The following is a 57,671-nucleotide window of genomic DNA, read 5'->3' as shown; positions in this document are numbered from 1 at the left end:
ACGGCTATGAGTTGGGCTATCGCCTAGATAACCAAGGCCGCTCCAACCGCTTTGATCGCTATCGATTGAGAATTCCACCGGAAAAAATGGAATTCGCTGTATCTCGGTTTTCCATTACCTACCCAGACAACTACCGCATTAATTTCAATATTGATAATGTTGATATTGAAGTCAAAGTTGATGGGGAAGAGGTTGTTATTGATGAAGCCAACTGGGATGTAGACAATCGCGTCATTGATATCTATCCCCAGGCAGAAGTGCCCGCCAATAGCTCCGTAGAAGTCATCCTAGACAACATTCGTAACCCCCGCGCAGGGTTTTACTACTTCAATGCGCTGATTTATTCTCCAGGAGATTTACCCCTCGGTCGCTACGTCGGCACCTGGATTCTCAACCTAGGAGGCTAGGGCGCGATCGCAACCCTAATCTCAAGGCAACAGTCAGCATAGGCCATCTCATCTAGCGCTCTGGTCATGACTACCGCTATTGACGAAAGCACGCCTGACTTATATAGTGTTAGACTGTGCTTCCGGCATAATCAGATTTTAAAGAAGAGTTGGGTTCGTCATGACTAAGCGTACTCTCGGCGGTACTAGCCGCAAGCGCAAGAGAACATCAGGCTTTCGCGCTCGGATGCGGACAAAAAATGGACAACGGGTTATCAAGGCAAGACGCAATAAAGGTCGTGCTCGCCTAAGTGTCTAGGTTTTTACCATAGACACCTTGATGACGCCATGACAGGTTTGATCATGGATACACTTTCTCCCCGAACCAATGTTTGGGGAGAGTTTTGTGTAGTCATAACCGCTATCTTGTTTTAGTTGATCGACCTAAGCAGTTCGCGTTTTGCCCCTCTCCTGCTTCCAGAAAAGGCAAGGCAGCCTTAGGTAGGGCCTATCAGGCTCCCAGAGTCGTCATGTGCTATCCCTAGGCATCTAGGTAAGGACATCTAGGCTAACGGCTGATTAGGTTAGCGTATGGCAAAACCTGAAAAGCTGATCAAGCTCTCCTAAAGGGTGGTTCAGCCCTTCAGAACGTACTATTAACTGCGGTCAGTATCTGTTGTGTCTCTTGCTTCCCAGTATCGACTTCGGCAGCGCAAAGATTTCAGCACCGTTTATCGGCATGGACTGCGGTGTCAGGGCAACGTTCTCACCCTGAGAGCGCTGCACCACGACGCAACGTCGGAGAAGGGCTCTCAGCCTTCTCGCCTTGGGGTATCCATCAGCCACAAGGTCAGCAAGCGGGCCGTCAACCGGAATCGGATCAAACGTCAAATTAAAGCAGCATTTCGCTATCTTTTGCCTGATGTGGCCAGGGGTTGGTGGCTCGTCATTGTGGTGAATCCCTCGGCGCTTCAGTGCGATTATGAGCAATTTCTGAGAGAATTGGAAGAGTTGCTGATACATGCAGAGGTCATTGATGGGCATTCGAGAAGACGTGCAGTATGAAGGTGGGCCCCATGTGGGCGACCTAATCATCAACATCCTGCTGGGGTTTACCGTGATCTGCCTACCGCTCACCGTGGGGGCGATTGTCCGAGCTATTTGGTTGCGCTATCGCATTACCGATCGCCGGATTTCCATTACCGGAGGCTGGCTAGGGCGCGATCGCTCCGATGTGATCTATTCCCAAGTTTCTAAAATTGTCAAAGTTCCCCGCGCACTAGGCATCTGGGGCGATATGGTGGTGACGTTGAAAGACGGCAGCCGTCTAGAAATGAAGGCGGTTCCCCGATTTCGCGAACTATACGACTACATGAACGAACGGATTGCAGCCAAGGCTGATAAGAAGCCACCGAAAACAAAATCTGCATAAGCCATCCACTATCGTCTTCCCGTTCGCTAAAAAAGCGTCATATTTAAGGGAACGTAGTCCATTCAATCCACCTCCCATCACCACAGCTCGATGGGTACGGTTGAGATGACCTCTTGCCTCGCTACAATACACTTAGATTTCAAATAGACTAGATTCAGAGCAACTTAGGTTGGTATAGCAAGCATGGATTTTGGTATCGGTTTTCTCTCCAACAACGTAATGCTGCCGATCCTAGATTTTTTCTACGGGATTGTGCCCAGTTACGGTCTGGCGATCGTGGCTCTGACGCTGGTCATTCGATTTGCGCTATACCCATTGAGTGCTGGCTCGATTCGCAGTATGCGCCGAATGCGAGTGGCTCAGCCAGAGATGCAGAAACGGGTCAAAGAGGTGCAAGAGCGCTACAAGGATGACCCGGTCAAGCAACGGGAAGCCATGGGTGATGTGTACAAAGAGTTTGGCAACCCGCTTTCCGGGTGTTTCCCAGTTCTTTTGCAAATGCCCATCCTCTTTGCGCTGTTTGCAACCCTGCGGGGATCACCGTTTGCCGATATCACCTACACCGTAGACCTGCAAATTTTTCCCCAGGAAAAAATTGAGCAGATCCAGCCCCAAGTCTATGCCACGAAACCTCAAAATATTTATGTGGTTGATGGTTACCACGTGCCCATCACAGCCTTAATTCCCGGTGGAAATCGCCTGGTTGAGGGAGAGAAGACAAAAGTCGATTTCCAAACGACGGAAGGTAAGCCTCTACGGGAATTGTTGGCGGAACAGCCCGATAGTGAAGTGACGCCCGTATGGACGGTCACCAAGGGTGAAGAACATGTGATCCTCAAAGAGGACGGCACGATTGAAGCCCTTGACCCTGGCGAAGTAACCCTTCAAGGCAAATTGACGGGCTTAGCTGCCAATAAGGGCTTCCTGTTTATTAAAGCCCTAGGACGCATCGGTGCCGTGGGCGATGGCGGCGAAATCCATTGGGATATCGTTGGCATGGTGTTGTTCTTTGGGCTTAGCCTCTACCTCAACCAACAGCTATCGGGGCAAGGGCAGAGTAGTGCCAATGCCAACCCTCAACAGGCGGCGGTCAATAAAGCTACCCCGATTTTATTTTCAGGGATGTTTTTGATCTTTCCACTGCCGGCTGGGGTGTTGATGTACATGGTGATTGCCAATATCTTCCAAACAGCTCAAACCTTCATCCTGTCCCGCGAACCCTTGCCTGAAAATCTGCAGAAAATCGTAGATGCTCAGGAAAAGCAGGAAGAAGAGAAAGAGCGGCTGCCCTTTGAACCTGGCACTCGGGGCAAAAAGGACAAGGAGGAGGCTGCTCCTGAGGCGGCTAAAACACCCAAGGCGCGCTCCACGCCCAAGAGTGACAGCAAGCGATCGTCTAAGAAAAAGTCTTAAGGGGCAGATATGACAGACCAGCAACTGCAGCGCGGACAACAGTGGCTTGAAACATTGCTGACCCATGCAGGTCTACCGGCAACCGTCACCCTTGATGGCGATCGCTTAGCATCGGAGGGCAGTTGCTGGTTGGTCATGGATGCAGCAGCCTTTACGCCCGAGCAAACAGCATCCCTTGTGGGAGAGAAGGGTTTAGGTCTAGATGCCATTCAATATCTAGCTAATACCATTCTGAACCTTGGACAGCCTGAAACAGAACAGCAGGCCTACACGGTGGAACTAGACGGCTATCGCGCCCATCGTCAAGCCGAGCTGCAGGACATGGCAAAAGCGATCGCTGCCCAAGTGCAAGAAACCGGTGAGCCTGCGGAGATGACCGGACTTTCATCGGCAGAACGCCGCCAAGTGCATACCTTCTTGAAAGAGTTTGATGACCTAGAGACGGAAAGCGTTGGACGGGAACCCGATCGCCGCTTAGTGGTTCGTCAGGCTCAGGCGTGATCTAGACAGACTTTCGTGAGGAGCAGGGCACATGGCCACTCGATTGCAGCCGATTCACATACCCCAATTGCTGCGGGCACCGGAACGTACGGATGTCACCCAGGTTCAGGAGTACCTACCGGATCTAGAAACATTGATGCCGGTTCAAGGCGTCATCCAAGTGACCCACAACACCACCTATCTCGATGTGCGGGCCCAAGCTGAGACGATTGTCACCCTCACCTGCGATCGCTGCCTCAAGCAATACAACCACCGCCTTACCGTCGATGCCTCTGAACTGATCTGGTTATCCGATGGATCTGAAGATGAAGCCAGCAACTTGGTCGAAAAAGAGACGTTGCTCGACGACTTGGTAGAATCGATCTCCCCCCAAGGGCACTTTGACTTGGGCGCTTGGCTCTATGAACAGCTTTGCCTCGCCTTCCCCCATCGTCAGATTTGTGATGAAACCTGCGCGGGCATTCCCTTAGAAACCATGAGTACGCCAGCGTTAGTCGATCATCGCTGGGCATCCCTAGCGCAGCTCAAATCCCAGATGGATCAAACCTAAAGAGTTTTTCGGGAACAGTCCGGACGGGATCACCTAGATCCGTAGAAAGGAATGGTAGATGCACCCTGATTCAGACCTCGGAGCCGTTGGCTCCGGGGTTTTCTTTTTGGATTTATTCCTGGCTTAGGGCGTCAGCGCCACTTGGGGCGTCAACAACATTACCGTTTGACCATTGACCACCATCGTCGTAAATCCAGCATCACCAGCCCTCTGCAGCAGGGAAACGGCGATCGCTGCATCGGAGGTGAGCGTGGCCAGCAGATAGGGGCGTTGTTGATAGACCACTAGCCCCACAGACGATCCTAGGCTCTCTTGAAGGGCGATCGCCACATTGGGATCATTAAAATAATCTACTAAAACAGCATAGCCCCGCCCTAAAGGTTGAGGACGATAGCCCAATCCAGCTACACCTAAAGCAGGTTCCGCTGTTGTCGGCGCATCCGTTCCCTGACTAGGTGCAGGACTGGCAGGCGCATTGGGTGTCGGACTCGTCGATCCGGCTGGCGGCACCATCGGAAAATCCGCAGCGCTCAGACCAGGAGACTCGGTTGTCGGTTCAGGCGCGGGCGATTCAGACGCGGGCGGTTCAGAGGCGGGTGGAGGCTGATCCGGCACAACCTCAGGGACAGGCGTCGGGCTCGACACCTCATCCACAACGCTGCCCACGGCAGCCGATGGACGGGCAACAACGACATCAAGGCCACCAATATCGGTTAAATACTGTGCCCAGGTATTCGCCGTGTCCGGTTCCGTAAAACCGCCCACCCGAGTCACATCTTGCTCTAGATAGCGGCAGCGGGTGATCTCCGCATTGGGGGGCAGGGTCTGCCGAAGCTGGGTCTCGGTTGCATCCGAGTCATTCACCACCAGCAACAGATATTCTCCATCGGCTGGGGGTTGGCAATCTGCTAAGGATTGGGCGATCGCCCCCGGCTGGATGATCAGGGGCGTAGCGATCGCGATCGCTGCCCCCAATTGTCGAAGCACCATTGTTCGAATCGCCATGGAATCAGTCCTCCCGATTGGATGTAGGTTTCACCCGGCTGCCTGCTATGGGCAACGTTTAGAGGGCAACGTTTAGGACGCTGCCACTAACGACGCCAAGGGATTGGGAATGGACTCCGAAGGAGCCTGAAATTCACCCGTCAGCACAAACTCAAGGCGCAGCTTCAGCCAGACAATAAACGACTTATTGGTCGATACGACAGCGGCCGCAGGCTGGGGACAGGCTGCTTTCACGGTGGCCAACTCTGGCGCATCTAAAAAGGCAGGTTGATGCACCAACCAAAAATCGACCTCGCGCTCCTGCTCCTGATAGTAGCGATGACGCTCCTTGAGCACTTCATCCAACGGTTCTTCTTCGGTCAAAAATTTTTCGCTTGCTAAAACAAAGTAGTAGGTTTCCATGGATTTAGATGTGAATTTAACGTGGTTTGAACATGCACAGACAAAGATTAACGCCCGACGCCAAGGGGTAAAACGAAGCCTAGCTATGAGAGCGATCGCCCCCGACTAGACCGACTAGATCTAGAAGTCACCGCGCATCACCTGCTTCATTTCGCGCACCGCCCGCTCTAGACCCACCAAGGCAGCCCGGCTGATGATGGTATGCCCAATATTGAGTTCCTCCATCCCCTCCAGACAGGCCACGGGATAGGTGTTCCAGTAAGTGAGCCCATGACCGGCATTCACCCGCAGCCCCGCCGCGATCGCCCGCTGACACCCTGCCGCCAGCAGGGCCAGCTCCTGGGCTCGTTCCGCCTCTTGGTGAGCCTCAGCATAGCGCCCCGTATGGAGTTCGATAAACTGCGCCTGCACCGCTGCTGAAGCATCGATTTGGGCTGGATCCGCATCAATAAAGAGACTGACGGGAATACCTGCCTGCTGTAGGGTGGCAACGACCTGCGCCATGCGATCGCGCTGCCCAGCAATATCTAGCCCGCCTTCGGTAGTCACCTCTTGCCGCCGTTCGGGAACCAGGGTGACATAATCGGGCTGGATGTCTAGAGCGATCGCCACCATCTCCTCTGTGGCGGCCATCTCCAAGTTCAGATGGGTTCTCACCGTTTGCCGCAGCAGACGCACATCCCGATCTTGAATATGTCTCCGATCTTCCCGAAGATGAACCGTAATGCCATCGGCCCCGGCCAGTTCCGCCAGCACCGCCGCCGCCACTGGATCAGGCTCGACCGTTCGTCGCGCTTGACGAAGGGTAGCAATATGGTCGATGTTGACCCCCAAGGTAGGCAAGATAGTCCTCCTAATTGCGTAGAGTGAGTGCAGAACATCCATGGGTAGGTATGACCACAATCCTTGAGGTCTGCCCTGTCTAGGATTTGAAGCCTAGGACTTGGATAAACTGCACATTTGCCATCTTACCCGACTCAGCAGGGGGTTGTTCGACCTATTTTCAAGGCGATACGCCCCACAGACCCACGGAGAATCCGATAGGTTGGCGTTCGTCATCCAATATTCCAGCAAACAGGACGGCAAACATCAGGGTTTCACGACTAAGTTTTCCGGGGAGAGTCGTGAGAAAAGCCATTCCGTACCCGCATAATAGAGGTTTAGTCGTTCAATACCGTAAAAATCATGGGGCGCGCCAAAAAAGTTGTACTGGCCTATTCGGGTGGGGTTGATACCTCCGTATGTATTCCCTACCTCAAACATGAGTGGGGGGTTGAGGAAGTCATTACCCTAGCAGCCGATCTAGGTCAGGGAGATGAGCTAGAGCCAATTCGGGTGAAAGCGCTCAAGTCTGGGGCCAACGAATCCATCGTGGCGGATCTCACGACAGAATTTATTGAAAATTATGCCTTTCCCTCTATTCAAGCCAATGCCCTCTATGAAAATCGCTATCCGTTATCGACCGCACTAGCCCGCCCATTAATTGCCAAGCGATTGGTGGAAGTGGCGGCGGAGTATGGCGCTGATGCGGTCGCCCATGGCTGTACCGGTAAGGGCAATGACCAAGTGCGGTTTGACGTGGCGATCGCTGCCCTAAACCCCGACATCAAGGTGCTAGCGCCAGCTCGGGAATGGGGCATGAGCCGTGAAGAGACCATTGCCTACGGTGAGCGCTATGGCATTGAATCGCCGGTGAAAAAATCATCGCCCTACAGCATCGATCGCAACCTCCTGGGTCGCAGTATCGAAGCTGGGCCACTAGAAGATCCTTGGCACGAGCCCCTCGAAGAAATCTATCTGCTCACCCAAGCGATCGCCAACACCCCCGACGAACCGGAGTATGTGAACATCAGCTTCGAGCAAGGTCTGCCCACAGCGCTTAACGACACCCCCCTCGCACCGGTTGAGCTGATCAGCCAACTGAACGAGACCGTGGGTCGCCATGGCGTTGGTCGGATTGACATGATCGAAAACCGCCTCGTCGGCATCAAGTCGCGGGAAATCTATGAAGCCCCAGCGTTGATTGTCCTCATTCAAGCGCACCGCGATCTCGAAAGCTTAGTGCTCACCGCCGATGTTAGCCACTACAAGCGCGGCATCGAAGAAACCTACTCCCAATTGGTCTACAACGGCCTGTGGTATAGCCCCTTGAAGCTGGCTCTAGATGCCTTCATTCAACAAACCCAAACGCGGGTGACCGGGAAGGTGCGGGTGAAGCTGTTTAAGGGCACAGCCACCGTGGTGGCTCGCCAAGCCGAAACCTCCCTCTATACGCCTGACCTGGCCACCTACGGTGCCGATGATCAGTTTGATCACAAGGCAGCGGAAGGGTTTATCTACGTATGGGGTCTGCCCACGCGGGTATGGTCTCAAAAGCTACGCCAAACCCCCTAGGGGGCGATCGCAGTCCCAGCGCCGGGTAGCCACTGAGCGCTGGGGCTGTAGATTATAAATGCGCTAGGATGCTGAGATGTAAGCAGCGATGGATCGCTATGGAGCAAGACTCTCTGCCCACAGAGATCATTCTGAGTCATTCCCACGAAACCCTAGATCGCGTGATGTTAGAGGGGCATCCTCAGCCTGGCTCATACCTAGAGCTAGCGGGGAAAACCTACACCGTATTAGAGCGACGGCATCGCTACCAGCTTCGAGATGGGCGATATCAGCTTCACACCATTGTCCTATCCGTTCAAGCTAGCCCTCGCCCCGATGAAAAATCTTGGGTGAACGGTCGCTGGACGCTAGGTGATGCCACCTGCCGCTTTCATGCCGGCTCAGAACTCGTGCGTTGCGCCGTATATCCATCTGGCCCCTGTTATGGCTGTCGGTTTTATGAGCCTGCCGTCGGTCAATCGTGATGGAAGTTTGTTATGTTGAGCGTAGTCTGCAAGCAGATGTGGTGGGCTTTTGGGGATGTAGACATGCTGAAAGTCGACCCTTTGTAAGGTGGAAGGTGTGGACGGCAAGGGGAAGGAAACAGACATGGGAATGCTCCCATAACTCCCCGGTTTCTACCCAGGTATTCTTGTAGTTCATGATGGAAGCAAGGCCTAGTCCCTGGTTCCTGTGCTTACCGCTGGACGTTCTTCAACTAGATGCACCACGATAGATCACGTTTCTCCCTCTTTGCGTTAGTTGTGCTCTATGCGATCGCCAGCAGTGCTTGGTTGCTCGGCAGCGATCGCCTGATTGCCGAGCTACTGCACCAGTCCAACCGTCATGGCTTCGTGCCCCTAGTGACCGATCTGAGCTGGATTGGCTTCAGTTGCCTCTATATCATCTGGCTGGCGAGACGCGATCGCCCCTTCTCTATACAGCTGGTGGTCGCAGCTCCTGCCCAGGATGACTCTGATGAGCAATCGGCACCAGAAGCTCACGTGGCGTCCCAGGTCAATCCCCATGATGCCCAGCTCTATGCAGAGTTGCAGCAAGCCATTCAGCGCCAAGAATTTCGCCTCTGCTACCAGCCCATTGTGCTGCTGAGTAGTGAAGACCTGGTGGGATTTGAAGCCTTGATTCGATGGCGACATCCGATTCACGGGGAGCGATCGCCGGTGCAGTTTATGCCCCTGGTAGAAACCACCGATCTCACCGCCGTCATTGATGCCTGGGTATTGGAAGAAGCCTGTCGGCAGATGAAATGGTGGCAGCAGCACTACCCGATCGCCCGATCGCTGGTGGTCAGCGTCAATCTATCCGGTCAACAGTTTTGCCAGCCCAACCTGGTCACGTGGGTCAAATCCATTTTGGATCGCACCGGACTACCCGCGAAAAGCCTCAAGCTAGAAGTCACCGAAACCACCCTGATGAAGGATGCTCAGCTTGCTGTAGAGTTGCTGGAGCAGCTTAATCAAATGGGCGTCAAGCTATCTATTGATGACTTTGGCACAGGCTACTCATCCTTGAGCTACCTGTATCGCTTTCCGATGGATACTCTGAAAATTGATCGCTCTTTTCTCAACCACATCGACGTGGATGGCGAGCAGGTGGAACTGGTGCGCACCATCCTGATGCTGGCTTGGAATCTTGGACTAGACACCATCGCCGAGGGGATCGAAACCCCTATGCAGCTTGCCCAGCTAAAATCCCTACGCTGCACTTACGGTCAGGGGTTCCTGTTCTCGGAACCCCTGGAAGCATCAGAGATGGGCAAGTTTTTGAAGAAATGCCAGCAGGCAAACCATCTTTAGGGAGATCTGGAAAGCGATCGCCCCCAACGCATCTGGTCTCAACTCAGCATCACTAGGTCAACCGTGACCTACAGCATGGCTGGGCCGGCATAGGAAATGAACAGACCGCGCAAAAGCTGCAGCGCCAGAATCGCCAACATGGGCGAGATGTCAATCATGCCTAGGGGCGGAATGAAAGAGCGAAAAACATTGAGAAACGGATCGGTGATCTGCTGCAAGGCCGCCAACAGCGGGTTGCTCCAGTCTATGGTGGGGAACCAAGTTAGCAGAATACGGATGAATAGAAGTGCGGTGTAGAAGTTTAGAAAATTAATTAGAGACGTGGCGATTAGTTGACTCATATCTCTTTATGCTTACGTAATGGAAACGTTGTGACTACGGATGTCTTCTAGTTTAACGGAAGATAGAGCGACTGCGGCGTTAGACCATGAAGCGGTGACCATCTGTTATCCAACAAGCGTGATCGAACAAGCCTGCCAAGACAACGGTTGACTAGCCCCTGCCGTTTGAGACGAATAGATTCCCGACAGAGCCAAGCCCGTTAGCTGGCACCCGTTAGTTAGAATCGGACGCGATCGCATTGTCAGGAGCATCGGCCTGGCCATTGCCATCCACACTGCTCAACTGTTGACGTACATCATCAATGGCATCATTGAGCTGAGCAATTTTGTCTTCTAGCCCGCGCCGTGCCATCTCAATACTTTCCTCCGTGGGAGCAGCCAAGCGGCGTTTACGTCCTTTGTCATCCAGAGCTTTGAACTTCTTGTCCTCAGCCTCATTGCTGGAGAGACGCGAGGCAACCACCACGCCCAGCACTCCACCCACAACCCCGCCGAGGACCGTCCCCAGCAAAAATCCACCCAAAAAATTATCAGACTGACTCATCGTAAACTCCTATATGGCAACTCCTAGAGATGACGGTTGGGTCAAAACAAGACGTGACGGAACTGACCCAGCAGCTAGCCCTATCGTAGAACAGGGTGTTCCCGCTGCCTATGGTGCCTACTCCGTTCCAAAGGTGCGATCGCCCGCATCGCCTAGCCCTGGAACAATAAACCCGTAGTCATTCAGACGCTCATCAATGGCGGCGGTAAAAATCTTTAAGGAAGCATATTCCGCACTCAGCTTTTGCAGCGCCGTGGGGGAAACCACCACAGAAATAAACCGCACCCATTCAGGATTCACGCCTCGCTTCACCAGTTCTGCCATCACCGTCATACTCGTGCCGCCGGTCGCCAGCATGGGCTCTGGAATCAACACGCGGGTATTGGGATCAAACCGCTCCGGCAATTTGTTGAGATACCAACTGGGTTCGAGGGTTTCTTCGTTGCGCGCCAAACCAATGTGGTAGATCGACGCCAAGGGCAAGAGGGACTGAGCCCCATCCAGCATCGACAGCCCCGCCCGCAAAATGGGGATGACCGCCACGGGCACCTCGGGATTGATAAACGTGGCCGGACAAGCCGCCAACGGCGTTTGCACCTGAGCATCGAGGGTCGGCAGCCAATCGCGGATCGCCTCATAGGTGAGCCAGCGCCCCAACTCGGTCATAGCGCTGCGGAATAGCATCGACGGCGTACCCTGATCGCGGGCCACCGCTAGCCAATGCTGAATTAAGGGATGGGGGGGAACATAAACCCGGAGTTGCAGAGTCATAGCGTCTTGGATCGGCGTGGAGATGGAGTCTAGATCACAATCCCGATCGCCCCTAGGCAGGTCGGAAATCTGCCATATCATACCCCGTTCCCCTTCCAGATGGTTCAGACACCTCAGGTTTCGGCAGCCTGTTCACCTAGGAAGTTATTGAGAGAAGATTTTAATAGCTATGGTCTAGCAGAGTCGAGAGCGATCGCCTGCCGCCTCCCAGTTGCCCAGTCTTCCACAGAGAACCATCCCAGCTATCTTCTGAGAAAACCTGTAGCTCTGGTAACCAAAGGCGGTATGATCAGCAAGCTGGAACGGCATTGACAATCATCAGCAACCGCCCCACCCAAGGTTTTCAAAAATAATCGTCTTTAGTATTGACAATTATTTTCAACAAGCTCTATAGTAATTTCATAGTGTTCTCCTCTCGAGGAATCGGCAGGTGGGATTAGTTAGCAGGCTAGTCCCACATTTTTTTGCCTAGTTTTGGGTAGGACGACCGCTATCCCCGCCATCAATCCCCGATACACTAGATTGGGTGAGTCTATAAACATTGCGGGAATTGGTTTTATGTCGGTCATGTCAGATGCGGTTCAGCCCCCCTCCGATGCCCTTGAAGCCGGTCTGTCTCTGGAGGCGATCGCCCAGGAAGCCTTTGATGTGATTGTGGTGGGCTCTGGGATTGGCGGCTTGGTGACGGCGACCCAGTTGGCAGCCAAGGGCGCAAAGGTGCTGGTGCTAGAGCGCTACCTGATTCCCGGCGGCAGTGCCGGCTATTTTGAACGCCAGGGCTATCGGTTTGACGTCGGCGCATCGATGATTTTCGGCTTTGGCGATCGCGGCACCACCAACCTGCTCACCCGCGCCCTAGAAGCCGTGGGCATGAGCCTAGAAACCATTCCCGACCCGGTGCAGATCCACTACCATCTGCCCGACCAGCTCAAGATCCGCGTCCACCGCGACTACGAAGCCTTCATCCAAGAACTCACCCAGGCCTTTCCCCACGAAGCTCAGGGGATTCGCCGCTTCTACGATGAGTGCTGGGCGGTGTTCAACTGCCTCAACGCCATGGAGCTGCTGTCCCTGGAAGAACTGGGCTACCTCACCCGCGTCTTTTTCCAGCATCCCTTCGCCTGCCTGGGCTTGGTGAAGTACTTGCCCCAAAATGTGGGCGATATTGCCCGCCGCTACATTAGCGATCCAGCGCTGCTGAAGTTCATCGACATTGAATGCTACTGCTGGTCAGTCGTACCCGCCGATCTAACGCCGATGATCAACGCGGGCATGGTGTTTAGCGATCGCCACTACGGCGGCATCAACTATCCCAAGGGCGGCGTGGGCAAAATTGCCGAGAAATTAGTAGAAGGACTAGAGAAAGCCGGCAGCCACATTCTTTATCGCGCCAGGGTCAACGAAATTGTTGTGGAGCAGGGCCGAGCCGTAGGTGTACGCCTAGCCTCAGGAGAGGTGCTGCGGGCGAAGCGCATCGTCTCCAACGCCACCCGCTGGGACACCTTCGAAAAACTGATGCCCGCCACTCCCCTGCCGCCCAAAGAAGCCCGCTGGCAACAGCGCTATCGCAAATCCCCCAGCTTCCTGAGTTTGCACCTAGGCGTCAGGGCCGAGGCCGTGCCCGCCGATGCCGACTGCCATCACATTATTGTGGACGACTGGCAACAGATGGAAGACGCCTACGGCACACTATTCTTATCGATCCCGACCTTGCTGGATCCCGACCTAGCACCACCGGGGCATCACATTTTCCATAGCTTCACCCCCTGCTGGATTGAAGATTGGCAAGGGCTATCGCCCAGTGACTATGAGGCCAAGAAAAAGGCGATCGCTGCCACTATGATCCAGCGCTTGGAAACCATTTTCCCCGGTCTTTCCGCCGCCGTAGACTATCAAGAAATCGGCACCCCCCGCACCCACCGTCGCTTCCTGGGGCGAGACGATGGCACCTACGGCCCCATTCCCTCCAAGAAACTCCTGGGTCTACTGGGGATGCCGTTTAACCGCACATCGATTCCGGGGCTGTACTGCGTCGGGGATAGCACCTTCCCAGGACAGGGGCTGAACGCAGTGGCATTTTCAGGATTTGCCTGCGGGCATCGGGTGGCGGTAGATCTAGGCTTTTAGGATGATCCATCTCGTCAATACTCTTATCACTCAGAGGTAGGCCGGCAGCGGTAAACTGCAAAAGCTTACCTAACGTATTGCATCAACCGAAAATCACGATGACCATTGCCCACTGGCACAACGATTACTGCACAGGAGACGATCGCATCGATCGCGAACATCGCAGCTTGTTTGACATGGTGAATGACCTGCACCATGCCCTAGAACGATCCGCCCCGCTCTTGGAACTACGGGATTTATTAACCACCATGGCGACCCATACGGTGGAGCACTTCCGCCACGAAGAAGCCCTGATGCAAGATCACCAGTACCCCGGTTATGCCCGCCATAAGCAGGTGCATGACAATTTGTTGGCTAAGGTGAACAGCTTGATCAACCGCCTGGAGCGAGGCGAAGCTGTCCTAGGCTCCGAGGTGACAGCCTGCCTGACAGAATGGCTCGCCCACCACATTCGTGGCGAAGACCAAAGCATGATTCGCTTCTTTCAAGCGCAGAACCAAACCCTGTTGCAATCTACCCTAAACCCCTGATGATCATCCCTTGGCTATCCCCTACCCTGGCCCAGTTGGCCTCCCCCGGCCCCATTGCCTTTGAGCTGGGGCCGATCGCCATACGCTGGTATGGGCTATTGATTGCCACATCGCTGGTGGTGGGGATGTCGTTGGCGCAGCGGTTGGGTAAACAGTTTGGGTTGACCTCCGACCACATTGGCGAATTGGCCATTTGGCTGATCTGCGGAGCCATTCCGGGGGCGCGGCTTTACTATGTGGCGTTTGAGTGGTCGCGCTATGCAGAACACCCGTGGCGGGCCCTAGCGATTTGGCAGGGGGGCATTGCCATTCATGGGGCAATCTTAGGGGGGGCGATCGCCACTCTGTTGTTTGCCCGGCGCAATCGGCTCTCCTTTTGGCAATTGGCAGATGTGGTGGCCCCGTCGCTGATCTTGGGGCAGGCCTTGGGTCGCTGGGGCAATTTTTTCAACTCCGAGGCCTTTGGACGACCCACGGATGTGCCTTGGCGGCTGTATATTCCCCCGGCCCAGCGACCTCCGGGCCTGGCCGATGTGGCCTACTACCATCCCACGTTTCTCTACGAATCTCTGTGGAACCTGGGAGTTTTGGCTGTCCTGTTGGGTTTGTTTGTCTGGGGATTGCGCCATCCGGGGCGGCTAAAGCGCGGCACGATCATTCTGGTCTATGCGGTGGCCTATAGTCTGGGTCGGGTGTGGATTGAAGCGCTGCGGCTGGATAGCCTGATGCTCGGGCCGCTGAGGGTGGCGCAGGTGGTGAGCTTGACGGGGATTGCGTTGGGCGTCGTTGGGCTGGTGTGGCTGTATGCCCTGAAGCGATCGCTCCCCGATACTAGAAATCCCCCAATGTCGTAATCCTGTAACCTATTCGCTGGCGGACATCAGAAAGCTGATCCGCCCATCCTGCCAGACGGGATCCCCGTCAAGCCATTTGCAAGGAACGACCAAACAAGTGCGGGGGTGGCAGCGGTTCATTCTTGTCCTGGGCTGAGGTGATCAGCAACTCCAGCACGGCCTGAGCGTTGGCGAGGGCCTCGTCGTAGGTGGTGCCGTGAGTGTGACAGAAATCGCCCCATTCTGGCAGGCTAACTACGTAGCATTGGTCTTCTTCTGACCACTGAATCAGGATCGTATAGTGGCTCGTCATTGGATTCCCTCCTCCGATTTGCGGGGATAACTCTTAGCACTCACGGATAAGAGCCATTATGAATCATTTGCCACCAGTGAAGAGCACTAACCGTGTCGGGATGGTCCTGTCCTAGGGTTTTCTCAAAGATTTGAACGGCTCTTGTAATGGCTGGCTTCGCGTCATCCAGTCGCTGCATCTTCAAGTAAAGAGCCGCAATATTCCACAGGCTCTTGGCAACATCGGGATGGTCGACTCCCAACTGCTGTTCTCGGATGGAGAGCGATCGCGCAACCAGCGGTTCCGCTTCCCCATAGCGACCCATTGAAGAGTACAGCCCGGCCAGATTATTCAGGCTGGCGGCGACAGAGGGATGGTCGGCTCCCAACTGCTGTTCTCGGATGGAGAGCGATCGCGCAACCAGCGGTTCCGCTTCCCCATAGCGTCCCATCGAGTAGTACAGATTGGCCAGATTATTCAGGCTGGCGGCGACAGAGGGATGGTCGGCTCCCAACTGCTGTTCATATATGGAAAGCGATCGCGCATAGACCGGTTCCGCCTCCCCATAGCGACCCATCGATCGGTACAGCTCGGCCAGATTATTCAGGCTGGTGGCGACAGAGGGATGGTCAGCTCCCAACTGCTGTTCAGCGATGGCGAGCGATCGCTCATACAGCGGTTCCGCTTCCCCATAGCGACCCATCGATCGGTACAGCAATGCCAGATTATTCAGGCTGGTGGCGACATCGGGATGGTCAGGGCCCAACTGCTGTTCATAGATGGAAAGCGATCGCTGATAGAGCGTTTCCACTTCCCCATAGCGGCCCATCGAATAGTACAGCCCGGCCAGACCATGCAGGCTGGTGGCGACATCGGGATGGTCGGCTCTCAACTGCTGTTCCCTGATGGAGAGCGATCGCTCATACAGCGGTTCCGCTTCCCCATAGCGACCCAGCGCATAGTACAGCCCGGCCAGATTATTCAGGCTGGTGGCGACATCGGGATGGTCGGCTCCCAACTGCTGTTCAGCGATGGCGAGCGATCGCTCATACAGCGGTTCCGCTTCCCCATAGCGACCCATCGATTCGTACAGCCCGGCCAGATTATTCAGGCTGGTGGCGACATCGGGATGGTCGGCTCCCAACTGCTGTTCAGCGATGGCGAGCGATCGCTCATACAGAGGCTCTGCCTCCCCATAGCGACCCATCGATTCGTACAGCAACGCCAGATTATTCAGGCTGGTGGCGACATCGGGATGGTCGGTTCCATACACCTTCTCGTCGATGGCAAGCGATCGCCCATACAGCGGTTCTGCCTCCCCATAGCGTCCCATCGCTCGGTACAGTTCGGCCAGATTATTCAGGCTGGTGGCGACATCGGGATGGTCTTGCCCAAAGCGGGTTTCAGTCATGGTCAGACATTCACCGTACCAGCGTTCGGCCTCTTGCCAGCGGCTTTGTCCTTGTGCTAGACGCGCTAGGGCAAAGAAGGGCCACACCACGTCCTCATCAATCACCATCGACGGGTATTCTTCGGCCAACTGGGTAAGATGGGGAACAACATCTTGCATCCTTGCCAGATCCTTGAGAGTCACAGTGTAGTTAACCGTTTTGGCTTGGGCCACAAGGGCGGTCACCATGCCCTGCCGTAAGGCTGAAGCCACATCTTTGAGATTATTGGCAAGCTGGTCACGCACATATTCCCTCACCAGTTGATGCAGTTGATAGCGTCCTGCTCCCAGATCCTGCACCATCGAGCCGCGCACCAGTTCTCCATCCAGGGCATCCTCTAGGTCTTCCTCCTCCACTGACGGTAACGCTGCTCCGATCAATGGCTGAGGAATGGGAGCTAGGGCAAAACTAGCCAGCAGCCCCGCTACCTGTTGCGCCATGGGTGAAAGCTCTTGCCAACTCAAGTCCAGCGCTGCCCGCAGGTTGTATTCATAGACCCGTTCCTCAGGCAGATCTGCTATGGCCCTGGCATCTAGGCGCTTGTCTTGAAGCCGTTGCCAGAGTTTTTCTAAGGTGACGCTGGGGCGACGTTCCAAATATTTACCCACCAGTTCAATGCCCAAGGGCAGATAGCCTAACCACTCTAGAATCCGTTTAGCAGTGGGTACATCAGCCCGAATCCGATCATCGTCTCCCACATAGCAACGTAAGGTGCGAAAAGCCTCTGCCCGTTTCATCACACCCAAATCCAGCCGCTGCACAGGTGTTCCAAACCGATTGCGCGACGTCAGCAACACCCGAAACGAGGCATCTGTCGGCAAGAAATGACGCACATCTTCGTACTTCGGTACATCATCCAGCACCAGCAAGCGAATTCCTGGCGATTGGGTCTGCCATTGTTGCCAACACCAGCCAATTTGTTGGATCTGTTTCTGCTGTGGATCTGCAATGGGTAGATCGGGCACCTCCCAGCCGAAAACCGCCGCCACCGTCAAAATTTCCGAAACCAAATCCACCCCTTTCACCCGCAGCCACCAGATGCCGCCGGGATAATCTGCCTGATGGTCTCGCACGTAGGCTCGGGCCAGGGCCGTCTTTCCCACGCCGCCCATACCCGCCGCTGCCACAATGGCAACCTGTTGGGTCGTCCCAGTTGGTTGCCCCAATAGCTTTTGGTGCAAGTCATCCAGTTGCGATCGCCGTCCTACAAACAGCGATGTCCCTAGCATTGATAACCCATGGCTATACCTTGCCGGACAGTTGTTCTTATCCTTAATGAATTTATCTATTATTTCCTGCAGCGTAACTCCATGACTGTTCAGTTGGCTTACAAACTGAGCGAACCCTACCTCAAGCCGGGTGTCCAACTCTTGTATTGCAGCATAAATAGCCTCCATTTTTTTCTCTAGCTCCGGCAGGATAGAAAGACGCTTTAACAGCGAAGAGACAACATCTATATCCACAGTACTTTGCTGAAACTGACCAAGAATTTCGTTAACGCTTGTTAATATTTGGACTTGAAATGCATTGCGGACAGCTTCCTGGGTATGAAGTTCCTCAGCAAAGAAAAAACATACATGCCGATATAACAGTTGCTCTACAGCATCTTGATAGCACTGGGGCTGGTCTGCGGTGATAACAAAACGGCAGAGTCGTTCACAAATAGCATCCTGGTTCACGATAGCAGTCTCATTAAGAGATACCAGGTGTCCAATTTCAGCCACAGATATCGAAGGGATCTGAAATGAGCCAGTTTTTTCTACGCAATTCAGTTTTTGTGCAAGGTCAAGACAATACTGAGCAAGCCAAGTCACCGTAGCTTGATCTTGATGATGAGCAGCCTGTGGTCGTCCTTGCCATTTTCGTCCTTCTGTCAATCTTTGAAGACAGTCGGCTGCAATTGTCTGCTGAGCTAGCAAGAGCGATCGTAAGATAGCCCGTTCGAGGTGGTGGTTGATGGGGTGCTCCTCTAAGTTTTGCACCCGTTGCTTCAAAAACTTCACTACTGATTGAAGCGAACCAGTCGCAACTCGGTCAGCCGTGTTACCAATAATCCCACTGACAATCGTTTCTAGTGTAGACCCAAGCAGAACACTCCAGATCATTGGTTCCATAACACCTGGCTTTTAATAACGACTAGCCCATACAGGGGTTTACCAAAAACTTTCATGCCTGTCCGGACTATTCATTGTCAGTGAAACGTAGCGATCGCGCGCCTTCAATGGATAGTGATAGAAAGATCTCCGACTTTTTCAAAAAAGTCGGAGATCTGTGGCCCAACTCTTATCTTAGATTGACCTCAATACATCTCATACTTCAGCAACCGACATTCGATGGTGCCGTTGTAGACCACAAACCGACGGCTGGGGCGTAGGCCAATGCATTTCGCCAACTCCAAATTCCCCGTCAAAACAAACGCCGTCCAGCCCTTAAACCGCTGCTTAAACATATCTCCCATCAGCTTATAAAACGCCGCCAAGTCCTGGTCTCGTCCCAAGCGATCGCCATAGGGTGGATTACACATCAGCACACCGCTATCCGCCGGAGCCTCTAGATCCGCAAACTCCCGCTGCTGGAATACAATCTGCTCAGATAAGCCACAGCTATAGGCATTGTGCCGCGCTTGGTCTAGAACTTCAGGGTCGCGATCGCTCCCCCCGATAAAATTCGGCAAATCAGATAACTCCTGCTCCTCCGCCTCCTGCTGTAGCTGATCCCACAGTTCCACGTCAAAATCGTGCCAAAATTCAAAGCCAAAGCGATCGCGGAACAGCCCCGGCGCAATATTTAACCCCCGCAACGCCGCCTCAATCGGCAACGTGCCCGACCCGCATAGGGGATCCAAAAACGGTAGATCCGGCGTCCAGTCACTCAGTTGGATTAAAGCCGCCGCTAGGGTTTCCTTCAGCGGTGCTGCCCCCACCGCAGGACGATAGCCGCGCCGATGCAGACTGCCCCCGGAGCTATCTAAACTCACCGTACAGCGACTACCCTGGATATGAATATTCACCGCTAGGTCAGGATTTTCTAAATCCACGCTCGATCGCTCCCCAAAGGTCTGGCGTTGCTGATCGACAATGGCATTTTTAACCTGCAGGGCAGAGAAATGGGTATGGTTAAGCTGGGGATTCTTACCCGTCGCCCGCACTGCTAAGGTTTGCTCGGGGGTGAGATACTGCGACCAGTCGATGGACTGAATACCGCGATAGAGAGCCTTATCATTGGCGCAGGAAAAGGTGGTGAGCTGCATCAAGATCCGAAACGGCAGGCGTGCCCAGAGGTTGATGCGGTAGAGAAGGGAGCGATCGCCCTCAAAGCCAACTCCCGCAAAGGTGGTTGATACATGCTGCGCGCCGAGGGACTCTAGTTCCTGAGCGGCGAGGTCTTCCAGACCCCGAGCGACGGTGGCAAAATACTGGGTCATGATTGAGAAAGACCCTGCATGGCTTGGGCAACTTGGTGAGATATGAACGGTAAGATCGCTTCGTTATTGCTATGTTCCTTACCTTCCGTGAAAACCACAAGCTGATAGGGTAAGCAATTCGGTAGTTCAATATAGGCCGCATCGTGGCGCACCTTACTGGTTAACCCCGCCTTCGACCACACCGAGGCCTCCTGGGGCACTCCTGCGCCCAGAAAACCCGTCACCTGATTTTCAGGATCAGCGGCCAGATCCGCCGGATTCAGGCTGCGTTTCATTAGCGCCATCATCGCCTGCGATCGCTCCGACGACACCGCCACCCCCCCGACCATGCTATGCACCAGCCGCGCCGTGGCCTCCGTGGTCAGCATATTGCGGTTTTCCATCGCTTCGCCCAAAAACGCCCGTTCGCGCCCATAGGCACCATCACACCAGGTTTTGTGGTTGGCGTTGATGGTGGCAAATTCTTCCCAGTTGAGGGACTGCAGGTAGCGGTTGACGATATTGCGCTGATATTTCCAGGTTTCAAACGGCCCGGCAGATAGTTCGGGGCCGCTGGTGGTGCCGCTGAGCATGTCCATCACCAGGCTGGTGGCATCGTTGCTGGAGTCTACGATCATGTCGCGCACGGCCCGGTCTAGCTCCGCCGTGGCTTGGATCATGTCCTGCTGAATCCATTCATGCACCGCCACTAGGTAAAACAGCTTCACCACGCTGGCGGGATAGATGCGCTCCACGCCGCGATAGGAAAACCCTCGGGGCGATCGCGCCCAAAAAGCATCAGGACTGAGGGCCCCGCCCGTATTCACCATCACCGGCTGATCATAGACCACCCAGGTCATGGCCACCTGATTGCGGGCCAGGGTAGGAAATTCTTGCCAAACGGCGTCTAAAATGCGATCGCCCGCCTGCTCTAGGGCGGCATCTTTATGAAAGAATGGCATGGGTTCCCGTTATCCTGTGGCCTATGGTATCTACGACTGACCTGCTGACGGCGACCGATGCCCCCTGGGGCTACCAATGTCGCACGGCGCTCAACCTCTATAGTTCGCCAGACCTGACCAGCCTCGCGACCCAAGCGATCGCGGGTCGTCAATTGCGTATCTTATCATCCCCTCAGGGGGCGGAGGCGATCGCGGTGCCGGTGTGCCTGGTGGAAGACGACTATCCCGGCTGGCTAGCGCTGGAGGATCTTCCCAGGCTAGAGTCGGTGGAGACTCCCTACGAAGCGATCGCCCCCAGCGCCACCGCGATCCAAACCCAGATGCCGGCAGTGGTGACTATTTTGCTGAACTGGATGAATCGTCCCAATCGCTACCTTTGGGGCGGCACGGCGGGGCCCAACTACGATTGCTCGGGCCTGATGCAGGCAGCCTTTATGACCTTGGGCATCTGGCTACCCCGCGATGCCTACCAACAGGCCGACTTCACCCGCGCTACCCTATCCCAAACCTGGCTAGCTGAACTTCCAGCAGCAGGAGTCTCAGAAGACTGGTTCCAGCCCTTGCAATTGGGCGATCTGATCTTCTTTGGCACCCCGGAGCGGATTACCCATGTAGGCTTTTACCTGGGCGATCGCTACTACCTGCATAGCTCCGGTGAAAGCCAGGGCCGCAACGGCATCGGCATCGATCGCCTCACGCCCAACGAAAATTCCATCAGCACCGCCTACTACGCCCAACTGCGCGGGGCCGGCCGGATTACCCAAAGCTACCAGCCTACGGGGCAACCCCAATGGCGATCGCCCTAGTTCGCTATCATGGACACCATCCAAGCACAGCGATCGCCCCTGTATGATTCCGCGACTTAAGGCCCTCAAACCCTACCTCCGCTGGGTGATTCTCGGCGGTATGATCCTCTTCCTACTGGCGGCCCTGCGCGACCAGTGGCGGGAGGTGGTGGCTCTGCGGATTACCGGAGCAGGCTGGGCCAGTGGAGCGATCGCCCTCGGCGTGACCCTGATGGCCCACATTTGGTCGGGCTGGGTGTGGAGCTGGATTTTGCACGACCTCAACCAGCCGGTCACCGCCGCTTGGAGCATTGCCACCTACCTGAAAACCAACATCGCCAAATACCTACCCGGCAACGTCTGGCATTTCTATGGGCGCGTCTGGGCCACCCACAATGCCGGCGTACCCCTAGGGATTTCCACCTTGAGCGTGGTGCTGGAACCCTTGCTGATGGCCGCAGCGGCCTTGGCGATCGCCCTCCTCAGCAGCCCCCAACCCAACTGGATCCTGCCCCTGCTCAGCCTGATCCTGATCCTGGGCATCGTCCATCCCCGAGTGCTCAACCCGCCCCTGCTCTACCTACAGCGCACCAAAGGCCGCCTCACCAACCGCGACGCATCCCCTGCTGCCCCCCTCGGTCTCAACCACTATCCCCTCAAACCCTTCCTAGGAGAACTCGGCTTTGTGATCCTGCGGGGCATCGGCTTTGTCTTGACGGTGCAAGTGCTGATGCCAGTGCAGGGCTACCAAGTGCCGCTGCTGTTCAGTGCCTTTGGCTTTGCCTGGCTGCTGGGACTGGTGGTACCCGGTGCGCCAGGAGGATTGGGCGTGTTTGAGGTGACAGCGATCGCCATTTTGCGCCAAGGCGACAGCGGTCTGCCGCCGGCTGTGATCATCAGCGCCGTGGCTATCTATCGCTTGGTGAGCATCTTAGCTGAAGCGGGGGGAGCTGGATTAGTTTGGCTGGATGAACAACGGACAGGGAGCGATCGCCCCTCCTGATCCACCTACAACATTTAGCTACATTCCCACTTGATAAATCCATGGATAGCAGATCACGAGATTGATTCGAGCCCCAAATCCATGAAAACTTGCAGCCTTGACCGCTAAGCGAGATAAACTGCAAAAGAGCCTTGCTGGCCTCAAAAGCTCCAGTGACGACCCCAAACGCCCTTCGTGAACCTCTCTAACAAACGCCCACCCCATCAGAAGCGAACTATCGCTGTGTCTCTCCTCATAGGCACAGAAAACTTAGCGGCTCAGCTTATTTTACTCATCCTAGTGTTCGTTGGCTTAGGGCTGCCAACTTACGGACAGGATATACCGGAGGAGAGTACAAGTTCTTTTCCCATTGAAACATCCCCTGAAACCACAGAACCTTCTAGCGAGACGATGGAAGATGGGATATTCTTCGCCGATGTCTTGGTGCGAGGGCAGCCGGTTCTTCAGGTAGGCAGCTTGCCGGAGTTGAGCGCTGCCGATCGCGCCCGCGTCATTAGCCGCCGCATTGCTGGACTGTTGAATCAGCCTAACTCAATTGAACCAGTCACGGTGCAGCTTGATCCATCTCGGCAGATGGCCCTGCTCAAGGTCAACAACCGGGTGCTGATGACCGTCACGTCGCAAGATGCTGTGGATTTTGATGTCACCATCGAAACGTTAGCTCAACAGTGGGCCGATCGGCTGAATCAAGTTCTGGTAAAGCCTAACCTAGCCGTTGATGCCCTACAGCGGTTGGATGGAACTGGACGTCAGTTGGTACGCCGCACAATTGACTTGGTGCCATCGTTGCTGGGAGCATTCTTCATTATTGGCGTGACCTGGACAGTCGCTAGGGGAGTGCGACGCTTAGGATTGTTATGGGCAGAAGAAACCGAGGGCGATCGCAGCACTGAAATTTTAATTGGGCGATTGTGCTACGGCGGGGTTTGGGTACTGGGAAGTATTATTGCCCTAGGGGTTTTGGGATTAGACTTTGCTGCCTTACTCGGAGCCTTGGGGCTCACCAGTGTTGCGATTGGTTTTAGCCTTAAAGATGTGTTGAGTAACTACATGTCGGGTGTCATTCTGCTGGCAGCTCGGCCCTTTCGCATCAACGATCAAGTGGTGATTGGTGATTATGAAGGAACCGTTGTGCAAGTGCAACTCCGAGCCACAACCATGATTACCTACGACGGGCGGTTGGTCTATATTCCCAATCAACAGGTGTTTCAAAGCTCTATTATCAACAACACGGCTTCTCCAGTGCGGCGCAGTGACGTGATGGTGGGGGTGGATTATGACGCTGATCTGAATACAGTGCGACAGGCAATTCTAGAGGCGTTAATGCTGGTTCAGGGAATTGAGTCAGAGCCAGCTCCTCTAGTTCTGGTTCAAGAGTTAGCAGCCAGTACTGTCAATCTGAAAGTGCGATTTTGGGTTAATTCAAGGCAACAATCATTCCTTCAGGTTACCTCTGATGCAGCCCAAGCGATCAAAGATAAATTGCAGGCCGTTGGTATTGAAATGCCCACGGAGATTTACACCCTGACGTTTCGAGATCTCCCTCTAGAGTGAGATCAAACCTAGCTATATCAAATCTGGTTAGGCACACTATTGATTCAATGCTGTGGTACCCAGATGTCTGTAGCTCCCTTGGCAAGAGGGCAGCGAAGCGGGAGATCGAATGCAGGATGTGCAGCTATGAACCTTCAACCGGATTTGATATTACCCTTGAATCCGGCATGATCGTCCCCTAGATCTACCCAACTAGACGTTGCCCGGACTGCATAGCCTATCCTATGCTTTGAACGGATAGTTATGTCATCCCCTGTCAACTCCTATCAACCCTATGGTTCAAACTGCCCCCGATCTCACCGTCCGCCCCGTCGAAACCGCTGCAGATCTAGACGCCTTCCTCGATCTACCGGCGAAGGTCTACGCCCACGATCCCAACTGGGTGCCCCCCATCCGCAGCAGCATTGCCAAGCAGCTTGCGCCAGACTATATCTTTCGCACCTATGGAACGCTCCAGGCCTTGATTGCCATCCAAAACGGTGATGTTGTAGGCCGGATTGTGGCGGCGGTGAACCAACGGTTAGTTGAACGGGAGGGCGAAGCGATTGGGCTCTTTGGCTACTTTGAATGTATGCCCGAGGAAGCGATCGCCCAAGCTCTCTTTCGGGCGGCTGAAGACTGGCTGCGACAGCAGGGCATGACGCGGGTGCGGGGGCCCATTAACCTCTCGACCCACAATGACTGTCTCTTTTTGGTAGATGGCTTTGACACCCCACCCCAGGTGATGATGCCCTACAATCCTGCCTACTATCCCGAGTTCATCGAGCGGGATGGCTGGGAGAAGGCTAAAGATGCCTACGCCTACGAGTTCTTCCCGGAACAATTGGCGGCGGGCTTTGAGAAAGGCTATCGCGTGGCGCTCAAGTCGGGGGTCACCTTTCGTCCTATTCGCACCAAAGGCGAGGGCTTCAAGGAAGACTGTGTGGGGCTCTATCACCTGTTCAATAAAGCCTTTACCAACAATTGGAGTTCTACGCCGCGCACCCTAGAGGAGTTTCTCGATGATGCCAAGGAACTTCAGTCCCTAGTGGATCCAGATGTGTTTCCCATTGCGGAGTACAACGGCGAGATGGTGGGCTTTTTCATGGGATTTCCCGACTACAACATCCCTCTCAAGCATGTCAACGGGCGGCTCAACTGGTTGGGAATCCTCAAATTCCTATGGTATCGTCGTCAGATTGACCAAGGGCGGGTGATTGCCATCTGTTCATTGCCCGAGTATCGACGTAAGATGGTGCCTCTGGGACTGGGATACTTGGGCATGGCCGGCGGCTTCAAAAAAGGGAAGCCCTACAAAAAGGCTGAACTGTCTTGGGTTTATGAAGACAATATGCCATCTCGGAAGCTGATTGAGGCAACCGGTGGCCAGATCTATAAAACCTATCGAATCTATGAAAAGCACCTTGGCTAGGTCAAGGCGTTTAGGATGGTTGTGTTGTGAGGAGGGCGATCGCCCATGAAAGCACTAGTAACGGGCGCAAATGGTTTCACCGGATCCCATTTGGTGAAGGCCCTAGAGCAACGCGGCGATACGGTCGTCGGCTTCGTACGGGAAACCAGTCATTGCGATCGCCTCCAGGGCTGTGCGCTGCAGTTTGCCTATGGCGATATTGGCGATCGCGGGGCCCTAAAAACGGCGATGGCGGGCGTGGATGTGGTCTTCCATACGGCGGCCTATGTGGAACTGGGGGTCGTGGATGCGGACAAGATGGCCCGGGTGAATATTGATGGCACGCGGGCAGTAGCAGAAACGGCCAAGGCGCTAGGGGTGAAACTGGTCTATTGCAGCACCATTGGCGTCTATGGCGATACCCAAGGCCAGTTGATTGATGAAACCTTTAAGCGCACCCAAGAGGGATTTTCCTCGGCCTACGATCGCACGAAGTATGAGGCCCAGCAAATTGTTGATCGGGCGGTGAACGAGGGGCTCTACGCCGTGAGCGTCATGCCGTCGGGCATTTTTGGAGCCGATGATCCTCACTTTGGGCCGGTGATGGATGCGTTTCTTGCCGGCAAGCTCAAGGTCTGGGCGGGGGGCGATCGCATCACGGGGATTGTCCATGTAGACGACCTGGTGGCGGCGATGCTGCTGGCGGCGGATCAAGCTCCCAACGGAGCCCACTACATCATTTCGGCGGGAGAATTATCGACTCGGGAGATGTTCAACTTCCTTAGTCAAGAAACGGGCATGGCACCGCCAGTGGAAATGCCCAAGCTGGTGGTGCGGGCAGCGGGCTATCTGCTGGATCCCATCGGTCGTGTGCTCAACTGGCAGCCGCCCATCAGCCGAGAGCGGGTGCATTACATCTACGATCGCTGTGTGCGGGTTGATGCCACCAAGGCAAGGCAGGAACTAGGCTGGAATCCGCGATCGGTGGAGGATACCCTACGAGAGGCGTTGAAGCGGCAAAAGCCAGATTAGGCGGCGATCGCAGGGGAGACATCCGCTAGGGGGGCGATCGCTGCGCCCCCCATTACGTTGGAGGACGTAATAGGTAGCAATCCTTGAGCGCCGTCGAAAGGCTCAAATCTTGATCAGAAGAGGGTTGAGCGCCGTCGAAAGCCGGCCTTAGATTCCTTCAATTAGAGTCTAGGATCCACCTATTACCTTGATGATGAGGTTGCTGGGAATCCTTGCTCCTCCACAAGAATGACAAGAAACCTATAGATTCATGCCTGGATTCATAGGAAGCTGATCACGGGTAGAAGGCCGCTATATTATCGATCTAAGCCCCTGATGATCATGATGGGTTCACGTTCCTATGCTGTCAGACCGACTACAACGACTCCGGTTTCTCTTCCAAGCCCGTCTATCACGGCGTATTGTGCTGTGGGTGTTTGGCAGCATTGTCGTCATTGAGGCGATCATCCTAGTGCCCTCGGTTTCCCGCCGTGAGCAAGAACTTTTGGACTATCTCAAAACCATTTCCCTGGCAGAATCCTCGGGGGTGCTGCGTCAGCGATCGCTCAACCTCGACGATCCCCAGCAGGTACTTGCCCAGATCAGCCGTATCCAGGAAAACCCGGTGGTGGTGGGTGGGGCTCTCTACCGAGCAGACGGTACGTTAATCGGTGAGTTTGGAGAAACGCCCCAGTTGGACTATGACTCCATCAATGCTGACGGTCGCGGAGCCCGCCTAGAGCGATCGCTCCGCCGCTACGATGCCGTGTGGCCAATGGCGCTGTTCAACGGTCAGTATGCCCTGATGATTCGCCACGATACCACCACGGTGGAGCAGGAAATTTATGCCTTTATCTGGCGAATTGCTGGGTTAGTGCTGATTATTTCGGTATTTGTCACCGTTGCCACCATTATTGTTCTCGACGCCACCCTAATCTCCCCTATTCTGCGGCTGCGTCAAGATTTGCTGAGGGCGGGATCGGCCATTCGTGATGATCGCCCCCCGGCTCGCTTTGAATCAACGTCCTATAAGCATTTAGACGAACTGCGGGATGTCATATCTGCCTTTGAGGTCATGTTTCAGCAAGTGCTAGACGCGATCGCTGAACGAAAACAGGCGGAGGCTGCCCTGCGGATTTCTGAAGAAAAATTTGAAAAAGCCTTTCGCTCCAGTCCCAACCCGGTGCTGCTCAGCCGCATGGAAGACGGTCAGTTGCTGGAGGTAAACGATAGCTTTCTACAGTTTCTAGATGTAGAGGCTGAAGCAGTGCTAGGGAAAACAACGGTAGATTTAGGAGTTTGGAGCGATGAGGGCGATCGCCGCCAGATGATCCAGTTGTTTGAGGCTAACCCAATTATTCGTAACCAAGAGTATCAGTTGCAGACGCGAGCAGGACAGTTGCGCACAGTTCTATATTCCGCAGAACGTATTGATATTCATGGGGTAGACTGCATTTTATCGGTGATGAATGACATCACAGAACGCAAGCAGACGGAAGAAGCGCTGCGAGACAGTGAGCGTCGTTTTCGAGCCTTGGTGGAGCAGGCTGCCGATGCGGTCTTTGTGGTCGATCGCAACGGGCAAATTGTGGATGCCAATCAGCAAGCTTGCCATAACCTCGGCTATACCCGAGAAGACCTGTTACACCGCTCAGTGTCAGATATTCAGGTGGCGCTTTCCTTATCGCAACTGCAGGCGCTTTGGAATAATTTGACCCCCAGCCATCCGGTTACGGTGCAAGGGGTACATCGTCGTCAAGATGGCAGTACCTTTCCTGTGGAAGTGCGTATTGGTTTATTTGAATTTGGCGATCGCCGCCTCATTGTTGCCCTAGCTAGAGATATTACCGAACGTCAGCAGGCCGAGGCCGCCCGCGCCCGTCTGGCAGAAATTGGCGAACTGACGGCAATGATTGTCCATGAGGTACGTAATCCTCTCACCACCGTTTGGATGGGCTTGAATGCTTTAGCTAAGGATGAACTCTCGGAGCGATCGCACCTGCGCCTACAGTTGGCGCTAGAAGAATCCGATCGACTGCAGCGCTTACTTAATGAAATCTTACTCTATGCCAAGGAACAGCAGCTTGATCGCCAACCCATAGAACTCAACCAATTCTTAACCGAAGTGCTGGACTCCATGCGTAGCTTACCCATCGTCTGCGATCGCGTTCTTATCTTTCAGCCAGCGCCAGAACCTATCTGGATTGAGGGCGATCGCGATAAGCTGAAACAGGTTGTGATTAATCTGGTTAACAACGCCTGCGAAGCCGTGGATACCCAAGCAACCGTCACCTGTGTACTCACCTCTCCAGAGCCCCAGCCCCACATCTGGCTGCAAGTCCATAATGGCGGCCCACCCATTCCGCCAGAGGTGCTGGATAAGCTCACCCAGCCCTTTTTTACCACTAAATCCTCAGGTAATGGCCTAGGTCTAGCCGTCACCAAGCGGATCATTGAAGCGCATCATGCTTCTCTCACCATTGAATCCACGGCCCAGTCCGGCACCACGGTCACCGTAGCTCTGCCCATTGCCCCAGCACCGGTGTAAACCATTTGTCTGAATCCATACCTCATGGAGCCCAGCTAAGAACAGAGTAAACCTAGGCATTGGCAGCACTGCCCATCCAGTTCCAATAATTGGGAGCCATGCCCTGGTGCTGGCGGGCCGTTTTCTGATTATGGTGGCGGATGTGAGCGGCCTTCTGAAAGAGGGCGGTGTATTGGTCATGCCCCTCAGCAAAAACAACATCAATGGTGAGGGGATCATCCAGATCCTCAGGATCGCAGGGGCCTTGCAACACCTTGGCAGGGCGATCGCCACTTTCGGAAGCAGGCTGCACTTGCACGGCGCGGCGATTTTTCACCTCACCTTGACTGCTATCTACATAGGTGACGATGTTGCCCCGATGAAACGCCTGGCCAATAGTCTGGATCAAGTATAGGAAATTGCGATCGCTCCCCCCGCGACTAACCATCTGACGGCCATCCTGCTGCCGCACCTGACTGTTGACGGTGTCACCTACGCCAATCATCACCGGCATCTGCAGCGGATCGAAGGTTTGTTTGACTAAGGCGACCAAGTCATCGAGGTGATGGGGAGCCTGACGGGCATTAAAGCTTTCCCCGAGTGGATAGCTGCCGGTGCGTTGGTAATAATAATGGTTCAAAATAGCCAAAACGCCCGCCTCTTTCAAGGCACCCCGCAGCATAAACTGAAAGTCGGTTGTCCCAGAATCATCATCTGTCGCCGGACGCATGATTTCTATCCCCTGCTCATCCCGTCCTAAATTGGGAGCATAGTGGACAAAGAAAGAGTCGCCTAGCCCCTGCTGCTGCGCCTGTTCAAGCAATTGGGTCATCAGCACCTGCATCTCCGCTTGCAGCTTGGCATAGACCTGAGGGCGATCGCGCAGGGCTTCATAAAATCGGTTCAGGTTCGCGGTGGGCGAAGCAATATTGTTCAACACCGCCGCTTCAATGCAAGTCTGGAGCAGTTCCGGCTCTAGCTCATCGGGATGATGCTTGAAAAACTGATGCAGGCGATCGCCAATCTGCTGAGGAACAGCGTGCAGGAAATCAAGTTCGCGATCGCTGACGCCGGGATGAACCACCTGGCCGAACTGATCCTGCCACTGCACTCCGCCAGCAGCCAACCCAGGCAGGTAGCGCCCTTGGCGCTTAAGGTAAGAATCATAGCCAAAGGCTTGCTCTACAATCCGGTTCACGCCCCTAGCCCCAATATGCTCACCATTGGTCAGAACATAAAAATGAGGACTGAACAGAGCAGCAGCTTCGACATATTCTCGACGGATGACGCGCCGTAAGGGATCTTGCACCAACCCCATACAAACACCATCCAAATCCTGAATAATCAGAATATTATCGACATTCACCAAGACCTGCGCTAGTTTGTCAACATTTAAAGATAAGGATGGCTCATGGAGCAAAATGTGGGGAGATTGGGTCATAGCTTAATGAGCGTATGGTCAACGACTCTACGCTAAACAGCTTACACCAAGGACGATTTATCCTAGCAAGAATGATGACATCTACTACCTCGGAGGGCAGACTTCTAGGTACCAAGTTGGTGTCTACCAGTGCTAGGCTACCGCCTACTGCATCCAGGAGACACCAACCTAGGATCTTTTTACGGGTCGAATCTCAGAACCATAGAACTGGAGGGATAGCTAGTCCAAAGCATCCTTTAATGCTGTGCGGGCAGCCAAGTGATTGCGAGTGGAGCTGAGAATTTCCACTTCTCGCTCTAGGCGGGCCATGGTGTTTTGGAGTTCTAGCAGAGCCTGCTGCTCAGGTGCTACGCCATACAAATTGCTGGCAATCCAATAGGAGAGTTCTAAAGGACTGGTGGGAATATCATCCGGCAAATCCACCGTCTGCCCCATCAGCTTGGCCGATAGCTTGACCACATCCCGCAGCATTTGATCCACCTGAATGGCTAGACCGCTGAGATCCTGGCTAGAGGGTTCGTCATCAATCCACTCCACCAAACCAACGTAGTAGGGCTTCTCTCGCACATAGTCAAGAATGCGGAAACGCTGTTGCCCAAGAGTTCGTACCATCATGCGATCGTCAGGTAGGCGCTCACATTGTAAAATTTCGGCACAACAGCCCACCTTAGAAACTTTGCCATCAGCAGGATCCACCATCAAGACGCCAAACCGTCGGTCGTCTTGCAAGATGGTGTTCATCATGATCCGATAGCGAAATTCAAAAATGTGAAGCGGGAGCGGTCTGCCTGGAAATAACACCACCTCAGACAGAGGAAATAATGGAAGTTCACGAACTGCAACCGATGATGAAAATGCCATTGCTCTAACTTAAAGACCGCTTCAATGTGCGCTGGCCATAACTCGACCTAGCTAAAAAGGGACGAGTTACCTCAGTCCCTTTCAGTCTAACGTAAGGCTTATGGCTTTTGATGGGAGTGCTAAAAACCTTTTCAGGAAATCTAGACTCTTAGCTTAGAGCTTCACTTCAATATCAACACCTGCGGGTAGATCAAGCTTCATCAAGGCATCAATCGTCTTAGACGACGGTTGGTAAATATCAATGATGCGCCGATGGGTGCGGGTTTCGAAGTGCTCTCGCGAGTCTTTGTCAACGTGGGGCGATCGCAAGACGCAGTAAATTCTCCGCTTGGTCGGCAGGGGAATCGGACCAATGGCAGTGGCGTTGGTGCGGTTAGCCGTGTCTACAATTCGTTCGCAGGACATATCAAGCAAACGGCGATCGAAGGCTTTGAGGCGGATGCGAATCTTTTGTTGCTGAATAGTAGCCATAGTAATGCTGTTAAAAGGGACGCCAAACTTTGAATGATTGTGCGCTAACAACCCTGGTCAGGACATCCCAACCCTTGGAAGCTAGCTGCTGTATTGTCAAGGTTCTGACTGATGGAGCAGAAACCGTGATCATCATGGGCAACCGAGCATAAGCTACCAGAAGCCCTTGAGCGACTGATAGCTTACTCAATTACATCCTCAGGGCTACTTAAGGATCTTGGCGACGACGCCAGCACCCACAGTCCGCCCACCTTCACGAATAGCGAAGCGCATCCCTTGCTCAATAGCGATCGGGCTGATCAGCTCAACATTCATCTTGATGCGATCGCCCGGCATCACCATTTCAGCTTCGCTACCGTCATCTGCGGTAAAGGAGCTGATTTGCCCGGTCACGTCCGTGGTACGCACGAAGAACTGAGGCTTGTAGCCAGGGAAGAAAGGCGTGTGACGACCACCTTCTTCTTTCTTGAGGATATACACCTCAGCTTCAAACTGGGTGTGAGGGGTAATGGAACCCGGCTTAGCCAGCACCATACCGCGCTCGATGTCTACCTTTTGAATCCCCCGGAGAAGAACACCGGCGTTATCACCCGCCATCCCTTCTTCTAGGCTCTTCTTGAACATTTCGATCCCGGTGACGGTGGTGCTGCGGGTGTCGCGAAGACCAATGATTTCGATGGTGTCGCCCACCTTAACCTTCCCACGCTCGATCCGACCGGTTGCCACAGTACCCCGACCGGTGATGGAGAACACGTCTTCCACCGCCATCAGGAAGGGCTTGTCAATATCACGCTCAGGGGTGGGGATGTAAGCATCCACTTCGTCCATGAGCGCATAGATTTTGTCAATCCAAGGATCGTCGCCTTTCTTCACCGTTGGGTTAGCGATCGCTGCATCTAGAGCCTTCAACGCCGAGCCAGAAACGATGGGAATATCGTCACCGGGGAAGTCGTAGGAGCTGAGCAGTTCGCGAACTTCAAGTTCAACGAGTTCGAGCAGCTCTTCATCATCAACCTGGTCTTGCTTGTTCAAGAACACGACGATGTTAGGTACACCCACCTGCTTGGCTAGCAGGATGTGCTCACGGGTTTGGGGCATAGGACCATCGGCAGCAGATACCACCAGAATGGCACCATCCATTTGAGCAGCCCCGGTGATCATGTTCTTCACATAGTCAGCGTGTCCTGGGCAGTCCACGTGAGCATAGTGACGCTCTTCGGTCTCATATTCCACGTGGGCGGTGTTGATGGTGATCCCCCGAGCTTTTTCCTCGGGAGCCGCATCGATTTCGTCATACTTACGAGCCTTCGCCTGACCTAGGGATGCTAGGGTCATGGTGATAGCTGCCGTCAACGTGGTCTTACCATGGTCAACGTGACCGATGGTGCCGATGTTGACGTGGGGTTTTTTCCGTTCGAACTTTTCGCGTGCCATGAGTCTTCTATTCCTCTTTCTCTGAAGTTATGCGTTCCCTTTGTTCTTTGCGATGATGACCTCAGCAATACTCTGAGGTACATCCTCGTAGCGGCTAAATTCCATGGAGAATATGCCTCGACCCTGGGTATTGGATCGGATATCTGTAGCATATCCAAACATACGTTCCAACGGAACCTTAGCCGTGACCTTGGCTAGCCCATCTCCTGCGCTTTGCCCTTCGATATGTCCACGACGTGAAATGAGGTCGCCAATGACGGTACCCAAAAAGTCGTCTGGAACTTCTACCTCAACCTTCATCATAGGTTCTAAAACCACAGGAGATGCTTTCATAACGGCTTCTTTAATCGCCATTGATCCAGCAATTTTGAAGGCCATCTCAGATGAATCCACGTCGTGGTAAGACCCATCCAACAGCGTAACCTTCACATCAATGACTGGATATCCAGCCACAATCCCAGATTCGCAAGCTTCCTTGATGCCTTGCTCTGCCGCAGGAACATATTCCCTTGGAATTGCACCACCGACAATCTTAGAAACAAACTCGAACCCAGATCCTGTTTCACCAGGCTCAACGGCGATCACCACATGGCCATACTGCCCCTTGCCGCCACTCTGACGAATGAACTTGCCCTCTGCTTGGGTTGCCTTACGAATAGTCTCGCGGTAGGCAACCTGCGGAGCGCCGACATGAGCCTCGACCTTGAACTCGCGCAGCATCCGATCCACTAGGATTTCCAGATGCAGCTCGCCCATGCCTGCAATCACCGTTTGGTTAGTCTCTGGGTTAGTCGCAACTCGAAAGGTCGGATCTTCCTCAGACAGAGACTGTAGGGCTTTGGATAGCTTCTCCATGTCCTGTTTGGTTTTCGGCTCCACAGCAACCGAAATGACCGGCTCAGGAACATAGAGCGATTCCAAAACAATGGGTGAGGCTTCGTCGCAGATGGTATCCCCAGTAAACGTATCCTTGAGACCCAGTGCTGCCCCTAGATCTCCGGCACGCAGCTCATCCACCTCAATGCGATCGTCTGCTTTAAGAACAATCAAGCGAGAGATGCGCTCTTTCTTACCCTTAGCAGAATTATAAACATAACTCCCCTTAGATAAAACGCCTGAGTAGACCCGCAGGAATGTTAAACGCCCATAGGGATCCGCCATGATCTTGAAGGCAAGAGCAGACAGGGGAGCATCATCATCGGCAACCCGTTCAGTGGTGGAGCCATCGGGCAGCAAGCCTTGAATCGGAGGAACTTCCAAAGGCGATGGCAGGTAATCCACCACAGCATCCAACAGCAGTTGCACGCCCTTATTCTTGAAAGCAGAACCGCACATGACTGGAACCAGAGTGCCGGCGATCGTTCCCCGACGCAAGGCCATCTTGATCTCATCTAGGGTAAGGTCTTCACCGTCCAAATACTTTTCGGTGAGATGGTCGTCTGTTTCTGCAACAGACTCGATCAACTTGCCTCGGTACTCATCGACTAGCTCTTGGACTTCAGCGGGGATCTCAGTTTCCTGAATATCCGTGCCTAAATCATTGGCATAAAGATAGGCTTTCATGGTTACGAGGTCAACAATGCCCCGAAACTCGCCTTCACTACCAATGGGGAGCTGAATAGGTACGGCGTTTGCCCGCAGTCGATCCGTAATTTGCTGGTAGACCTTGTAGAAGTTTGCGCCGGTGCGATCCATCTTATTGACGAAGGCAATGCGCGGCACAGAATAGCGATCGGCTTGCCGCCAAACGGTTTCTGACTGAGGCTGAACTCCACCTACCGAGCAAAAGACGGCAATAACTCCATCTAGAACACGCATGGAGCGTTCAACTTCGATGGTGAAATCAACGTGCCCCGGCGTATCAATAATATTGATCTGGTGATCGTTCCAATGGGTGGTGATAGCTGCTGCCGTGATGGTGATGCCACGCTCCCGCTCTTGCTCCATCCAGTCCGTGACGGCGGTGCCTTCATGAACTTCCCCAATTTTATGGACAACGCCAGAGTAGAACAAAATTCTCTCTGTAGTCGTTGTTTTACCAGCATCAATGTGTGCGGCAATTCCCATATTTCGTATTTTTTCTAGCGGGAACGAGCGTGCCACAGCTACCTCCTTAAATTCTCTGCCCGGTTTTGTTGGTTGAGTAAACGGTTCAGCCTCTCAATTCTATACTTTTGTAACTATACAAAGTGTAGGACTGATCCCACAACTTTACTGAGTCATGCTCTTAGTAACGATAGTGGGCAAACGCTTTGTTCGCTTCGGCCATCCGATGTGTTTCTTCCCGTTTGCGAATGGCGTTCCCAGTTTCGTTGGCGGCATCCATGAGCTCATTGGCTAGCTTGCCTGCCATGGTGCGGCCGGGGCGTTGGCGAGAGAACTGAGAGAGCCAGCGAAGCGCTAGAGCGGTTCCCCGATCTGAACGAACTTCCATAGGAACTTGATAAGTAGCTCCACCCACCCGGCGTGCCTTCACTTCAACGAGGGGAGTTGCGTTACGAACAGCGGTTTCGAAGGTTTCGAGGGGATCGTTGCCGGTGCGCTCTTGAATGAGCTGGAAGGCATCATAAATAATGCGGTAGGCCAGAGATTTCTTTCCGCTGGACATGATGCGCCGAGCCATCATGGTGACAAGACGGCTGTTGTGAACCGGATCAGCCGGAATGGGGCGCTTCTGAATGACAGTGCGACGAGACATTGTGAATTCAACCTATATAGAGTGAAGGCAATGAACTAAAACAGAGAAGAGGGCGTGAATGATTAACAAAAAATGAATTCAGGGCAGGCAACCCATCTAGGGCGATCGCCATTGTAAACTGCTGCCATTCATTTCTCTAAATCTTTGCGATGCCTGCGAGGGACATGAAGAACGCTTAGATATCAACTGGAGCACTATTAAGGTCTGCCGTGGATGTCTCCATGCTCTGCCCATGAAGCAGCGACTAGACCCATGAAAAGCTAGATATTAAGTGCGAGCCACAAAGCCATCAACCACCTTCATCCATCGTTTGTGCGGGAGGCTGAAGGGTAGGCTGTCTACTTTTGCTTAGGACGCTTGGTTCCATACTTCGAGCGCCCCTGTAGCCGATCTTTAACGCCAGCCGCATCTAGGGTGCCGCGAATGATGTGATAGCGAACACCAGGCAGATCCTTAACCCGACCACCCCGGATCATGACGACGGAGTGCTCTTGTAGGTTATGCCCAATCCCAGGAATGTAAGCAGTTACTTCAAAGCCCGATGTTAGGCGAACCCTCGCAACTTTACGCAGAGCTGAGTTAGGCTTCTTAGGAGTTGTTGTGTAAACGCGCGTACAAACGCCTCGACGCTGAGGGCAGCTCTTGAGGGCAGGTGACTTCGTCTTCTTTACAGCCTTTTGGCGTTCGCTGCGAATGAGTTGCTGAATAGTCGGCATGAGTGATTGGAAGCAGTCCTATTAGGGTTGGTAATTGCGATTCAACAAATCCTAATCTTACTGAAATTAGTCAGCTCATGTCAAATCTTTTTTCTAGCTGGAGGAGAAGCGATCGCTTATGACGTACGTGAGGGGTGAGACTGCAACGGCTAGCGGCGTGATGAGGGTGCAGACAAGCCTTGTGCATCAATACTGTCAAGACAACGGAGTTGATGGTCGATGGGGAACGTAGTCCACCACGCTAGCGTGAGCGAGACACGTTCGGAAGGATAACGAGATAGGCTAACCAAACAGTCAAAGCGGTTACTTCTATCATGATAGCGGGTATGACCGTGAAGAGTGCATGGAAAAAGGCTGTTTAGCCCAACGCCTAACGAATATAAGCTAGCGCTCTATGAGTTCATCGGGGTGAGGGGTCTTGCCCCTCGACGTATTAATCCTCACATCGGACTGCCTCACATCGGATCGTAGGGGCTGTGGGCTAGAGGCTATCTAAGCAATGAGCCTAGCTCTTTTCTGGCTGCCTCTCAATTCCATACTTCTCCATACTTCATAGTCTCAGCTTCATAGTCTCAGCCATTCTCAGGTTGAACACCTTTCCCAAGCGTGTTGAGATCAGTCATCGCATGGTGCCAGCACTCCCGTGTGACACCCATCTCTGTCGCTCCTGCGGCTAGATCTGGGACAGGAGCGACACCTAGAGCATTCCCACGCTCAGCGCAGAAACAATATCGCTTGCCCGAGCTTGTTGAAAGCAGGATGACTAGATGAGTTGGACAAGCTCATGGTTTCGTTCAGGATTGGGCGGCTTGGACAAGTACTGGTCACCATGAGAATTGCTGTCATGGTCTTCATTTCCATGGTCTTCATCACCTCCCTGTTCGTAGGTGCCTCAACCTATGGGTGGATGAAGGATTGGAAGGCATCGTTTAAGGTTAGGGGAAAGAAATTCACTTAATCTGTTAGCAACTATTAGCAACCTCTTAGCAAAAAGCAGCCAAGATTGGGCACAGCTTTTGCCTTGCCTATAGATGTGCTTGTAGATGAAATGTATATGATTTGATGTTCGTTTAGGAGATGCTACCGATGGCAGCATTAAAACCTCTTCAAGGTGTTGATTTAATTTCCTGTGCTCAAGCCAATGCGAGGCTTGGATTAAAGGTGGCAGCCCAGCAATGTGGCTATGGAGAAAATACCGATCAATTTGGTCGCGTGCTTCAAGATACCTGTCGGGATATGGGAATTGATGTTAGTCAATTGAGTGATTTGTTGACCGATCGGCAGAGCTAGTGAATCGAAAGGGCGATCGCTTGAGACTAGTGCCGCAAGGTAGAAGAACGAAGACATAACAACGAAAAGGAATCCAGGACGCACAAGGTTTCCTGCCTTAGCAACTAGGCGGGTTACGTCCGCCTCAGAGTACTAGAGGCACTAGAGGCTTTAGGCAATGGGATCATGTCTTGGATCAGCCAATGTCATGACTCCTGTCAGTCCTTGATCTATCGTGTCTACTTGATTCCTCACGTTGTACTTCAAGCGCCTGATCTGTCTCGTAAATCCTCCATAAATCCTCCGTAGGAATGAGATGAAGCGATTGATAATACAGCAAAAGATAGATTACAAACCCATAGGTCTTGACGTTAGATCAGAGTAGGTTCATTCGTGACATAACTCATTGAGATTCTGCCAAGGCAACTAGGGCTACAGGGCATCTATAGCAATTAGTCCGGTTCTTGGTCATAACCTCAGAAAGCGATCGCTTTTCTAAGAACGAGTTATGAGCCGAGCAACCTCACAATCATGATGTTGAAAAAAGGAGTCAATCCTATGACTACGCTAAGCCAGAAAGAAGCCTACCAAGAGAAGGTACAAGCTGAGTTTGATAAGCTTAGCGCTCGAATTGATGAGCTTCGAGCCAAAGCCGATCAAGCCAAAGCTGATGCTAAGATTGAATACAACAACCAGTTGGAAGAACTGCAGGCGAAGCAGCAGGCCATGCAGGCTAAACTGACTGAGTTTCAAGAGTCTAGTGCGTCCGCTGTTGAGGAAGTTCAGGCCGGTCTTGAAACCGTTTGGAAGGACTTAACGGTGACGTTTGACAAGGCTGTAACTGCCTTTAACTCTGAGAAATAATGAGCTGCCATTGTCTGTTAAGACATGTTTGGGAGCTAGGTCTTAGGTGCTAGATGCCATGACGGATTGAATACCTGAGACCTCAAGCCTGACTCCTTTCCAAGAGACCGTCTTGCATAAAGTTGCCATTCTAATCATGGTGATTGTTAGACGAGGCGGCCATCTTGGCCACTATCTAAAAACTAATTGACGTCGAGCTATTCCGTAAGGCTCGGGTCATAGGCGAAGCATTCCATCGCGATCGCACACCCCAGGCGATCCATAGGTGAATGGTTTCGCCTTTTTGCATTCATTGACCATCCATGTTGGATGTTGTTGGTTGGGTTCATGTGGCGCATACCCTTGAAAACCAACTATTGAAACTATTGAAACCAACAATCATCGACCAGCCCCCAATTTTAAGATGAGGTCATGCACTATGGTGAACTATTCGCCAGGGGCGATCGCCCTTCACAATCGCCAATCAATGAAGCTCTTGTCGTCGTTACTGCACAAGAGCCAGCAGCGGCGATCGCTCATCCTAGCCTGCTGTAACGATGTTCGCTGGCATGGAGCCATTATTCGCAAATTGCGTGCCCATTGCGCTCTGCCACTGCAGGCAGTTAAGCTACCTGCCTCAACGCGATCGCTCTACGGAGAACTGCATTCTCAAGGGATGACCTATCCGGCCAACGGCGCGTTAATGATCTTAGGATTAGATGCGATCGCTGCTCTCAACCGCGTCTTGCTAGCCTTCGAGCTGGAGTACCAGACCTATCCAGGGACTCCGCCCGTGCCCTTGGTGCTATGGGTGACCGATCGGGTGATGAGCAAAATATCGCAGTTTGCACCATTGTTGGAAGAGCAGGCTAGCGATCCCGTTCGATTTTGGGCGATCGCTTCTGCTGAACCTCCTGCCGCGATCGCCCCATCATCGCCTCCCCTAGAGTCCTGTTGTGCAGGAGAAATGTGAGGGGAATTTTGAATCAGCCGTGGAGTGCGGAAGAAATTTCTCTATCATGGGGGAAGTACCTTTGATTCGTGCTGAGGCTCTGTGACACGCACCCCTATTCATCCCAACCCAGACAACCGCCCAACCATGCCGCCTCTATCCCAGCGGCCTGATCCCTTGGGTCGGTTTGGCCAGTTCGGTGGTAAGTATGTTCCCGAAACCTTGATGCCCGCACTCAGCGAGCTAGAACAGGCATTTTACCAATACCGCGACGATGCATCATTTCAATCGGAACTGCAGGGATTATTGCGGGACTATGTCGGACGAGCCACCCCCCTCTACTTTGCAGAGCGGCTCACCCAGCACTACCAGCGCCCTGACGGATCAGGCCCTCAGATTTATCTGAAGCGCGAAGACCTTAACCATACGGGTGCGCACAAAATCAACAATGCCTTGGGGCAAGTGCTGTTGGCCAAACGGATGGGCAAACAGCGGATTATTGCAGAAACGGGAGCGGGTCAGCATGGCGTAGCAACGGCAACCGTCTGTGCTCGATTTGGTCTAGACTGCGTCATCTATATGGGCGTTCATGACATGGAGCGCCAGGCCCTCAACGTCTTTCGGATGCGCTTGATGGGAGCAGAAGTGCGTCCTGTGGAAGCGGGCACCGGCACCCTCAAAGATGCCACCTCTGAAGCCATTCGCGACTGGGTGACCAACGTTGAAACCACCCACTACATTCTAGGATCCGTCGCTGGCCCCCACCCCTACCCCATGATGGTGCGAGACTTTCATGCGGTGATCGGGGAAGAGACCCGTGCCCAGTGTTTAGAAAAGTGGAACGGTTTGCCGGATATCCTCCTAGCCTGCGTGGGTGGTGGCTCCAATGCCATGGGACTTTTCCACGAGTTTGTGGAAGAACCCTCCGTTCGCCTGATTGGGGTGGAAGCTGCCGGTGAAGGTGTGGAGACCGACAAACATGCGGCTACGCTCACCCAAGGACGCATTGGTGTGTTGCATGGAGCCATGAGCTACCTGCTGCAAGATGAGGATGGGCAAGTCGTCGAGGCCCATTCCATCAGTGCTGGTCTAGACTATCCCGGTGTTGGCCCAGAGCATAGCTATCTAAAACAATTAGGACGGGCAGAATATTACAGCGTCACCGATCAGCAGGCCCTAGATGCCCTGCAACTGCTTTCGCAACTGGAGGGGATCATTCCAGCGCTAGAAACCGCCCACGCGATCGCTTACCTCGAAACCCTTTGTCCGCAGGTGTCAGGCAGTCCTCGGATTGTGATCAACTGTTCAGGCCGGGGAGACAAGGATGTACAAACCGTGGCCAAGAAGCTGCAGTTTGACTAAACTCATGCGATGAGCCTGCGTCCTATTGCCTAGTTTGAAGCCGTTACAAGAAACCGCGATCGCCCCTAGGAGCGATCGCGGTTTTTTACTTGGGAGACTCCTCGGGGGCTTCACGGCTCCCGAGGATATCGACTAGATCCGGGACTTAGCTGTCAAGACCGTCGTCTAGGTCATCGTCGAGATCATCATCTAGGTCGTCGTCGAGATCATCATCTAGGTCATCATCGAGATCGTCGTCTAGATCATCATCGAGATCATCATCTAGGTCATCATCGAGATCGTCGTCTAGATCATCATCGAGATCGTCGTCTAGGTCATCATCGAGATCGTCGTCTAGGTCATCATCGAGATCGTCGTCTAGATCATCATCTAGGTCGTCATCCCCATCTTCCTCGTCGTCGTCATCATCATCATCATCGTCGTCGTCATCGTCATCCAGATCATCGTCTAGATCGTCGTCATCCAGATCATCATCGAGATCTAGATCATCATCGACTTCGTACTCATCCTCATCGAGGTCAAGATCATCGACAGCGATTTCACGTAGACCGACAAGCCCAGGGAAGATGCGTCCGCTGGGGCCCACTTGTTGGTAGGCAACCAGAGCTTCACGGCCTAGACCCAGACCTAAACCAGGAGAAGAACTAGGGCGAGTCACCACATAGTAGCGATCGCGTCCTTGGTTCACAACCTCAATACGAGTACCACTCGTAGCAACCTGTTGGTACTGAGTACTCAGATTAGCGAACGATAGGTACCGATAGCCTCCTAGGTAACCATATTGGTAGATAGCAGTTTCAGAGGGGCCGCATAGGCTAAACAGTGAAGTACCAACACTTGACGCAACATTGAACGTAATTGACGTGGTTGTCACCTGAGAGGTCTGAACCGTCACCGAGTTGCCTTGTTGTCCAACAATTGTCGGTGTTGGTGGAGGCGTGATCACGCTCACAGTGATAGGCTGACCAACCTGGATAACGTTGTTCTCAACAACAATGCGGCGGTTGGTTTCTAGACTTGCGCCACAGAAGTTGCACGTAAAGTCAGAACCAGTGCTGGTATCGATGAAGATGAACTCGGTATCATCGGTGAAGTTCACTTCGTCAAAGTCAAACAACACATCTTGAGCACCAGCAAAAGCATAGAAGCTGACTGGGCCCTCGCTGCGTCCTTCTAGACGAAGGCGATCGCTGCCGCTGCCTTGCTCAAATTTGAAATCAGTGCGACTTTCGCCCGTGCTGGCAAAACCATACAGGTTCGAGTTGTAGAAATTAAAGACCCCGTCACTTTCGCCACGAATCCGGTAGGAGGTGACACCTGTTTCTGAAAGAACATCGTCGCGCTTAATATCAGCATCTTCGGTATCGATGGAGATATCGACAGAACCTAACTCGCCACGAATTTGAAACTCCTGAGAGCTACTCGTTCCGATGCTCTGAATGCGGAAACGGTCATTAACCGCTCCCACGAACCGAATGCCTTGATTGAGGATAAAACCTACATCATCGTCATCATCATCATCGTCATCGTCGAGGTCATCATCGAGATCATCGTCAAGGTCGTCGTCGAGGTCATCATCGAGATCATCATCGAGATCATCATCGAGATCATCGTCGAGATCATCATCATCATCAACAGCAACTTCCTCAGGCAAAAAGTTGAAGTCTGTACCTACGGACGGAATAACATCACTGCCGGAGAATTCAAACTTGACTCGGCGAGACAGGAAGGTGGGGGTGAGGTTAACCGGAACTTCGCTGAGGCTCTCACGGAATTGGAAAGAAGAGGGAAGAGCAATAATCCCGTCATCGACAGATGCTTCAAAGTCGCCAAGCTGAAGCTGTCCACCGATGTTTTCGATGCCACTGTCTTCAACTAAAGTGATTGCATTGCTATCAATGCCAGGCAAGAAAACTAAGGGGGCAGTACCAGCTTCAGTTGGACGCAGCAGGGTACCGTCTAGAGTCCCAATGTTGGTATCGAAGCTATCCAGCGTGAAGTTCAGCAGGGTAGGGCGACCGCTAAATGGAACCGGTGTTCCTTCAGAGGTGAAAGCAATACCTGTTAGGCCACCCTGCAATGTGCCGGTATCCCCTGCGTTGGGAAGGCCATCGCTGTTGGCATCATCAAAGGCAGCGGCATCGGGCGTAAAGATAGAGGTCGTTGTAACGCCGCTGGTAGTTTCAAGGCGTAGGGTTTGAATACCAACGTCAAATAGACGAACGTTGCCTTCTGGATCAACTTCCGGCACAAAGAAAGAGGCCTGCCCGCCAATTTCTCCACCTTCAACCTGAATTTGTGCATTTGCGACTGGAGCGATCGCTAGGCTGCCAGCCAGTAACCCTAGACCCAAGAAATAGGGTGTCGTGTGACTCTTTTTCATGCAAGTTGTTCCTTTGCGGTATAAAAAACAGGTGAACTCAATCGTCAGCGTGACCATGTGCAGTTGTGATTCACAAAGAATGCAGACATTGAGTGCATCAAATCATGTGAACCATCCAGTCGTGGGGATGCTACAGACTCAAGAGAGTGATAGTGGGGCCAATACATCAAGACCTATGTACAAGGGGTCATCCAGTTGAAAGCTGTCCTTGGACATCAGGCACGAGAATGTCAATTTTTGTAGATCTTGAACAATCATCCGGACTGGAGGGGGCCCGTCGTGAAAGATGAAGATCAAAGTCGTAATAGATGCAATATCAACAAGGTGCGATAGGCACAGGGGGCATGGTAGGCGATCGCCCGATCTCCTTAAAAGATCGTGGTAAACCTAACCCCCAAGACTGCACCCCGACGTCAATAGTTCCTGCAAACAAGCGATCGCCCTTAATAAATGAGTGCGATCGCCTGCATAGATCCGTACTCTCTGAGTCTGCACGAATCCTAGAACGTAAACGTTGTGCGCAACGCGCCAATAAAGATGGTGTCGTTGTCAGAATTGTGTCCTGGGTTAAAGAGCAAGATAAACCCAGGCGTCACGGAGATGTTGTCACTCACCCGCCAGCGATAAAACGCTTCCACATGCGTTGTGGTGGAGGGTTGACCGCCTTCCCCAGAAGGAAATTCTCCTTCATTAATCAAAGACGGAATATTGCGGTTCAGCGGCAGGTTGCTAGAGGTAATCTTCGGTGGTTGTCCCACATAGATGCCAGCCAAGTTGCCTTCACCCAAGAAATCAGGGAAGTTTAGGAATGCCATCCAGTTGAACGTTTCGATATCTCCGCTTTCCCCAAGCAGGTTCGAGTTCGTGTAGCCAACCCAGCCACCTGCGGTGAGGGATTCTGCCACTCGCCATTCCAGGGTTGTACCAAAGGCATTGGTTTGAATAGGAGCACGCCCCGTTAACCCGTCAATGACAGCAACCTGGTCATCACCTACGCCACTAAAGAGACGACCAAAGGGTGAGTAGGAATTGAGATATTGCACCGAGATATCAATATCTCGGCTAGGAGATAGCACCAACTGTCCACCGATGGTTGTGATGCCGTTATCTCCACCAAAAAATCCATTGTTAGGATCGGATGCGGAACTCGACGAATAGACGGCTTGGAAGCTAGCCCAGTTAGCAAGCTGCCAATCCAGACCCACGCCACCACCGCCAGAGCCAATGCCGATAATGGGGTTACGCTGAGCAAAACGCGACAGAGGCCCAAACCCAGCACTTTCAACCCGGTTGATACCCCGGAAGGTGTTGACGGCGTTGACACCCCGCGGCCCAACGATCAGAGCGATATCTCGGGTCAGCAGGTGCCGGAAGCTAATGTCGCTGAGTTCAATATCGTTATCGGTATCACCTTCGTAGGCTAGGCGCGTAAAGTCGCTGAGCCCAGGCGTATTGCTGGTGTTGCCATCGCCACCCTGCATACCGATGAGGAGAATACTGCGGGAATCAAACTGAGTGAGTAGGTTGAGCTGAACATTGGTAACGAGGTTAGGTTCGCTTTCATTGTCCAGCACATCTCGAAACTGGGAAAACTCATAGTCGTTGCGTCCCTGCACCCCAACCACAACTTGCCCAAAGAGCTTCGAGGTGGTGGAAAACTGGTTAGCCTCTAGCGTCGAGACCCGAGCTTCTAAGGAATCGACCCGTCCACGCAAACTAGCCAACTCACCTGCAAAGTCTTGCTGAAGGCGAGAGAACGTGTCTGCATCATCGGGGGAAATAGTGAGAGCTGCACTTTCCAGGCAGGCATTGAGGCCGGCGGCAAACTCATACCGGCTCAGGGGTTGGTTGCCACGAAAGGTGCCATCAGGATATCCGGCGATACATCCATACCGCTCAATGAGCCCTAGCAACGCTTGGTAAGCCCAATCGGTGGGACGTACATCGGATAGCTGGGTTACGGAGGTAACCTGAGCCATGCTGTCTTGGTCGATGCCGATTTCGTGAATCTCAAGAACCGTGAGCGCGTCTACATCCTCAGGCAGTAGAGCAGCGTCATCGAGCTGAAAGTCGTCAGGTTGGCTATCGGCTAGCTCTACATCCGTCTCAGCATCCGCTAGACGATTGACAGAGGTTGAATCCACCGATGCTTCATCAGCAAGGGTGAGATCAGCGGCTTCAGCTTCAGAACCAGAGCCAACCTCAAGGGATGCCAGAGGATCGGCGATCGCTTCTGTCGTATCAGTCGTATCAACAGTCGTATCAGCATCAGCAACATCCGTGATCGGATCAACCTCAAGCGAGGATAGAGGATCAGCGATCGCTTCCGTCACATTAGCTTCAGAACTGGATGGCAAGACATCAGAAGATGCTTGGGCAGTGGGAACTCCAACGGTCAGCCCCCCAATGGCTGCCGCGAGTAGCCCGAGCAGCATAGGTGCTGAATGGTTGAACCGAAAAAACTTCAAGGCGAATGATAATGCTATCAATGTTCAATCTCCTCACAAAACTGTACGATCGCTCGGTAGCGTTGGGTGGTGCACCACTGATGACGTCAATCTCTCATCACCACAGACCGTCAGGCGAGAATTTGAGTGAGTCCATCATACTAGTGCGTGCAATGTTTGCCCACTGCCCACTGATCCACATGTCTAAGGAAAGTATGGGACGGCCTAGGACACCCACGACTTTGTTTTATCAGAAAAGTTCCCCCTCTGCCGGAATTAATGTTGTGTCATAAACGACTGACAGATCTTTACAATTAAAGTGGACTGGTAAGAAGCATCCCGCATGGTGCGCGTTGGCCCATGGAAGACGAGACCCGTAGATCCTAGTCGCAGCCAAGGATCTATGCCACCATGCCATCCATCAACGATCGTGGGTTTGGGGCTGGGGGCGATCGCCTAGACCCTACGCGATTGAACTAAGCTGTGTGCGATCATCGATCGACGTAAGCATGAATTATGTCAAGATTCATGTCTTATTGACCAAGTCGAGCCAGGTACTGAAGTGGACTGGAATGAACAGAGTTCATGGGCTGAGCCTGCTGTGTTAGAACTGTGACGATTAATTGAGATGAATCAACCCGTGGAATCTGGTGTGTGTAAGTTTTTGACCTCACGTCAACAATATCGAGCCTGTCGGGTGCATGTCCCCGATTTTGAACGCCATATTGCGGCGGTGTCCCTTGATGGGCAATATTACAGCTTTTTTAAGGTGGTGACAGATGCTGAAACAGTCCTGAAGATGGTGTTTAAGCTGGGAGAGCGTGGAGATCACATGGTGGTGATTGGAGCACCCAAGGGCCATCAAATATGGATTTGGGAGCATGAAGCTACGCCAGTGCGATCGCCCAAGCCTACCCAGGCGGCAGCCTTGAAGTTAGTACCGGCGTGCCAAATGCTATCGTCGCCCGCTCAGTATCAACAGACGTTGGTTCGCGTACCCGATTTGGATAAACCTGTTCCGGCCCTGCAAATCGGGACGCGATATTTCAGTATTTTTCGTGAAACCGATGATCCCAACGAGGTCTTAGATTTAGCCAATAAGCTCTCGCTGCAAGCCCTCGATGACTTTGCGATCGCCTATCAGGATTTGTTTTACCGGGTCTGTTTACTCGAACCCGAGGCCCGTCCCATAGCCTAGTTGGAGCTGATGAGAGCCAACCTGATAAGAGCCAACGTGGAACTCCTCCATGGCATCAAACCCATGGAGGAGAGCAAACCCATGGTGTGAGCAACCTAGCCGTCAGCAGCCTAGCGCGATACGGGAGATGCTTCTGACGATTGCACAAAGGCTGGTGTATTAAAGGACGACGACTCGGGAGCAGAACGATCGGGCGGGGCGATCGCATCAACGCCGGTCATATTTGGAATGGGCGTAACTTCAAAGGCATCGGCGGAATGGCGATCGGAAACCTGGAACACATTCAGCCATTCAAAATCTTGCTGAAACGCCATGGGATCGAAGGGCTGCTGATTCATCCACACCAAGCTGCCCATGGTGCCAGCAATCAGCGCAGTATAGCCCACATACAGATGCATGGGATGCAGGGCGCTCTGCTCTTCCTCGTGATACCAGGAAGGCACAGGATTGACCAAATCGGCGCTGGAGGGCAGCAAGCGGGCGATCGCTGCCCCGTCTAAATCAAGCGCATCTCCAATTTGGCGAACAAAGCCGCGCACATAGATGTCTTCCGGTAGGCGCTCAACCTGGCCCGATTCAATGGCGTGAATATGGTGCATGGGTACCAGGGTGCGCTGATGCAGTTCTGCCACCGAGAGCGATCGCCGTTCGCGCATCTGCTTCAGCTCTTGCCCCAGTTGCGTCAAGATTTGATTATGCTTTTCCTTGCGCTCCAGTTGCACCTGCTGGGCCTGCTGAGCGTTCTTGGCCCGCAGCCGTGACGAGGCTGGGGTAGCCAATGCTTTGATGGGCTTGATAGGCGTGGACAGATGGGTGGTTTCGGCAGCCTGCTTTAGGAGCGGAAATGGATCGAGCATCGAATCTTCCTCATCGTCTCCAACGTCCGGCTCCGCCTGTGAACCTGGATCGGGTAGGGAAACAACGGGAGCGATCGCTAGACTGGGCTCCTCTGCCACCGACTGCCCTTTCACCACCTGTTCCAACAAATCCTTAGAGGCAACAAAAACCTGTCGCAGCGTAAGACGGATAGCCTCTTTGCAGGCCTGTTGCAAGGAACCTTGAATTTCAGACAGCTCTTCGGTTTCCCGCTGTAAGGCCTTCAAGGCCTGGCGAAATGCCTTACTGCGATATAGTTCTTGCTCCGCTTGACGAAACAAGGCTTTCAACTCTGTTTGGGGCACAACGACGTCCAGATGATTCTCCTGAACACGCGATACTGTTGCTGCTACCATATCCATCATCTCCGTGCTTAAGTCAATCGCATTGAGCAAATCGAGCAACACCCATGCGTGTCATGCTCATGATTCCTCACACAGCTATACGCTTAGACCATACGCGGAGTTGTCTATCTATCAGGATGGATTTCAAACCGACGGTGGGATTGCTTCAAGCCTGTCAGGAAGAGACTTTGGTTCTAATTCCTGAGACGGCGATCGCCCCTGAGTGAGGCTCTACACGGTTGCTGGCTAGAAGGTCATCATGATCTACAACAGATCCGCGATCGCGCTGCGCTGCTTCAGTAAGGTTTTCGTGAAGCTCAGCAAAATTCCGGAAGATTAACGATGACAAATGACAAGAGTTGCTCATGGATGGAATATTCGCGCTCAAGATGCAACATCGAAGCGATGACGCTCAACAACAAAGGCGATCGCTGCTGGTTTAAGCGATCGCCTCAATAGATTTACGCAGACTTGAATAATGGCCGGGAATCTCCGAGAATCCCTAAGCAGCGCTGGACAAGGGAGCTGTGGAAGCAGTGGTAATCAACGACACTTCAACGTATTCATCCTGGGTCTGGGTGACCTCAACCCGGATGCCGGGGCCAAAGAACCGCTCAATTTTCTCCCGTCTTTCCAGCCATAGCTCTAGGGAAATCAGCGGCGATAAAAACTGTAGAACCAACGCATATTCGCCCTCAACATCGGCTTCCCGCACCCCAATCAAAACAGGGCGTTCCTCATCGGAGGGGCATAGATCTAAGCGTTCGAGGGACGTATCGAGATGGACTTCCTGACCATAGCGATAGCGGGTCACATCTTTGCGGATTTGGTTTTGGGTGGCGGTGGCTTTCTGCTCCCGCAGTTGCAGCACTTGAGGAGTGGTGGGTTCAGCAAACGGTGCCGGCTTCAGCTCCGCTGCTTTTAGGGCAAAACCACCGAGAAGAATAGGAATACCGTAGAAAAAACCAACTAGGTTTAAGGTGGCATTGTCTGAGAAAAAGTACGCGGTGAATCCTATGACGGATAGAATGCCGCCAATCACAAGTCCGATACTACCTAGTGAGGTTTTGCCTAGCATACCCCTGAAATCCACTCCATAATGTCTGGTCGCAATCCATGGCTGACAGCAGAGCTACCGATCGATCAAGGCGCGATCGCTCCTGCCTAGACCCCAGCCCCAACGACCGCTACGGTGCTGTCGAGGCTTTAGCTTTTGCATCTATATCAATCTATTATCGCTTGCTTCGGTACGAGACGGACGCGATCGCCCCCCGTTCATTCAGAGATCATGTTCATACAGGGATCGTAGGTGGGGAAGAGCGATCGCCTGCCCAATCGGTCATCCTAGGTTCCTAACACACCTGCCCGTTGAGGCAAAACTGTTGGCAGGAGCGCACCGGAGATTGACCATTGCCTTGCAGAGGACAGGCGTCATTGGCACAGTGCTGACAGTCGGCACGGGTGGGCAGCAAAAAATCTTGGGCGGCATAGACGCTGACGCCTTGGCTGATAAACCCTTGGGCTTCCAGATCGCCCATGGCATGGCTAATTAAAATAGCGGCATGGATGCCAAGCTGTTCGCGGTGGCGATTGATTTTCTCTAGGGTTTTGCTAAAGCCTTGGCGGGGCGACTTGATTTCAATCAACACCTGCTCGTGGCGACTGGTGAAGCAGGGCGGCTTGTCCTGAAGGAAATGATCCTTATAGTTCAGGGTAAAGGTGCCGTCTGCATAGCGGCGGGTGCGCAGAACGCGGCGGAAGGGCAGCGAAAAGTGCCCATGGGCATCGAGCATATACCACCATGATTTATGACAAGCTTCATGGGGTAGGTTGAGGATCGTTTGCACTTGGTCAAACTGAAAGCCCGCTTGAGTGAGCAGACCTAGGGCTTGGGCCAGGGAAATACTCTGCCCCAGAATTTGGGTTTCCGATTCGCAGCGGGTGATCTGGGCATAGTGACGTTCACGGCGATCGCGATCGCCCCGGATGGCAAACTGGCGTTCAATGTCATCTTGGGACTCGGCCAAACGGCAATGCACCAGCTCAAACTGAATAACGCCATCCACCGATCGCCCGTCGGGGGTGGGAATGCCAATGCGGGAAATGGCTGACCCTAGAAAGTGGGGCTGGGCAATGGGAGGGGTGCAGTTGAGCAGCAGCGATTTGAGCAAGGTCTCATCGGCGATCGCCAAGGCAATCTGAACCTGGTCATGGAGGGAGGAAGACGAGGTTTGTCCCGTCGTTTCCGGTATGAGGGTATGGCTAGACATCGTCCATGAATCCATGACAGCACCGGCCGCTTAGGGTGATCAACACGAGGCACCCAATCCGTGCAGGACGTCCTCGTTCTCTAGCTATCCTGATATCAAATCCGGTTGCAGGGGCATGGCTGGAACTGCCTTCGATCCTTGGCTTCGCCGTTCCCTTACTACGGGGGACACAACGTCCGGATATGGCCCGAGCCCTACATCAATAGTCTGTCTAACTGGATTTGATAGTTCTTGATCCTTGGATCATCTTCATTATTTTTATCGCACCTCTCCAGAGAGCGGTGAACTTCCCTCACATTTCTCGATGTTCTTTAACATCTCTTTAGCCCAAGGGGTTACGCCCACCGCGAGTTCGACGGCGATCAGGCTATCCATTCATGCCATTCAGCGCCAGTCACTAGCAAAATCGCGACATTTCTGAAACTCGTAGGGGCCCATCAAGGCTCCCCACAACCCCTTCCCGGTTTCTGGATCCACACCACGATCGAAACTGAGGAGGCGATCGCGATAGACTTCAAAGCCCAAAACCACCTGTCGGGTCTGCCCTGCATAGTCAAAACAGCAGCGGGCACCGGGTTCAAGCGCACCCATGAAGCGATCGCCTTGGGATTGAATATCCAAGCAACAGCCGGGGAGCAGCTCTAGATCATCCTCCGAGAGCGATCGCAGTAGGTCACCATTAGCCCCAGCCGTACGCCAGCGATCGGGCTGCCGCATAGCCCAATAGTTGCCCTTTAGCCCCTCTGGGCCGTCCCACAGCGTCAGCACCCGCTGGCGATAGGCTTGCTCTGGCTTGAGGATAGGTGCCTGTTCGGCAAACAGAGCCAGCTTGCCAGCAATCCGCTGGGGCACGGGTCGATACCACAGGCGGAGATGCACAAACCAGATGGGCTGATCGCGGGATTGGACTGGGTTTTCGTACTCGCCCGCCAACCACTGGGCGAGGTTAAGCAACGCTGGAGATTCATGCATGGGTAGCCCCATCAAGACAAGGGTTAGGTGGGCAATATATCGGTCGGCAACGATGAGCCAGCCTAAGCATCGGCTGCATCGTCGTCCTCGCTGTCCTCAGACTCTGTCTCTGCTTCTGGATCTGCATCCTCCTCTGTCTCTAAGGGTTCCAGCGCTTCCAGTTGCAAAATACAAGCAGCATCAAGAAGCTGCATTCGGTTAGCGGTCAACACGGTGCAGGTATCGGGCAGGCGAGTTAGGGCAGGGACGGTACCTTCCAGCAAATACTGCAGGGCGCGTTCGGTGGGCGGTTGATATTGGTTGAACCAACCCTCTCTCACGTAGCCTGGCTGAAACGCGTTGGGATCGAGCAACCACAGGGTGATGTCGTAGGTTTCGATAAAGTCTTTGACGGCCTGCAACTCAGGGGTGTACTGGGCATTGATCAGGGCCGTGGCGCGATCGCGAAACTCGCCGTAGTAGCCCCAGTGGTAGGGAATGGCATATTCTCGCCCCACTAAGATCGAACGCTGGGAAAAACTCGGCAGATTGTCCGCCTCCTCACTGAGAGATGCCACCAGGGTATTCAGGGGCTGTTGGCGCACAAACTCATACAGTTCCGGTGCCTCGCCGACTTTATATTTCGTGCTAGGAAAATCAACCACAAAGCGGGGATAGATGACGATCAACACAGCGATCGCTCCCATCAAGAACATACCGCCCCACTGAACCGCAACGGGAGCTGGGGGCTGGGTGGGTTCCCAAAATTGAAACAGGCGATCGACGAGAATGGCCAGGGCGATCGCGGCTGCCAAGGCGAAGACAATCCGCCAGGTATGTTCGGTGTAGCGGGTGGGGAGGTGTAGCCGAAAGAGGGTGGCATGGGCAGCGATAAACCAAAAGACCGAGACGCCCAGGATCTGCGGCAACAGCCAGAGTTTTTTAGTGAGTCGCGCTGTGAGCGGGAAGTTGGCGCGCCACTTGAGCAGAGCAGGCAGGGCCAGGGCAAAGAGGAGACTGGCAGGACGGACAAGACCGACATCTAATAAGCCGCTACGCTGTCCGGTGAAGTAGAACTCTAGGGGATTGGGGTAGAAAAAGGTAGAGCGTCCACCAGGCAAAAGTTCTGGCCATTCACGGGTGCTGGTCGCGCTGATCACCGGGTCAAAGTCAGAATTGCTGGAGGCGTAGAGCGCCAAAATGGCAATAGATAAGCCTAGGGCCACGCCGTAGATCCAATACCCAGGGCGATCGCTCACCAGTCGCACGGGTACATAGCGCGTCCAGTTGGTGGCAGTAGGGGAGGGCTGCCAGCGCAGAAGTTTCAGCACCAAAAGCCCAATCACAATCAAGCTATATTGCGGATAGAACAGGCCCACCAAGACAGCCGCAAGTGCCGTACCGAGGAGCGATCGCCGCAAGAGGTAGAACAAAAAGGCCAGGAAGACAGGATAGACAAAGGCGCGGGGCGTGGCGGAAATCAGGTCATCCTTCATCCATAGGCTTTGGTTGAGCAGCAGCGTGGCCAAGAAGCCCGCCATGGGCACGGGCAAGATTTGCATGGCGATGCCGAAGCAGTAGCAGGTGCTGATCAGGCCTAAGACCAGGGGCAACAGCTTATGAATCCACCAAGGGCTGATATCGCCCGCCATCAAGATGCGGTAGAGGGCTTTGTAGCCATAGGGCGCGACGGATTGGAAATAGTCAGCAATGCGATCGCCTGGAAATAACGCCGGATCGAGGTAGCGCTGCATCCAAAACACATGCTGCCGCGCATCATCTTGCACAATGTAGTCGCCGGCAAAGGCTTCTTTCAGGGCCAGATAGGAAAATAGCAGCGAAAAGACCAGCCCGAGGGTGAACCAAAAGACTCGGTTCCCTTCAGATTTGGCGGTGGGAGAGGCCAGGAAGTGGTGCAGTCGGGCAGCAAGCATGGTGGTTGAAGCAGGATGAGACGACTCGGCAAAAGGGTGGGCGATCGCGCCGAGGGCTGGAACAGACGGCAGACCAAGAGCATCTTGGCTTGATCGGTCTTACAACAGCGTCGGTCTCAATCACAGGGCGATCGCACGTCACATCAGTTTTACCACTTGGACGGCCCATCTGGCTTGATAGCTCCACCGGTGACGCCATTGTACCGCCGACTAGGGTGATGGAATGCTCACCGTCCAAAGCCAGCCACCGCCGTTTACATCGCTGCTGGGCATACCTCGGCGCTCCATCCGTAGCCGCAGTCCCTGGGAGGGCTGGTAGAGAAAGACGTCGCTGTAGGTCGCTGGCGGAATATCGGGGACGATCGGTCGCAGGTCGGGCGGTTGGTCGGGCGCATTGGGTCGGGCAATCAGCTGCACCTGCACGTCAGCATCCAGCCGATGCACAAAGGCAAGCACTTCACTGGGATCGCGATCGGTGATCATCAAGGGGCGATCGCTTTGGTTGATGATCTCGGCAGCGGCAGGGTTAAAACGACTCACCGCATAGCTTTTGTTCCACCACAGAGCATGATGGGCATTCACCGCAACGGAGAGCACACCGGACAAGGCCAGGGCGATCGCCCCTGCCCGCCAGCGTCGATAGGCCCGCCGACTCTGATCTGGATCCTGCAGCATTCGCCAAAGGAGATAGCCCACGGCCACCTGCAGTCCCACGTAGCAAGGAATGGGATAGCGGGTAATGGTCGATCGCCGTCCCCCCAGCAGCAGATCGGAGCCCATGAGGGCGATCGCCGTCACGCCAATCAGGGTCAATACAAACAGGCTAGTGACGCGGGGCGTGCGCTGATAGAGATACCACAGGGCATAGGCGCAGAGGGCAAGCAGAAGATAGTGAGCTGGATTGATGGCGCTGGGCCCTTGATTGAGGTCAAAAAAGAGGCGGCTGAGGTTCAGCAGCCAAAAGAGGGGCAAAAATCCTTGGCGATCGAGGGTCATGCCCACGGTATTGCCCAGCAGTCGATCCCAATTGTCCAGAATCACCATCAGCCAAGGCGCAAAGAGGGCCAATCCCAGCAGAACAGCACCACCATAGGCCAAGAGTCGCCGAGTTGGACGCCAGCTTTCTGCCAGAATCATGTAGAGCCCATGGCTCATGACCACAAATCCATAGAACACATGGGAATACAGCCCGAGAGCCAGCGTCACGCCGTAGAGACTCCAGGCTGGTACGGTATTGCGCCGCCTCGCCCACAACAGCGCCGCACTAGATAGCACGATCGCCAACGTCCACAAACTATATTCCCGCGCCTCCTGGGAATACAGCACATGGAACGGAGATATGGCCACAACGGCAGCGATCGCCCACCCCGCCTCGGCAGCCTGAAATAACTCTCGCCCAAGCCAATAGGCGGCAGGAATGGTCGCCAGTCCAAATAACGCCGACAGGAGCCGCAAGTTGCCCACCGAATGCCCGGCTGGGTATAGCCAGCCCCAGGCCATCACATAGTACAGCGGGGAATGTTCGGGATGGGTCTTTAGGGCGGCCAGGGCAGCGGCTCGGGTGCGCTGATGGTCGGGGTATTGGTAGCGCTCAAGAAAATCCTCTGCGGTGATCGGAGGTTGATTGACCGCCGCCGCCACCAGCGTCTCTTGGGTATAGCCAGCAATGCGTAGGGAGGTCATGGTTTCATCAAACCAGTAGACCTTATGCCCCGGCTGATAGAGGCGAAACACAACGCCCACAATGAGGAGCCCGATCACAAGCCATCTCAGCCAGGAACTGGAGCGCTGGCGCTTGATCTCAACGTTTTGGATTTGCTCTACCATTGCGATCGCTCACCCACGATTTTTCCATTCATCCTACGCTGTTTTGTGGCGAGATGAGCAGACGACGAACAGTGGGCATCCATCAACCGTAGCGTCAGATGCTGCTAGGCAACGCCGTAACGCACCGGCTTGGATGCGTTCATAGTCTTCTAGTACTCTGAGGCAGACGTAACCTACCTAGGTGCTAACGTGGGAACCCTTGTGTGTCCTGGACTGCCTCTTCGTTTTTCTGTCTTCGTTCTTCTATCTTGCAGTACTAAGTACTATCCCCCTGCTCAAGGACGCAAGCCGCATCCAGCACCAACAGACTAGAGTTTTCAAACACAAGACAGGTTTGATGCAGCGTTTTGAGAATGGGACGAGAGCCTCGGCGGAGCGATCGCTGAATAGGATACACAACATCGTCATATTGCCAGACCCAGGATCGACGCAGGTAGTTGGCTTGGAAGGCATGGCGATCGAGCAGCCAAAAGTCAATGCCATAGGTCTGGGTGACGGTGCGCACCATGTCGAGGTCGTCGCTATACTGCGCTTGGAGCACCGCGGTGGTGCGCTCCACAAACTGGTCATAGTAGCCGGTGTGGTACGGAATGCCATATTCCCGCGCCGTCAGCACCGATCGCTGGGAAAAACTAGGCAGATTGCTGGCCTCATCGGCAATGGAGGCAATCATGGTATCGGCAGGCTGCTGGGAGAAAAAGGTATACAGGTCAGGATAGGCACCGGTGACATAGCCCACCCGAGGAAACTGCACCCAGAGGGGAAATAGCAGCAGGGCCAGGGCGATCGCTCCGGACGCTATGACCCCAACATGGGATCGCAGTCTCTGCTGACGATGGGCTTGCTCAGCCCAGTGCAAGAGGGCATCGATCAAGGTGATCAGAGCGATCGCGGCGGCTAGGGCCAGGCCAATGCGCAGGGTGTGCTGGGTGTAGCGACTGGGCAGGTGTAGACGGTAGAGCAGCAGATGGGCTAGACCATACCAAACCAGAGAGACCCCCAGCATTTGCACAAGGATCACCACCTTGGGCTGGATATGCTGACAGAGAGGAAACCACCGCGATCGCCATGCCATCAAGGGCAACAGCAGGGCAGCATAGAGCAAAGGCGATAATCGATCAGCTCGGGGCAAGATGCCACTGCGTCCATCCCAGAGCCAAAATTGGGCGCTGCTATCCCTAAAAAATTCTGCCCGCCCCCCAGCCTGAAACTCCGGCAGGCTGCGGGCCTCCGCCAACGACACCACCGGGCCATAGTCCGACGGACTGAGCAGATAGGGCAGCGTCACGGCGATCGCAATCCCCATGCCCACGCCACACAGCCAGGCATCCCGACGGGTAAACGGCCAGTGGGGCACCCGTAGCCACCAGCGCAGACCCTGGACAGCCAGCAATCCGGCACTGAGCAGCACGGTCTGCGGATAAAACAAACCCTGCAGAAGAATGGTGATCCAACAAGGCAGGAGCGATCGCTTCAGCAGATAGTATAAAAACGCCGTGAATAACGGATAGACAAAGGCACGGGGGGTGCCAGACGCTACGTCATCATGCGTCCAGATGATCTGATTTAGCAACAGCGATGCCGTGAACCCGGCCACCGGCAGCGGCAACAGTTCTAAGCAAATGCCAAAGCAATAGCCCGTGGTGATCAAGCCGAGGATCAGCGGCACGATCTTACTCAGCAGGACTGGATCAAGACCTAGCTCAGCAGCACCACGATAGAGGGCGGTATAGCCTCCGGGCGCTACCGACTGAAAGTAGTCGGCAATGACGTCATTAGGAAACAGGTCAGCATCCAGAAAACGCCGCATCCAAAACACATGCTGGCGAGCATCATCCTGAATGACATAGGCGCTGTCGAGAGACTGATACAGCACCAGACCGCCCAACAGCAGCGCCATCAAAAAACTGAGAACCAACCACAGAACATACCACCCCTGTGTCGGTCGGGTGGCTTGGGTAATCAGACCTTTATGAAGCTGAGGAAGCCGG

50 protein-coding genes (2 of these 50 cut by a window edge) are annotated in these 57,671 nt (G+C 53.7%); 24 read left to right on the top strand and 26 right to left on the bottom strand.

Annotated elements, in window-relative coordinates; translation table 11 throughout:
* From JUJ53_RS21815 to JUJ53_RS21785, 7 genes are all read left to right on the top strand, one after another.
* Positions 1-407: the 3' portion of a DUF2808 domain-containing protein gene (locus JUJ53_RS21815; protein ID WP_204154127.1), read on the top strand. It extends 133 nt beyond the left edge of the window; 407 of the gene's 540 nt are visible here — the last part of the coding sequence; the start codon falls outside the window, past its left edge; the stop codon is at positions 405-407.
* Between the two features lie 160 nt (positions 408-567).
* Entirely contained in the window at positions 568-705 is a 138-nt protein-coding gene (gene rpmH, locus JUJ53_RS21810) for a 50S ribosomal protein L34 (RefSeq protein WP_204154126.1), read from the top strand.
* A 359-nt stretch (positions 706-1,064) separates the two neighbouring features.
* Positions 1,065-1,451 (top strand): ribonuclease P protein component, encoded by a 387-nt coding sequence (rnpA, locus tag JUJ53_RS21805; RefSeq protein ID WP_204154125.1) that lies wholly within the window; start codon positions 1,065-1,067, stop codon positions 1,449-1,451.
* Complete coding sequence (locus tag JUJ53_RS21800; protein ID WP_204154124.1) at positions 1,423-1,818, top strand: PH domain-containing protein; 396 nt, start codon at positions 1,423-1,425, stop codon at positions 1,816-1,818. Before rnpA ends, JUJ53_RS21800 begins: the two co-directional genes overlap by 29 nt.
* 183 nt (positions 1,819-2,001) lie before the next feature.
* Entirely contained in the window at positions 2,002-3,231 is a 1,230-nt protein-coding gene (yidC, locus tag JUJ53_RS21795) for a membrane protein insertase YidC (protein WP_204154123.1), read from the top strand.
* 9 nt (positions 3,232-3,240) lie between these two features.
* Positions 3,241-3,732: a R3H domain-containing nucleic acid-binding protein gene (locus JUJ53_RS21790; RefSeq protein WP_204154122.1), complete on the top strand. Its 492-nt coding sequence runs from the start codon at positions 3,241-3,243 to the stop codon at positions 3,730-3,732.
* Positions 3,733-3,775: 43 nt separating this feature from the next.
* The gene (locus JUJ53_RS21785; protein ID WP_204154182.1) at positions 3,776-4,282 is read left to right on the top strand and encodes a YceD family protein; all 507 of its coding nucleotides are present in this window, start codon (positions 3,776-3,778) and stop codon (positions 4,280-4,282) included.
* A 123-nt stretch (positions 4,283-4,405) separates the two neighbouring features.
* On the opposite strand, the gene JUJ53_RS21780 is transcribed toward JUJ53_RS21785, so the two are convergent.
* The 3 genes from JUJ53_RS21780 to JUJ53_RS21770 form a co-directional block, all read right to left on the bottom strand.
* A complete protein-coding gene (locus JUJ53_RS21780; RefSeq protein WP_204154121.1) occupies positions 4,406-5,287 on the bottom strand; it encodes a hypothetical protein in 882 nt (293 codons plus the stop codon).
* A 72-nt stretch (positions 5,288-5,359) separates the two neighbouring features.
* Entirely contained in the window at positions 5,360-5,689 is a 330-nt protein-coding gene (locus JUJ53_RS21775) for an MgPME-cyclase complex family protein (RefSeq protein ID WP_204154120.1), read from the bottom strand.
* A 120-nt stretch (positions 5,690-5,809) separates the two neighbouring features.
* The gene (locus JUJ53_RS21770; protein ID WP_204154119.1) at positions 5,810-6,532 is read right to left on the bottom strand and encodes a pyridoxine 5'-phosphate synthase; all 723 of its coding nucleotides are present in this window, start codon (positions 6,530-6,532) and stop codon (positions 5,810-5,812) included.
* A gap of 342 nt (positions 6,533-6,874) precedes the next feature.
* On the opposite strand from JUJ53_RS21770, the gene JUJ53_RS21765 reads away from it, so the two are divergent.
* The 3 genes from JUJ53_RS21765 to JUJ53_RS21755 all read left to right on the top strand — a co-directional run bounded on the left by JUJ53_RS21765 (position 6,875) and on the right by JUJ53_RS21755 (position 9,879).
* Entirely contained in the window at positions 6,875-8,083 is a 1,209-nt protein-coding gene (locus tag JUJ53_RS21765) for an argininosuccinate synthase (RefSeq protein WP_204154118.1), read from the top strand.
* Positions 8,084-8,181: 98 nt separating this feature from the next.
* Complete coding sequence (locus JUJ53_RS21760; RefSeq protein WP_204154117.1) at positions 8,182-8,547, top strand: DUF6464 family protein; 366 nt, start codon at positions 8,182-8,184, stop codon at positions 8,545-8,547.
* A 237-nt stretch (positions 8,548-8,784) separates the two neighbouring features.
* Positions 8,785-9,879, top strand: a complete 1,095-nt coding sequence (locus tag JUJ53_RS21755; protein ID WP_204154116.1) for an EAL domain-containing protein — start codon at positions 8,785-8,787, stop codon at positions 9,877-9,879.
* Positions 9,880-9,947: 68 nt separating this feature from the next.
* Here JUJ53_RS21755 and JUJ53_RS21750 read toward each other — a convergent pair whose 3' ends face one another.
* The 3 genes from JUJ53_RS21750 to upp form a co-directional block, all read right to left on the bottom strand.
* Positions 9,948-10,220, bottom strand: a complete 273-nt coding sequence (locus JUJ53_RS21750) for a YggT family protein (RefSeq protein ID WP_204154115.1) — start codon at positions 10,218-10,220, stop codon at positions 9,948-9,950.
* Positions 10,221-10,434: 214 nt separating this feature from the next.
* On the bottom strand, positions 10,435-10,764 hold the full coding sequence (locus tag JUJ53_RS21745; RefSeq protein ID WP_204154114.1) for a hypothetical protein: 330 nt from the start codon (positions 10,762-10,764) through the stop codon (positions 10,435-10,437).
* Between the two features lie 117 nt (positions 10,765-10,881).
* Positions 10,882-11,535: a uracil phosphoribosyltransferase gene (gene upp, locus JUJ53_RS21740; RefSeq protein WP_204154181.1), complete on the bottom strand. Its 654-nt coding sequence runs from the start codon at positions 11,533-11,535 to the stop codon at positions 10,882-10,884.
* 567 nt (positions 11,536-12,102) lie between these two features.
* Between upp and crtH the strand changes: the two genes are divergently transcribed.
* The 3 genes from crtH to lgt all read left to right on the top strand — a co-directional run bounded on the left by crtH (position 12,103) and on the right by lgt (position 15,046).
* Positions 12,103-13,662 (top strand): carotenoid isomerase, encoded by a 1,560-nt coding sequence (gene crtH / locus JUJ53_RS21735; protein WP_204154113.1) that lies wholly within the window; start codon positions 12,103-12,105, stop codon positions 13,660-13,662.
* Positions 13,663-13,760: 98 nt separating this feature from the next.
* Positions 13,761-14,192, top strand: a complete 432-nt coding sequence (locus JUJ53_RS21730; RefSeq protein ID WP_204154112.1) for a bacteriohemerythrin — start codon at positions 13,761-13,763, stop codon at positions 14,190-14,192.
* The gene (gene lgt, locus JUJ53_RS21725) at positions 14,192-15,046 is read left to right on the top strand and encodes a prolipoprotein diacylglyceryl transferase (RefSeq protein WP_204154111.1); all 855 of its coding nucleotides are present in this window, start codon (positions 14,192-14,194) and stop codon (positions 15,044-15,046) included. Before JUJ53_RS21730 ends, lgt begins: the two co-directional genes overlap by 1 nt.
* A gap of 67 nt (positions 15,047-15,113) precedes the next feature.
* On the opposite strand, the gene JUJ53_RS21720 is transcribed toward lgt, so the two are convergent.
* The 4 genes from JUJ53_RS21720 to JUJ53_RS21705 all read right to left on the bottom strand — a co-directional run bounded on the left by JUJ53_RS21720 (position 15,114) and on the right by JUJ53_RS21705 (position 21,133).
* Entirely contained in the window at positions 15,114-15,338 is a 225-nt protein-coding gene (locus tag JUJ53_RS21720; protein WP_204154110.1) for a type II toxin-antitoxin system HicB family antitoxin, read from the bottom strand.
* 40 nt (positions 15,339-15,378) lie between these two features.
* Positions 15,379-18,447, bottom strand: a complete 3,069-nt coding sequence (locus tag JUJ53_RS21715) for a tetratricopeptide repeat protein (RefSeq protein ID WP_204154109.1) — start codon at positions 18,445-18,447, stop codon at positions 15,379-15,381.
* Positions 18,448-19,067: 620 nt separating this feature from the next.
* Positions 19,068-20,192, bottom strand: a complete 1,125-nt coding sequence (locus JUJ53_RS21710) for a class I SAM-dependent RNA methyltransferase (RefSeq protein ID WP_204154108.1) — start codon at positions 20,190-20,192, stop codon at positions 19,068-19,070.
* The gene (locus JUJ53_RS21705; RefSeq protein ID WP_204154107.1) at positions 20,189-21,133 is read right to left on the bottom strand and encodes a serine hydrolase; all 945 of its coding nucleotides are present in this window, start codon (positions 21,131-21,133) and stop codon (positions 20,189-20,191) included. The genes JUJ53_RS21710 and JUJ53_RS21705 overlap by 4 nt, the downstream gene beginning before the upstream one ends.
* A 23-nt stretch (positions 21,134-21,156) precedes the next feature.
* Here JUJ53_RS21705 and JUJ53_RS21700 point away from each other — a divergent pair, with 23 nt between their 5' ends.
* The 6 genes from JUJ53_RS21700 to JUJ53_RS21675 all read left to right on the top strand — a co-directional run bounded on the left by JUJ53_RS21700 (position 21,157) and on the right by JUJ53_RS21675 (position 29,424).
* Positions 21,157-21,939, top strand: coding sequence for a C40 family peptidase (locus JUJ53_RS21700; protein ID WP_204154106.1), 783 nt, complete (start codon positions 21,157-21,159; stop codon positions 21,937-21,939).
* Between the two features lie 43 nt (positions 21,940-21,982).
* Complete coding sequence (locus JUJ53_RS21695; protein WP_204154105.1) at positions 21,983-22,921, top strand: lysylphosphatidylglycerol synthase domain-containing protein; 939 nt, start codon at positions 21,983-21,985, stop codon at positions 22,919-22,921.
* Positions 22,922-23,143: 222 nt separating this feature from the next.
* Entirely contained in the window at positions 23,144-24,475 is a 1,332-nt protein-coding gene (locus tag JUJ53_RS21690) for a mechanosensitive ion channel family protein (RefSeq protein WP_343328008.1), read from the top strand.
* A 274-nt stretch (positions 24,476-24,749) separates the two neighbouring features.
* Positions 24,750-25,886, top strand: a complete 1,137-nt coding sequence (locus JUJ53_RS21685; RefSeq protein ID WP_204154104.1) for a hypothetical protein — start codon at positions 24,750-24,752, stop codon at positions 25,884-25,886.
* A gap of 45 nt (positions 25,887-25,931) precedes the next feature.
* Positions 25,932-26,897, top strand: a complete 966-nt coding sequence (locus JUJ53_RS21680; RefSeq protein WP_204154103.1) for an NAD-dependent epimerase/dehydratase family protein — start codon at positions 25,932-25,934, stop codon at positions 26,895-26,897.
* 340 nt (positions 26,898-27,237) lie between these two features.
* Positions 27,238-29,424, top strand: a complete 2,187-nt coding sequence (locus JUJ53_RS21675) for a PAS domain S-box protein (RefSeq protein WP_204154102.1) — start codon at positions 27,238-27,240, stop codon at positions 29,422-29,424.
* A 52-nt stretch (positions 29,425-29,476) separates the two neighbouring features.
* On the opposite strand, the gene stpA is transcribed toward JUJ53_RS21675, so the two are convergent.
* From stpA to rpsL, 7 genes are all read right to left on the bottom strand, one after another.
* A complete protein-coding gene (stpA, locus tag JUJ53_RS21670) occupies positions 29,477-30,844 on the bottom strand; it encodes a glucosylglycerol 3-phosphatase (RefSeq protein WP_204154101.1) in 1,368 nt (455 codons plus the stop codon).
* Positions 30,845-31,063: 219 nt separating this feature from the next.
* Complete coding sequence (locus JUJ53_RS21665; RefSeq protein ID WP_204154100.1) at positions 31,064-31,705, bottom strand: LON peptidase substrate-binding domain-containing protein; 642 nt, start codon at positions 31,703-31,705, stop codon at positions 31,064-31,066.
* A 153-nt stretch (positions 31,706-31,858) separates the two neighbouring features.
* Positions 31,859-32,176: a 30S ribosomal protein S10 gene (gene rpsJ, locus JUJ53_RS21660; protein WP_204154099.1), complete on the bottom strand. Its 318-nt coding sequence runs from the start codon at positions 32,174-32,176 to the stop codon at positions 31,859-31,861.
* A gap of 204 nt (positions 32,177-32,380) precedes the next feature.
* A complete protein-coding gene (gene tuf, locus JUJ53_RS21655) occupies positions 32,381-33,610 on the bottom strand; it encodes an elongation factor Tu (RefSeq protein ID WP_204154098.1) in 1,230 nt (409 codons plus the stop codon).
* 27 nt (positions 33,611-33,637) lie between these two features.
* On the bottom strand, positions 33,638-35,713 hold the full coding sequence (gene fusA, locus JUJ53_RS21650) for an elongation factor G (protein ID WP_204154097.1): 2,076 nt from the start codon (positions 35,711-35,713) through the stop codon (positions 33,638-33,640).
* Positions 35,714-35,837: 124 nt separating this feature from the next.
* Positions 35,838-36,308, bottom strand: a complete 471-nt coding sequence (gene rpsG, locus JUJ53_RS21645) for a 30S ribosomal protein S7 (protein WP_204154096.1) — start codon at positions 36,306-36,308, stop codon at positions 35,838-35,840.
* Between the two features lie 338 nt (positions 36,309-36,646).
* Positions 36,647-37,024 (bottom strand): 30S ribosomal protein S12, encoded by a 378-nt coding sequence (gene rpsL, locus JUJ53_RS21640; protein WP_204154095.1) that lies wholly within the window; start codon positions 37,022-37,024, stop codon positions 36,647-36,649.
* Positions 37,025-38,110: 1,086 nt separating this feature from the next.
* Between rpsL and JUJ53_RS21635 the strand changes: the two genes are divergently transcribed.
* From JUJ53_RS21635 to trpB, 4 genes are all read left to right on the top strand, one after another.
* Positions 38,111-38,314: a hypothetical protein gene (locus tag JUJ53_RS21635; protein ID WP_204154094.1), complete on the top strand. Its 204-nt coding sequence runs from the start codon at positions 38,111-38,113 to the stop codon at positions 38,312-38,314.
* Between the two features lie 537 nt (positions 38,315-38,851).
* A complete protein-coding gene (locus tag JUJ53_RS21630) occupies positions 38,852-39,157 on the top strand; it encodes a hypothetical protein (RefSeq protein ID WP_204154093.1) in 306 nt (101 codons plus the stop codon).
* A gap of 418 nt (positions 39,158-39,575) precedes the next feature.
* Positions 39,576-40,109, top strand: coding sequence for a hypothetical protein (locus tag JUJ53_RS21625; RefSeq protein ID WP_204154092.1), 534 nt, complete (start codon positions 39,576-39,578; stop codon positions 40,107-40,109).
* A gap of 126 nt (positions 40,110-40,235) precedes the next feature.
* Positions 40,236-41,450, top strand: a complete 1,215-nt coding sequence (trpB, locus tag JUJ53_RS21620; protein ID WP_204154179.1) for a tryptophan synthase subunit beta — start codon at positions 40,236-40,238, stop codon at positions 41,448-41,450.
* A gap of 145 nt (positions 41,451-41,595) precedes the next feature.
* Here trpB and JUJ53_RS21615 read toward each other — a convergent pair whose 3' ends face one another.
* Complete coding sequence (locus tag JUJ53_RS21615) at positions 41,596-43,833, bottom strand: hypothetical protein (RefSeq protein WP_204154091.1); 2,238 nt, start codon at positions 43,831-43,833, stop codon at positions 41,596-41,598.
* A 500-nt stretch (positions 43,834-44,333) separates the two neighbouring features.
* The gene (locus JUJ53_RS21610) at positions 44,334-46,268 is read right to left on the bottom strand and encodes an iron uptake porin (protein ID WP_204154090.1); all 1,935 of its coding nucleotides are present in this window, start codon (positions 46,266-46,268) and stop codon (positions 44,334-44,336) included.
* Between the two features lie 676 nt (positions 46,269-46,944).
* Here JUJ53_RS21610 and JUJ53_RS21605 point away from each other — a divergent pair.
* The gene (locus JUJ53_RS21605) at positions 46,945-47,478 is read left to right on the top strand and encodes a hypothetical protein (protein ID WP_204154089.1); all 534 of its coding nucleotides are present in this window, start codon (positions 46,945-46,947) and stop codon (positions 47,476-47,478) included.
* Between the two features lie 110 nt (positions 47,479-47,588).
* On the opposite strand, the gene JUJ53_RS24875 is transcribed toward JUJ53_RS21605, so the two are convergent.
* From JUJ53_RS24875 to JUJ53_RS21570, 7 genes are all read right to left on the bottom strand, one after another.
* Positions 47,589-48,659 (bottom strand): helix-turn-helix domain-containing protein, encoded by a 1,071-nt coding sequence (locus tag JUJ53_RS24875; RefSeq protein ID WP_204154088.1) that lies wholly within the window; start codon positions 48,657-48,659, stop codon positions 47,589-47,591.
* 541 nt (positions 48,660-49,200) lie between these two features.
* Positions 49,201-49,776: a DUF2854 domain-containing protein gene (locus JUJ53_RS21595; RefSeq protein ID WP_204154087.1), complete on the bottom strand. Its 576-nt coding sequence runs from the start codon at positions 49,774-49,776 to the stop codon at positions 49,201-49,203.
* Positions 49,777-50,050: 274 nt separating this feature from the next.
* Entirely contained in the window at positions 50,051-50,968 is a 918-nt protein-coding gene (locus JUJ53_RS21590) for a hypothetical protein (protein WP_204154086.1), read from the bottom strand.
* A gap of 384 nt (positions 50,969-51,352) precedes the next feature.
* Entirely contained in the window at positions 51,353-51,940 is a 588-nt protein-coding gene (locus JUJ53_RS21585; RefSeq protein WP_204154085.1) for a chromophore lyase CpcT/CpeT, read from the bottom strand.
* A gap of 62 nt (positions 51,941-52,002) precedes the next feature.
* On the bottom strand, positions 52,003-53,853 hold the full coding sequence (locus JUJ53_RS21580) for a hypothetical protein (RefSeq protein WP_204154084.1): 1,851 nt from the start codon (positions 53,851-53,853) through the stop codon (positions 52,003-52,005).
* A 210-nt stretch (positions 53,854-54,063) separates the two neighbouring features.
* Positions 54,064-55,680: a glycosyltransferase family 39 protein gene (locus tag JUJ53_RS21575; RefSeq protein ID WP_204154083.1), complete on the bottom strand. Its 1,617-nt coding sequence runs from the start codon at positions 55,678-55,680 to the stop codon at positions 54,064-54,066.
* A 256-nt stretch (positions 55,681-55,936) separates the two neighbouring features.
* On the bottom strand, positions 55,937-57,671 hold the 3' portion of the coding sequence (locus tag JUJ53_RS21570; RefSeq protein WP_204154082.1) for a hypothetical protein. The gene runs 8 nt beyond the window's last position; 1,735 of the gene's 1,743 nt are visible here — the last part of the coding sequence; the start codon falls outside the window, past its right edge; the stop codon is at positions 55,937-55,939.

The sequence above is a fragment of the Leptolyngbya sp. CCY15150 genome, assembly GCF_016888135.1.
Lineage (GTDB): Bacteria > Cyanobacteriota > Cyanobacteriia > RECH01 > RECH01 > RECH01.
Note: the sequence above shows the minus strand (reverse complement) of the source record. Positions and strands in the feature narration are given on the sequence as shown.

What these genes read in the sequence shown, in the direction of transcription:
- JUJ53_RS21790 (WP_204154122.1), top strand. Translation starts at nt 3,241, where the DNA reads ATGACAGACCAGCAACTGCAGCGCGGACAACAGTGGCTTGAAACATTG.
- crtH (WP_204154113.1), top strand. Translation starts at nt 12,103, where the DNA reads ATGTCAGATGCGGTTCAGCCCCCCTCCGATGCCCTTGAAGCCGGTCTG.
- JUJ53_RS21675 (WP_204154102.1), top strand. Translation starts at nt 27,238, where the DNA reads ATGCTGTCAGACCGACTACAACGACTCCGGTTTCTCTTCCAAGCCCGT.
- JUJ53_RS21750 (WP_204154115.1), bottom strand. Translation starts at nt 10,220, where the DNA reads ATGAGTCAACTAATCGCCACGTCTCTAATTAATTTTCTAAACTTCTAC.
- JUJ53_RS21700 (WP_204154106.1), top strand. Translation starts at nt 21,157, where the DNA reads ATGGTATCTACGACTGACCTGCTGACGGCGACCGATGCCCCCTGGGGC.
- JUJ53_RS21635 (WP_204154094.1), top strand. Translation starts at nt 38,111, where the DNA reads ATGGCAGCATTAAAACCTCTTCAAGGTGTTGATTTAATTTCCTGTGCT.
- JUJ53_RS21595 (WP_204154087.1), bottom strand. Translation starts at nt 49,776, where the DNA reads ATGCTAGGCAAAACCTCACTAGGTAGTATCGGACTTGTGATTGGCGGC.
- JUJ53_RS21730 (WP_204154112.1), top strand. Translation starts at nt 13,761, where the DNA reads ATGACCATTGCCCACTGGCACAACGATTACTGCACAGGAGACGATCGC.
- rpsJ (WP_204154099.1), bottom strand. Translation starts at nt 32,176, where the DNA reads ATGGCTACTATTCAGCAACAAAAGATTCGCATCCGCCTCAAAGCCTTC.
- JUJ53_RS21755 (WP_204154116.1), top strand. Translation starts at nt 8,785, where the DNA reads ATGCACCACGATAGATCACGTTTCTCCCTCTTTGCGTTAGTTGTGCTC.
- JUJ53_RS21710 (WP_204154108.1), bottom strand. Translation starts at nt 20,192, where the DNA reads ATGACCCAGTATTTTGCCACCGTCGCTCGGGGTCTGGAAGACCTCGCC.
- JUJ53_RS21575 (WP_204154083.1), bottom strand. Translation starts at nt 55,680, where the DNA reads ATGGTAGAGCAAATCCAAAACGTTGAGATCAAGCGCCAGCGCTCCAGT.
- JUJ53_RS21615 (WP_204154091.1), bottom strand. Translation starts at nt 43,833, where the DNA reads ATGAAAAAGAGTCACACGACACCCTATTTCTTGGGTCTAGGGTTACTG.
- JUJ53_RS21680 (WP_204154103.1), top strand. Translation starts at nt 25,932, where the DNA reads ATGAAAGCACTAGTAACGGGCGCAAATGGTTTCACCGGATCCCATTTG.
- JUJ53_RS21580 (WP_204154084.1), bottom strand. Translation starts at nt 53,853, where the DNA reads ATGCTTGCTGCCCGACTGCACCACTTCCTGGCCTCTCCCACCGCCAAA.
- rpsL (WP_204154095.1), bottom strand. Translation starts at nt 37,024, where the DNA reads ATGCCGACTATTCAGCAACTCATTCGCAGCGAACGCCAAAAGGCTGTA.
- rpsG (WP_204154096.1), bottom strand. Translation starts at nt 36,308, where the DNA reads ATGTCTCGTCGCACTGTCATTCAGAAGCGCCCCATTCCGGCTGATCCG.
- JUJ53_RS21585 (WP_204154085.1), bottom strand. Translation starts at nt 51,940, where the DNA reads ATGCATGAATCTCCAGCGTTGCTTAACCTCGCCCAGTGGTTGGCGGGC.
- JUJ53_RS21800 (WP_204154124.1), top strand. Translation starts at nt 1,423, where the DNA reads ATGGGCATTCGAGAAGACGTGCAGTATGAAGGTGGGCCCCATGTGGGC.
- JUJ53_RS21745 (WP_204154114.1), bottom strand. Translation starts at nt 10,764, where the DNA reads ATGAGTCAGTCTGATAATTTTTTGGGTGGATTTTTGCTGGGGACGGTC.
- JUJ53_RS21610 (WP_204154090.1), bottom strand. Translation starts at nt 46,268, where the DNA reads ATGCTGCTCGGGCTACTCGCGGCAGCCATTGGGGGGCTGACCGTTGGA.
- JUJ53_RS21685 (WP_204154104.1), top strand. Translation starts at nt 24,750, where the DNA reads ATGGTTCAAACTGCCCCCGATCTCACCGTCCGCCCCGTCGAAACCGCT.
- JUJ53_RS21630 (WP_204154093.1), top strand. Translation starts at nt 38,852, where the DNA reads ATGACTACGCTAAGCCAGAAAGAAGCCTACCAAGAGAAGGTACAAGCT.
- JUJ53_RS21780 (WP_204154121.1), bottom strand. Translation starts at nt 5,287, where the DNA reads ATGGCGATTCGAACAATGGTGCTTCGACAATTGGGGGCAGCGATCGCG.
- rpmH (WP_204154126.1), top strand. Translation starts at nt 568, where the DNA reads ATGACTAAGCGTACTCTCGGCGGTACTAGCCGCAAGCGCAAGAGAACA.
- tuf (WP_204154098.1), bottom strand. Translation starts at nt 33,610, where the DNA reads ATGGCACGCGAAAAGTTCGAACGGAAAAAACCCCACGTCAACATCGGC.
- JUJ53_RS21760 (WP_204154117.1), top strand. Translation starts at nt 8,182, where the DNA reads ATGGAGCAAGACTCTCTGCCCACAGAGATCATTCTGAGTCATTCCCAC.
- JUJ53_RS21705 (WP_204154107.1), bottom strand. Translation starts at nt 21,133, where the DNA reads ATGCCATTCTTTCATAAAGATGCCGCCCTAGAGCAGGCGGGCGATCGC.
- trpB (WP_204154179.1), top strand. Translation starts at nt 40,236, where the DNA reads ATGCCGCCTCTATCCCAGCGGCCTGATCCCTTGGGTCGGTTTGGCCAG.
- JUJ53_RS21625 (WP_204154092.1), top strand. Translation starts at nt 39,576, where the DNA reads ATGGTGAACTATTCGCCAGGGGCGATCGCCCTTCACAATCGCCAATCA.
- yidC (WP_204154123.1), top strand. Translation starts at nt 2,002, where the DNA reads ATGGATTTTGGTATCGGTTTTCTCTCCAACAACGTAATGCTGCCGATC.
- JUJ53_RS21695 (WP_204154105.1), top strand. Translation starts at nt 21,983, where the DNA reads ATGATTCCGCGACTTAAGGCCCTCAAACCCTACCTCCGCTGGGTGATT.
- JUJ53_RS21765 (WP_204154118.1), top strand. Translation starts at nt 6,875, where the DNA reads ATGGGGCGCGCCAAAAAAGTTGTACTGGCCTATTCGGGTGGGGTTGAT.
- JUJ53_RS21720 (WP_204154110.1), bottom strand. Translation starts at nt 15,338, where the DNA reads ATGACGAGCCACTATACGATCCTGATTCAGTGGTCAGAAGAAGACCAA.
- JUJ53_RS21665 (WP_204154100.1), bottom strand. Translation starts at nt 31,705, where the DNA reads ATGGCATTTTCATCATCGGTTGCAGTTCGTGAACTTCCATTATTTCCT.
- JUJ53_RS21590 (WP_204154086.1), bottom strand. Translation starts at nt 50,968, where the DNA reads ATGTCTAGCCATACCCTCATACCGGAAACGACGGGACAAACCTCGTCT.
- lgt (WP_204154111.1), top strand. Translation starts at nt 14,192, where the DNA reads ATGATCATCCCTTGGCTATCCCCTACCCTGGCCCAGTTGGCCTCCCCC.
- JUJ53_RS21775 (WP_204154120.1), bottom strand. Translation starts at nt 5,689, where the DNA reads ATGGAAACCTACTACTTTGTTTTAGCAAGCGAAAAATTTTTGACCGAA.
- upp (WP_204154181.1), bottom strand. Translation starts at nt 11,535, where the DNA reads ATGACTCTGCAACTCCGGGTTTATGTTCCCCCCCATCCCTTAATTCAG.
- stpA (WP_204154101.1), bottom strand. Translation starts at nt 30,844, where the DNA reads ATGACCCAATCTCCCCACATTTTGCTCCATGAGCCATCCTTATCTTTA.